Origin of the sequence: Pseudomonas lundensis, from assembly GCF_001042985.1 — a bacterium.
GTDB classification, from domain to species: domain Bacteria; phylum Pseudomonadota; class Gammaproteobacteria; order Pseudomonadales; family Pseudomonadaceae; genus Aquipseudomonas; species Aquipseudomonas lundensis.
This window is the reverse complement of the sequence record NZ_JYKY01000014.1, coordinates 1-57,671: the sequence shown is the minus strand read 5'-3', so window position 1 is coordinate 57,671 and position 57,671 is coordinate 1. Positions and strand designations below refer to the sequence as shown.

48 protein-coding genes are annotated in these 57,671 nt (G+C 60.7%); 14 read left to right on the top strand and 34 right to left on the bottom strand.

What is annotated here, in order from left to right; all coding sequences use genetic code 11:
- Positions 1 to 27 precede the first annotated feature (27 nt).
- Entirely contained in the window at positions 28 to 933 is a 906-nt protein-coding gene (locus TU74_RS13115) for a cation diffusion facilitator family transporter (RefSeq protein WP_047273153.1), read from the top strand.
- A gap of 79 nt (positions 934 to 1,012) precedes the next feature.
- On the opposite strand, the gene ureG is transcribed toward TU74_RS13115, so the two are convergent.
- The 5 genes from ureG to TU74_RS13090 all read right to left on the bottom strand — a co-directional run bounded on the left by ureG (position 1,013) and on the right by TU74_RS13090 (position 4,067).
- Entirely contained in the window at positions 1,013 to 1,627 is a 615-nt protein-coding gene (gene ureG, locus TU74_RS13110) for an urease accessory protein UreG (RefSeq protein WP_047273154.1), read from the bottom strand.
- 9 nt (positions 1,628 to 1,636) lie between these two features.
- Positions 1,637 to 2,311, bottom strand: a complete 675-nt coding sequence (locus TU74_RS13105; protein WP_047275123.1) for an urease accessory protein UreF — start codon at positions 2,309 to 2,311, stop codon at positions 1,637 to 1,639.
- A complete protein-coding gene (ureE, locus tag TU74_RS13100) occupies positions 2,308 to 2,808 on the bottom strand; it encodes an urease accessory protein UreE (protein ID WP_047275125.1) in 501 nt (166 codons plus the stop codon). The genes TU74_RS13105 and ureE overlap by 4 nt, the downstream gene beginning before the upstream one ends.
- Before the next feature lie 173 nt (positions 2,809 to 2,981).
- Entirely contained in the window at positions 2,982 to 3,614 is a 633-nt protein-coding gene (locus TU74_RS13095) for a TetR family transcriptional regulator (RefSeq protein ID WP_047273157.1), read from the bottom strand.
- Between the two features lie 174 nt (positions 3,615 to 3,788).
- Positions 3,789 to 4,067 (bottom strand): hypothetical protein, encoded by a 279-nt coding sequence (locus tag TU74_RS13090; RefSeq protein WP_047273158.1) that lies wholly within the window; start codon positions 4,065 to 4,067, stop codon positions 3,789 to 3,791.
- 275 nt (positions 4,068 to 4,342) lie between these two features.
- Here TU74_RS13090 and TU74_RS13085 point away from each other — a divergent pair, with 275 nt between their 5' ends.
- Complete coding sequence (locus TU74_RS13085) at positions 4,343 to 6,418, top strand: AsmA family protein (protein ID WP_048376795.1); 2,076 nt, start codon at positions 4,343 to 4,345, stop codon at positions 6,416 to 6,418.
- A 129-nt stretch (positions 6,419 to 6,547) separates the two neighbouring features.
- Here the strand turns inward: TU74_RS13085 and TU74_RS13080 are convergent, their stop codons facing one another.
- Both TU74_RS13080 and TU74_RS13075 read right to left on the bottom strand, forming a co-directional pair.
- The gene (locus TU74_RS13080) at positions 6,548 to 7,078 is read right to left on the bottom strand and encodes a ferritin-like domain-containing protein (protein WP_047273160.1); all 531 of its coding nucleotides are present in this window, start codon (positions 7,076 to 7,078) and stop codon (positions 6,548 to 6,550) included.
- An 86-nt stretch (positions 7,079 to 7,164) separates the two neighbouring features.
- Positions 7,165 to 8,043, bottom strand: coding sequence for a DMT family transporter (locus TU74_RS13075; protein WP_047273161.1), 879 nt, complete (start codon positions 8,041 to 8,043; stop codon positions 7,165 to 7,167).
- Positions 8,044 to 8,140: 97 nt separating this feature from the next.
- On the opposite strand from TU74_RS13075, the gene TU74_RS13070 reads away from it, so the two are divergent.
- From TU74_RS13070 to TU74_RS13060, 3 genes are all read left to right on the top strand, one after another.
- The gene (locus TU74_RS13070; protein ID WP_047273162.1) at positions 8,141 to 8,929 is read left to right on the top strand and encodes an AraC family transcriptional regulator; all 789 of its coding nucleotides are present in this window, start codon (positions 8,141 to 8,143) and stop codon (positions 8,927 to 8,929) included.
- Between the two features lie 84 nt (positions 8,930 to 9,013).
- Positions 9,014 to 9,304 carry a PsiF family protein gene (locus TU74_RS13065; protein WP_047282010.1) on the top strand — a complete coding sequence of 97 codons (291 nt, stop codon included), beginning with the start codon at positions 9,014 to 9,016 and terminating at the stop codon, positions 9,302 to 9,304.
- A gap of 207 nt (positions 9,305 to 9,511) precedes the next feature.
- Complete coding sequence (locus tag TU74_RS13060) at positions 9,512 to 10,522, top strand: AI-2E family transporter (protein ID WP_047273164.1); 1,011 nt, start codon at positions 9,512 to 9,514, stop codon at positions 10,520 to 10,522.
- Between the two features lie 54 nt (positions 10,523 to 10,576).
- Here the strand turns inward: TU74_RS13060 and TU74_RS13055 are convergent, their stop codons facing one another.
- On the bottom strand, positions 10,577 to 11,842 hold the full coding sequence (locus TU74_RS13055; RefSeq protein WP_047273165.1) for an Hsp70 family protein: 1,266 nt from the start codon (positions 11,840 to 11,842) through the stop codon (positions 10,577 to 10,579).
- A 301-nt stretch (positions 11,843 to 12,143) separates the two neighbouring features.
- On the opposite strand from TU74_RS13055, the gene cbpA reads away from it, so the two are divergent.
- Complete coding sequence (gene cbpA / locus TU74_RS13050; RefSeq protein WP_047273166.1) at positions 12,144 to 13,055, top strand: curved DNA-binding protein; 912 nt, start codon at positions 12,144 to 12,146, stop codon at positions 13,053 to 13,055.
- 2 nt (positions 13,056 to 13,057) lie between these two features.
- Positions 13,058 to 13,375 (top strand): chaperone modulator CbpM, encoded by a 318-nt coding sequence (locus tag TU74_RS13045; protein ID WP_047273167.1) that lies wholly within the window; start codon positions 13,058 to 13,060, stop codon positions 13,373 to 13,375.
- An 80-nt stretch (positions 13,376 to 13,455) separates the two neighbouring features.
- Here TU74_RS13045 and TU74_RS13040 read toward each other — a convergent pair whose 3' ends face one another.
- Positions 13,456 to 14,589 carry a sensor histidine kinase gene (locus TU74_RS13040; RefSeq protein ID WP_047273168.1) on the bottom strand — a complete coding sequence of 378 codons (1,134 nt, stop codon included), beginning with the start codon at positions 14,587 to 14,589 and terminating at the stop codon, positions 13,456 to 13,458.
- A 382-nt stretch (positions 14,590 to 14,971) separates the two neighbouring features.
- Here TU74_RS13040 and TU74_RS13035 point away from each other — a divergent pair, with 382 nt between their 5' ends.
- On the top strand, positions 14,972 to 19,807 hold the full coding sequence (locus tag TU74_RS13035; RefSeq protein ID WP_048376794.1) for an NEL-type E3 ubiquitin ligase domain-containing protein: 4,836 nt from the start codon (positions 14,972 to 14,974) through the stop codon (positions 19,805 to 19,807).
- A gap of 44 nt (positions 19,808 to 19,851) precedes the next feature.
- Here the strand turns inward: TU74_RS13035 and ureC are convergent, their stop codons facing one another.
- The 11 genes from ureC to urtA all read right to left on the bottom strand — a co-directional run bounded on the left by ureC (position 19,852) and on the right by urtA (position 29,754).
- Positions 19,852 to 21,552, bottom strand: a complete 1,701-nt coding sequence (gene ureC / locus TU74_RS13030; RefSeq protein WP_047279960.1) for an urease subunit alpha — start codon at positions 21,550 to 21,552, stop codon at positions 19,852 to 19,854.
- 77 nt (positions 21,553 to 21,629) lie between these two features.
- Entirely contained in the window at positions 21,630 to 21,938 is a 309-nt protein-coding gene (locus TU74_RS13025) for an urease subunit beta (RefSeq protein WP_047273171.1), read from the bottom strand.
- Positions 21,935 to 22,468 carry a GNAT family N-acetyltransferase gene (locus TU74_RS13020; RefSeq protein WP_047275140.1) on the bottom strand — a complete coding sequence of 178 codons (534 nt, stop codon included), beginning with the start codon at positions 22,466 to 22,468 and terminating at the stop codon, positions 21,935 to 21,937. Before TU74_RS13020 ends, TU74_RS13025 begins: the two co-directional genes overlap by 4 nt.
- Positions 22,465 to 22,998: a GNAT family N-acetyltransferase gene (locus tag TU74_RS13015; RefSeq protein WP_047273173.1), complete on the bottom strand. Its 534-nt coding sequence runs from the start codon at positions 22,996 to 22,998 to the stop codon at positions 22,465 to 22,467. The genes TU74_RS13020 and TU74_RS13015 overlap by 4 nt, the downstream gene beginning before the upstream one ends.
- 9 nt (positions 22,999 to 23,007) lie before the next feature.
- Complete coding sequence (locus TU74_RS13010; protein ID WP_047273174.1) at positions 23,008 to 23,310, bottom strand: urease subunit gamma; 303 nt, start codon at positions 23,308 to 23,310, stop codon at positions 23,008 to 23,010.
- Positions 23,311 to 23,381: 71 nt separating this feature from the next.
- A complete protein-coding gene (locus tag TU74_RS13005; protein WP_047279962.1) occupies positions 23,382 to 24,221 on the bottom strand; it encodes an urease accessory protein UreD in 840 nt (279 codons plus the stop codon).
- A 32-nt stretch (positions 24,222 to 24,253) separates the two neighbouring features.
- The gene (gene urtE / locus TU74_RS13000; RefSeq protein WP_047279963.1) at positions 24,254 to 24,952 is read right to left on the bottom strand and encodes an urea ABC transporter ATP-binding subunit UrtE; all 699 of its coding nucleotides are present in this window, start codon (positions 24,950 to 24,952) and stop codon (positions 24,254 to 24,256) included.
- Positions 24,953 to 24,992: 40 nt separating this feature from the next.
- A complete protein-coding gene (gene urtD / locus TU74_RS12995; RefSeq protein WP_047273177.1) occupies positions 24,993 to 25,838 on the bottom strand; it encodes an urea ABC transporter ATP-binding protein UrtD in 846 nt (281 codons plus the stop codon).
- Positions 25,835 to 26,914 (bottom strand): urea ABC transporter permease subunit UrtC, encoded by a 1,080-nt coding sequence (gene urtC, locus TU74_RS12990; protein ID WP_047273178.1) that lies wholly within the window; start codon positions 26,912 to 26,914, stop codon positions 25,835 to 25,837. The genes urtD and urtC overlap by 4 nt, the downstream gene beginning before the upstream one ends.
- Positions 26,914 to 28,416, bottom strand: a complete 1,503-nt coding sequence (urtB, locus tag TU74_RS12985) for an urea ABC transporter permease subunit UrtB (RefSeq protein ID WP_048376793.1) — start codon at positions 28,414 to 28,416, stop codon at positions 26,914 to 26,916. Before urtB ends, urtC begins: the two co-directional genes overlap by 1 nt.
- A gap of 72 nt (positions 28,417 to 28,488) precedes the next feature.
- Positions 28,489 to 29,754, bottom strand: a complete 1,266-nt coding sequence (gene urtA / locus TU74_RS12980; protein WP_048376792.1) for an urea ABC transporter substrate-binding protein — start codon at positions 29,752 to 29,754, stop codon at positions 28,489 to 28,491.
- Between the two features lie 346 nt (positions 29,755 to 30,100).
- On the opposite strand from urtA, the gene TU74_RS12975 reads away from it, so the two are divergent.
- Entirely contained in the window at positions 30,101 to 33,601 is a 3,501-nt protein-coding gene (locus TU74_RS12975; RefSeq protein ID WP_048376791.1) for a DUF4329 domain-containing protein, read from the top strand.
- On the opposite strand, the gene TU74_RS12970 is transcribed toward TU74_RS12975, so the two are convergent.
- The 14 genes from TU74_RS12970 to TU74_RS12905 form a co-directional block, all read right to left on the bottom strand.
- A complete protein-coding gene (locus TU74_RS12970; protein WP_047273181.1) occupies positions 33,598 to 34,608 on the bottom strand; it encodes a FecCD family ABC transporter permease in 1,011 nt (336 codons plus the stop codon). The genes TU74_RS12975 and TU74_RS12970 overlap by 4 nt on opposite strands.
- Positions 34,605 to 35,555, bottom strand: coding sequence for an ABC transporter substrate-binding protein (locus tag TU74_RS12965; RefSeq protein WP_048376790.1), 951 nt, complete (start codon positions 35,553 to 35,555; stop codon positions 34,605 to 34,607). The genes TU74_RS12970 and TU74_RS12965 overlap by 4 nt, the downstream gene beginning before the upstream one ends.
- Positions 35,552 to 36,340 (bottom strand): ABC transporter ATP-binding protein, encoded by a 789-nt coding sequence (locus tag TU74_RS12960; protein WP_047273183.1) that lies wholly within the window; start codon positions 36,338 to 36,340, stop codon positions 35,552 to 35,554. The genes TU74_RS12965 and TU74_RS12960 overlap by 4 nt, the downstream gene beginning before the upstream one ends.
- A gap of 18 nt (positions 36,341 to 36,358) precedes the next feature.
- The gene (locus tag TU74_RS12955) at positions 36,359 to 38,485 is read right to left on the bottom strand and encodes a TonB-dependent receptor (protein WP_048376789.1); all 2,127 of its coding nucleotides are present in this window, start codon (positions 38,483 to 38,485) and stop codon (positions 36,359 to 36,361) included.
- Positions 38,486 to 38,646: 161 nt separating this feature from the next.
- Positions 38,647 to 40,023, bottom strand: a complete 1,377-nt coding sequence (locus tag TU74_RS12950; RefSeq protein WP_047273185.1) for a PepSY-associated TM helix domain-containing protein — start codon at positions 40,021 to 40,023, stop codon at positions 38,647 to 38,649.
- 92 nt (positions 40,024 to 40,115) lie between these two features.
- Entirely contained in the window at positions 40,116 to 42,206 is a 2,091-nt protein-coding gene (locus TU74_RS12945) for a TonB-dependent copper receptor (protein ID WP_048376810.1), read from the bottom strand.
- 93 nt (positions 42,207 to 42,299) lie between these two features.
- Positions 42,300 to 42,668 (bottom strand): DUF2946 domain-containing protein, encoded by a 369-nt coding sequence (locus TU74_RS12940; RefSeq protein WP_047273187.1) that lies wholly within the window; start codon positions 42,666 to 42,668, stop codon positions 42,300 to 42,302.
- A 48-nt stretch (positions 42,669 to 42,716) separates the two neighbouring features.
- Positions 42,717 to 43,211, bottom strand: a complete 495-nt coding sequence (locus TU74_RS12935; RefSeq protein ID WP_047279972.1) for a copper chaperone PCu(A)C — start codon at positions 43,209 to 43,211, stop codon at positions 42,717 to 42,719.
- Positions 43,212 to 43,259: 48 nt separating this feature from the next.
- Positions 43,260 to 43,658, bottom strand: coding sequence for a DUF2946 domain-containing protein (locus tag TU74_RS12930; RefSeq protein ID WP_047279973.1), 399 nt, complete (start codon positions 43,656 to 43,658; stop codon positions 43,260 to 43,262).
- 102 nt (positions 43,659 to 43,760) lie between these two features.
- On the bottom strand, positions 43,761 to 44,084 hold the full coding sequence (locus TU74_RS12925; protein ID WP_047273190.1) for a helix-turn-helix domain-containing transcriptional regulator: 324 nt from the start codon (positions 44,082 to 44,084) through the stop codon (positions 43,761 to 43,763).
- 5 nt (positions 44,085 to 44,089) lie between these two features.
- Positions 44,090 to 44,428, bottom strand: coding sequence for a type II toxin-antitoxin system RelE/ParE family toxin (locus TU74_RS12920; protein ID WP_047273191.1), 339 nt, complete (start codon positions 44,426 to 44,428; stop codon positions 44,090 to 44,092).
- A gap of 41 nt (positions 44,429 to 44,469) precedes the next feature.
- The gene (locus TU74_RS12915; protein ID WP_048376788.1) at positions 44,470 to 45,210 is read right to left on the bottom strand and encodes a cobalt-precorrin-6A reductase; all 741 of its coding nucleotides are present in this window, start codon (positions 45,208 to 45,210) and stop codon (positions 44,470 to 44,472) included.
- Positions 45,207 to 46,304, bottom strand: coding sequence for a cobalt-precorrin-5B (C(1))-methyltransferase (locus TU74_RS12910; RefSeq protein ID WP_048376787.1), 1,098 nt, complete (start codon positions 46,302 to 46,304; stop codon positions 45,207 to 45,209). The genes TU74_RS12915 and TU74_RS12910 overlap by 4 nt, the downstream gene beginning before the upstream one ends.
- On the bottom strand, positions 46,297 to 47,508 hold the full coding sequence (locus TU74_RS12905) for a bifunctional cobalt-precorrin-7 (C(5))-methyltransferase/cobalt-precorrin-6B (C(15))-methyltransferase (RefSeq protein ID WP_048376786.1): 1,212 nt from the start codon (positions 47,506 to 47,508) through the stop codon (positions 46,297 to 46,299). The genes TU74_RS12910 and TU74_RS12905 overlap by 8 nt, the downstream gene beginning before the upstream one ends.
- A 207-nt stretch (positions 47,509 to 47,715) precedes the next feature.
- Between TU74_RS12905 and TU74_RS12900 the strand changes: the two genes are divergently transcribed.
- The 5 genes from TU74_RS12900 to cobJ all read left to right on the top strand — a co-directional run bounded on the left by TU74_RS12900 (position 47,716) and on the right by cobJ (position 57,458).
- Positions 47,716 to 52,986: a dermonecrotic toxin domain-containing protein gene (locus tag TU74_RS12900; RefSeq protein WP_048376785.1), complete on the top strand. Its 5,271-nt coding sequence runs from the start codon at positions 47,716 to 47,718 to the stop codon at positions 52,984 to 52,986.
- A 120-nt stretch (positions 52,987 to 53,106) separates the two neighbouring features.
- Complete coding sequence (gene cobG, locus TU74_RS12895) at positions 53,107 to 54,438, top strand: precorrin-3B synthase (RefSeq protein ID WP_047282025.1); 1,332 nt, start codon at positions 53,107 to 53,109, stop codon at positions 54,436 to 54,438.
- On the top strand, positions 54,431 to 55,057 hold the full coding sequence (locus TU74_RS12890) for a precorrin-8X methylmutase (RefSeq protein ID WP_047273198.1): 627 nt from the start codon (positions 54,431 to 54,433) through the stop codon (positions 55,055 to 55,057). The genes cobG and TU74_RS12890 overlap by 8 nt, the downstream gene beginning before the upstream one ends.
- A complete protein-coding gene (locus tag TU74_RS12885; RefSeq protein WP_047273199.1) occupies positions 55,057 to 55,788 on the top strand; it encodes a precorrin-2 C(20)-methyltransferase in 732 nt (243 codons plus the stop codon). The genes TU74_RS12890 and TU74_RS12885 overlap by 1 nt, the downstream gene beginning before the upstream one ends.
- A complete protein-coding gene (cobJ, locus tag TU74_RS12880) occupies positions 55,785 to 57,458 on the top strand; it encodes a precorrin-3B C(17)-methyltransferase (protein WP_048376784.1) in 1,674 nt (557 codons plus the stop codon). The genes TU74_RS12885 and cobJ overlap by 4 nt, the downstream gene beginning before the upstream one ends.
- Positions 57,459 to 57,671: the final 213 nt, after the last annotated feature.

Below are 57,671 nucleotides of genomic sequence, written 5' to 3'. Positions count from 1 at the left end.
CATTCCATCGGGCTGAAAGGAGTTTTTGTGAGTAACCGTGGCGAGCAGATTCTGCTCAAACAATCGACTGTTCTAATGTTTGCGGTGGCCATTGCGGGCATCGTGACGGGTTTTATTTCGGGGTCGCAATCCATCCTGTTTGATGGCTTTTTCTCGTTGATCGCAACGTTTATCAAGGTGTTGATGCTCATAACGGCGCAACTCATCGCCAAGGAGAGCAACCAGCGTTTCCAGTTCGGCTTCTGGCACCTTGAACCCATGGTGTTGTTGATCGAAGGCAGCTTCCTCTTATTGATTGCGATCTATGCCTTTCTGAATGGTGTATTCGGCATCATCAATGGCGGGCGCGAGATTGAACTGGGGCTGGTCATCCTCTACGCAGCGGTGTTTACCGTGATCGAATTTGGCTACTACTTCTGGGTTCGGCGCAAAAATCGAACGTTGAAATCGACGCTGATTCAGTTCGACAACATCAGTTGGCTGGTGGATGCCATGTTGTCGGTGGGCCTGTTGATCAGTTTCCTCACGGCGCTGGCCCTGACGCATCAGGGTTATGCACAGTGGGCAGCTTATGTGGACCCGGCAATCCTGATTGTGCTGGCCCTGAGCATGCTTGCGCCTGCGTTCAAAATCCTCAAGCCGGCATTGCGCGACGTGCTGGGGATTGCCCCCGACGCACTGGACGACAAGGTGCGCGAGGCACTGGAAATCGCCTCGGCGCGGCATGGTTTTGAAGGTTACAAAACCTATGTGCAGAAGCATGGCCGGGCGCGTTTCATTGAAATTCACATCGTGTTGCCTTCGGGGTATCCGCTGACCAGTGTGAAAACCCTTGATGCCATTCGTGAGGAAATATCCGCGATGCTGGGCAAGGCTGACAGCGCACGCTGGCTGACCATTTGCTTTACCGGCGACCGCAAGTGGATTGCGTAATCATTGCGTAAGGATGGATCGCAGCCACACTCGGCTGCGATCAGGCGCGAAGCGCTCAAAATCCCCCTGATACCTCGCACTATTGAGTTATCAACAGCCCCTGACGCTCAATAAAAGCCACGATCGCATCGAGGCCCAAGCCGGTTTTCTGGTTACTGAACACAAACGGTTTGTCGCCGCGCATGCGCCGCGTATCGCTGTCCATCAGCTCCAGCGAGGCGCCCACCAGCGGTGCCAGGTCGATTTTGTTGATCACCAGCAAGTCCGACTTGCAGATTCCCGGCCCACCTTTGCGCGGTAACTTGTCACCCGCCGATACGTCGATCACGTAGATCGTCAGGTCGGAGAGTTCGGGACTGAACGTGGCTGACAAGTTATCCCCACCCGATTCCACCAGAATCACGTCCAGGCCGGGAAAGCGGCGGTTCAATTGATCCACCGCTTCGAGGTTGATCGAGGCGTCTTCGCGGATGGCGGTATGGGGACAGCCGCCGGTTTCCACGCCAATGATGCGTTCGGGTGCCAATGCCTGGTTGCGTACCAAAAAGTCGGCATCTTCGCGGGTATAAATATCGTTGGTCACGACCGCCAGGTTGTAACGGTCCCGCAACGCCAGGCACAACGCCAAGGTCAGCGCGGTTTTACCTGAGCCGACCGGCCCACCAATGCCGACACGCAGAGGTTGTGTATTCATTCAAAACTCCTAGGACCGAAACAGGCGGCTGTACTGGCGCTCGTGGGCCATGCTCGCTAATGACAGGCCAAAAGCGGCGCTGCCCATGTGGGAAACATCCAGATGACTGGCGTGCAGTTGCGCCAGTTGCAGGCTTGGGGATAACTCGCTGGTCATGCGTTGTGCCGCTTGCTGGCCTAACGGCAGCGTTTTCATCAACACGGCCAACTGGTTCTCCAGCCAGCTCCAGAGCCATGCCGCCAATGCGTCCTGCGGGTTGATGCCCCACGCACGTGCGGCGAGTGCCCAGCCAAGCGCCAGATGCGGCTCGCCTTGCTGTAAGAGGAACTGCCGCGCGGGCTCATCCAGTTCGGGTAAGCCGGTCAGCAACTGTTGCAGGGAATAGCCCATTTGCCGGCTTTCCTGATGCAGTTCGCGGGTTTCCCGGCTGGCGCGGTGTTCGTCACAAAACCGTTGCAGGGCGGGCCAGTCTGCTTGGGCGGCAGCCTGGCAGTGAGCGAGCAACAGCGGGGCTTCGAAGCGGGCGAGGTTGAGCAGCAACTGGTCGTTGATCCAGCGCGCGGCGCTGGCCGGATCGCGCACCCGGCCTTGCTCCACCGCCATTTCCAGCCCTTGGGAATAGCTGTAGCCGCCAATGGGCAATTGCGGGCTGGCCAGACGCAGCAGCGCCCAGGCCGGGCTCACAAACGCACACCAAACTGGTGAAGTTTGGGCGCGTAGTTGAAGTCTTCTTCGCCCGCCCGGGAGTGGTGGTGACCACCGCCGTAGGCGCCGTGTTCAGGCTGGAACGGGGCTTCGATGGCGTCGGTGCAGGCGCCCAATTGTTCGAGCATCGCCTTGAGCACGTAGTCATCCAGCAGTCGCAGCCAGCCGTCACCCACTTGCAGCGCCACGTGGCGATTGCCCAAGTGATAAGCGGCGCGGGTCAGTTCGAACGCGTTGTCGCACGTGACGTGCAGCAGGTGTTCAGGGCTGGCGCAGACGCGCACGATGCGCCCGTCCTGCGCCTGAAGGAATTCGCCGTCGTGCAGCGGCGTCTGCCCGCGGTCCAGAAACAGCCCGACCTCTTCACCGTCGCTGCTGAAACAGCGCAGGCGGCTTTTGCTTCGGGCTTCGAAGTTGAGGTGCAGTTCGGCGCTCCACACGGGGTGGGCGTCGACTCTTCGGTGAATGACCAGCATCGGTAGGCTTCCTGCGATTAACGATAGGCATGCTCACAGCAAGGGGCTTGCCAACCTGGCCGGGCATCACTGATGTCGCGAATCGTATGCTCAAAAACAGAGCAGGAAGATGAAACTTGATCTAAACAAGTGCGCGCACTGGGCTGTGTTGCACCAATGAGGTGCGAAGTCGCTTACTCGGTGCTGCCCAACCCTTGCCAGTGTTTGAGGCCAATGAAGATGAAGCGCAGTTGCTGGCTGATTTTGGCCTGCGGTTGCAGGTAGTCCGGCAGCGGTTCGGCGGGCGGATCAATCACATCGGGCAACGCCGCAAATACACTTTTGACCACCAGATCGGCAATCACGGTCAGCGCCGCCGGGTTGAGATGGTGCAGTTTGGGCTTGGAGCCGAGGTCGGCGGCCAGGTCGGAGGTGATGTCTTCGCGCAATGCCGCGATGGCCTGCCGAACCGGTTGCGAGCCGCCGTATTGCTCCCGCGCGAGGAACAGAAACTGCGAGCGATTGGCCTCGACCACATCGAGGAAAATCCGCACCGATGCGTTAATCACGCCGCCCATGAACAATTCGTTATGGCGTACCAGGCGGATGGTTTCGCGAAAGGTCTGGCCGACCTCGCTGACCAACGCCAGGCCCAATTGGTCCATGTCGCTGAAGTGCCGATAAAAGCCGGTGGGCACGATGCCAGCGGTTTTTGCGACTTCACGCAAGCTGAGGCTGCCAAAGCCGCGCCCCGATTCCATCAAGTGGCGGGCGGCGTCCATCAGCGCAAGGCGGGTTTGTTGTTTCTGTTCGGCGCGGGGGAGCATCTGGGCGGGTCTTCCTGACAAGTGCAGCGGCGCACTCTAGCAAATCAGCTTTGATGACGTCGAACGCAGTTAAAGGCTCAGGCGGGTAAACGTGACGCAGTCGTTAGTGACGAATAACGCGGGGTCGGGCTTGCGATCGTTTCGCGCTGCTCGTCAGCGACGACTGCGGTGCGCTTAGCTGGCACGTTGATTCCTTTCGGCCAGACGCTCTGCGCCACCTTCGGCCAGGCGGTTTTGTTGCTGCTTCTGGGTGCGGTCGTAACCGTCTTCGGCCACACGGTTGTGTTGATCCAGCGTGCGTTGTGCGCCGTCTTCAGCGACCGGGTTCAAAGGCTCGCTCAAGGTGCTGGAGGCGGGTTGTGCCAAGGGCGCCGACTGATCTTCAGCGGGCAGGGCGAAGGCGTTAAAGGCAAACAGTGACAGGGTCAAACCAAACATGGCTGGGCGTTTCATGATGCGGGTGCTCCGTAGCAAGGCAGTCAGTGGGTACGGGGGCAATGCTACGCTTGGATTTTCGATAACAAAGTTCATACGGCCAATGGTGATAATCGACACAATTGATTGTTCAACCAAAGGCCTCTAGCCCGCTACTTTGCGGACGGGTAAAAGAGAACACGAGGCTTTTTTGAGGCAAAGCGGCACACGGGTTAAACCTTGGACCGCCTTTGCCGGTCGTACTTTTATACGCGTCGCAATCTGGACGTTCAGACGTAATAAGGAGCCGTGTCATGACGCGCACCCGTAAAGTGCTTGCCTGGGTTGTGGGCCTGTTTGCCCTGTTGGTTGCCGTGCTGGTGGTGCTGATCGCCACCTTCGACTGGAACCGCCTCAAGCCGACCATCAACACTAAGGTTTCTGAAATTTTGCATCGCCCGTTTGCCATCAACGGCAATCTGGCTGTGCAGTGGCAGCGTGAGCCCGATGAAGGCGGCTGGCGCGCCTGGGTGCCGTGGCCGCACGTGATCGCTGAAGACCTGACGCTGGGCAACCCCGAGTGGTCCAAGACGCCCCAGATGGCCAGTTTGAACAAGGTTGAGGCGCGTCTGTCGCCGTTGGCCTTACTGACCCAGACCGTAGCCATTCCGCGTATTGATTTGGTTCAGCCGAGCGCCGACCTGGTGCGTTTGGCGGATGGTCGGGCGAACTGGACCTTCACTTTCGATCCCAAGGACCCGGACGCCGAACCCTCCAACTGGACGGTGGACATCGGTGCCATCAAATTCGACAAGGGCCATGTGACCCTCAATGACCAGACCCTGAAAACCCGGCTGGATGTAGTGATTGATCCGCTGGGCAAGCCGATTCCGTTCAGTGAAATCGTGGGTGAGAAAGAAGCGAAAAAGTCGCAAGAAAAGGGCGCTGCTCCGCAGGACTACGCCTTCGCGTTGAAGGTCAAAGGCCAGTACCACGGTCAGAACCTCGACGGCACAGGCAAGATCGGTGGCTTGTTAGCGCTTCAGGACGCGAACCAACCCTTCCCGTTGCAGGCTCAAGTCAGCATCGCTGACACCAAGGTCGCGTTGGCCGGCACCCTCACGGACCCGCTCAACCTGGGGGCGCTTGATCTGCGCCTGAAACTGGCTGGCAGCAGCTTGAGCAACCTCTATCCGCTGACGGGCGTGACATTGCCGGATTCGCCGCCTTATTCCACAGATGGCCACTTGATTGCCAAGCTGCATGAGCCGGGCGGTGCCGTGTTCACCTATGAAAACTTCAACGGCAAGATTGGCAACAGTGACATCCACGGCGACCTGAAATACGCCGCCAGCCAGCCCCGCCCCACGTTGTCGGGCAAGTTGGTGTCCAATCAACTGTTGATGGCTGACCTTGGGCCGTTGATCGGCGTGGACAGCAGCAAAGCCGCCAACGCCCCGAAAGCCAGCGCAGGCGCGAGCAAGCAACCGGCGGGCAAGGTGCTGCCGGTGGAAGAGTTCCGTACCGAGCGCTGGCGCGACATGGACGCCGACGTAGAATTCACCGGCAAACGCATCGTGCAAAGCGCCGAGCTGCCGTTTACCGATCTCTACACGCACCTGGTGTTGAACGATGGTCAATTGAGCCTGGAACCGCTGCGTTTCGGCGTGGCGGGCGGCAAGCTGGACGCGCAAATTCGCCTCAACGGCCGCAGCACACCGCTGGAAGGGCGGGCCAAACTGACCGCGCGCAATTTCAAACTCAAGCAACTGTTCCCCACCTTCGAGCCTATGAAAACCAGCTTCGGTGAGCTCAATGGCGATGCGGAAATCTCCGGGCGTGGCAATTCGGTGGCCAAGTTGTTGGCCACCTCGAATGGCGGCTTGAAAATGATCGTCAACGACGGCGCCATCAGCCGTGGCCTGATGGAAATTGCCGGGCTCAATGTGGGCAACTACATCGTGGGCAAAATCTTTGGTGACGAAGACGTGAAGATCAACTGTGCGGCGGCGGACTTCGGGATCAAAGACGGCCTGGCGACGTCGCGGCTGTTCGTTTTCGACACCGAGAACGCGATCATCTACATCGACGGCACGGCTAACTTCGCCACCGAGCAACTGGACCTGAAAATCACCCCGGAGTCCAAGGGGCTGCGGTTGTTCTCGCTGCGTTCGCCGTTGTACGTGCGCGGAACGTTTGGTAACCCGTCGGCGGGCGTGCAAGCCGTGCCGTTGATGCTGCGCGGTGCGGGCATGGTCGCTCTGGGTGTGATTGCTGGCCCGGCAGCCGGACTGCTGGCGTTGGTGGCGCCGAGTGGCGACGAGCCCAACCAGTGCGCACCGCTGCTGCAACAGATGCAGCAAGGCAAAGTGCCCAAGACCGTGAAGTAAAGGCTTGCCCTCACTCCCACCTTTTCCCTGCGCGGGAGAGGGTGGGGCGAGGGCTCAAGCACGCAAAAAACCCGCAAAAAAGCCCGCCCCCACGTGACGGGGGGCGGGCGCTGTCAGGCCTGATGAGGCTTACAGGTCTTGCAGAATGTCGGCCATGTCGTCGGCGTGCTCTTCCTCTTGCGCGAGGATGTCTTCGAAGATCCGGCGGGTAGTCGGGTCTTTGTCGCCAATGTACTGAATGATTTCACGGTAGCTGTCGACGGCAATCCGCTCAGCGACCAGGTCTTCGTACACCATTTCCTTCAAGGTCGTACCGGCCACGTATTGGGCGTGGGCGTTCTTGGACAGCAGGTCAGGGTTGAACTCCGGCTCGCCGCCCAACTGAACAATACGCTCGGCCAGTTTGTCGGCGTGTTCCATCTCCTGATTGGCGTGCTCCAGGAACTCATCCGCCGCGACGCTCGCCTTCAGGCCACTGGCCATGAAGTAATGACGCTTGTAGCGCAGAACACAGACCAGTTCGGTGGCCAGCGACTCATTGAGCAACCGCAGAATTTCTTCGCGGTCTGCGCTGTAGCCTTCGGTTACGGCACCTTCTTCGACGTTCTTGCGAGCGCGTTCGCGAAGGGTTTGCTTGTCGGATAACGTTATCTCGGTCATTTCAATCTCCTCACTAATCCGGTTGCCGCCTCGCTCTGCTGGCGAAGTCGGTTCATAGGGTGTGAGTTCAGCGCACCGAGAAAGTTTTATCGGATGTTGCGCACCGGCGTGGTCCAGCGTTCCGACAGAATCACCCCGCCCAGCGTCAATGCGCCACCCACCAGATGAAACAGGTGCAACTGCTCTTTAAGCACCACGGCGGCAATCAATGCGGTAATCAAGGGCAGCAAGTTGAAGAACAGGGTGGTGCGGCTCGGCCCCAGCAATGCAACTGCCTTCATCCAGGCCAACGGCGCAATCATCGACGCCAGCACGCAGGCGTACAGCACCAGGCCGATGTTGTGCACGGTCGGGCCGACTTTGGGCGAGATCAGGTACAGCGGCAGCAGCACCACAATCGCCACCAGCACTTGCAGGTAGAGCATCTGCAGCGGCGGCAGGCGCAATTGCCACTTCTTGAGCAGGGTGCTGTAAATCGCGTAGGCGAGGGTGGCGACGAGCATCATCGCGTCTCCCAGGTTCAGGCCTTGATCGAGCAAAGTGCCGAGGCTGCCACTGGAGACCACCACCAGCACCCCGAAAAACGACAGCACGGCGCCCACCAGCGCCCCTGCGGTCAGGCGCTGGCCGAGGCTGATGATGGACAGGGTGAGCACCATCAACGGCATCAGCGACAAAATGATGCCCATGTTGGTGGCCGAGGTGCGGGCCGCCGCGTAGTAGGCAAGGCTTTGATACACCGCCATGCCCAGCACGCCGAGGATAAAGATCTTGCCCAGGTTGGGGCGGATGACCGGCCAGTTGGCCAGCACCGGTTTGATCATGAACGGGGTAAACAGCAGCCCGGCCAGCAGCCAGCGATAAAAGCCGATCTCCGAGGGGAAGATCGCCCCCACGGCGAGTTTGTTGATCACGGTATTGCCGGCCCAGATAAAAATGGCCAGTAGCGGGTAAGCGTATTGCATCAGGAACAACCACAGAATTAATGAGCCGCGATTATCCGCTTGTCTGTCCGCAGGCCTATACTTCGATCCAGCCAACCTCTTCGTGAATCCAGACAGCATGCGCAAGAACCTGATCAGCGTTCCCGAGTTCGATCAATTACCGGCTCCGGTCTACTTTCGTTACGCCGAAATCGACGCGCACAGCCACGCGTGCCCACACCGGCATGCCTGGGGTTCGCTGGACTACGTGGCCCATGGCGTGATGCGTTTTGAGGTCGACGGGCAGCGGTTTATGTCGCCGCCGCAGTACGCGTTATGGATCCCGCCCAATACCGAGCACAGTGCCTACAATGCCCAGGCCATTGTTTACCGTTCGGTGTATCTGGATGCAGCGCATTGCCAGCACCTGCCGCCCCGGCCGGTCACGTTGGCGATCAGCGACATCCTGAAAGCCATCCTTAGCGACTTCGCCCGCCGCGATGTCAACATTCCCGAAGGCGAGGCCGACCAGCGTCTGGCCCAGGTGCTGGTCGACCAACTGAGCCAGGCGGCCGTGCATCGATGCTTTTTGCCCTACGCCAATCACCCCGGTTTGCAAGGTGTGCTGGCCGCCTTGCAGCGACAGCCGGGGGACAACCGCCCGTTGGGGCAGTGGGCCGAACAGGCGCATGTCAGCGAACGTACGTTGGCGCGGTTGTTCGTGCGTGAGCTGGGCATGAGCTTTGGGGAGTGGCGCCAGCGCTTGCGTTTTCTGGCAGCCATCGAAGCACTGGAGTCGTCGTCGCGCAGCGTGCAAGACATTGGTTTCGACATGGGTTACAGCACGGCGTCGGCGTTTATTGCGATGTTTCAGCGTCTGGCCTGCTGTACGCCTGAGCAGTATCGGCGCAAGGCGCGGCATGTTTAAGCGGTCATGAGGAAGCTGTAACAGAGTTTGTCTACACTGCGATGAAGTCCGCCGCGTCCGCTGCGGCCACAAGGAGAAAACTCCATGAAGATGCTGCGTGTTCCTCTGTTGCTGATGGGTGTGTTGGTGTGCTCGCAAGGGTTTGCGGCCACGGCCCAACAAAACAAAATGACCGCGTGCAACGCCGAGGCCAGTGCCAAAACCCTCAAAGGCGACGCGCGTAAAGCCTTTATGAGCAGTTGCCTCAAAGCCAAGCCGGCCGGTGCGATGACTCAGCAAGAAAAAATGAAAACCTGCAATGCCACGGCCACCACCCAGGCACTCAAGGGCGATGAGCGTAAAGCGTTCATGAGCGATTGCCTGAAGAAAAAGTAGTCACTTGTCGCCCCCGCGTTCTCACTGCCCCAGGCTGCGAAGCGTTGCGAGACACCGCGTTCATTCGAGCGCGGCGCTAACCCTACGCAGCCTTGGCCAGGGCTGATCAGAGGGCCTGCCCCGTCCTCCGTCAGTCACATTATGTAGTGATCCCCGTCGAAGGCTGGCAGACTGCCCGTCCTTTTACCCTGCTTGTTTTGAGGCTGTATGCCATCGTTTTCTCAGCGTCACATCTTGCTGGCCAGCTACATCATTATTGCGGGCGGCTTGTTGCTGGTATTTCCTTTGCGCTTGTTGCCCAGCCTGTTGGCGGGTTTGCTGGTGTACGAGCTGGTCAACATGCTCACCCCGCAACTGCAACGCCTGATTGCCGGGCGCCGTGCGCGTTGGTTGGCGGTGATGTTACTGGGCACGTTGGTGGTCAGTGTGCTGGCGCTGATTTTTGCCGGTGCCATCAGCTTTTTGCTGCACGAGGCCGAGAACCCCGGTGCATCTCTGAACAAATTCATGGCCGTGGTCGACAAGGCCCGTGGCCAGTTGCCGCCGTTTTTAGACAGCTACCTGCCCGCCAGTGCGGCGGAGTTTCGCGTCGCCATCGGGGCGTGGATGAACAAGCACTTGAGCGACCTGCAACTGGTGGGGAAAGACGCGGCGCACATGTTCGTGACCTTGCTGATCGGCATGGTACTGGGCGCCATCATCGCCTTGCAGCGCATCCCTGATGTGAGCCGACGCAAACCCTTGTCCGCCGCGCTGTTCGAGCGCCTGCACCTGCTGGTTCAAGCGTTTCGCAACATCGTCTTCGCGCAGATCAAAATCGCACTGCTCAATACCGTGTTTACCGGGGTCTTCCTGGCCGTGGTGCTGCCGTTATTCGGCGTTCACTTGCCGCTGACCAAGACCCTGATCGTGCTGACCTTCCTGCTGGGCCTGTTGCCAGTGATTGGCAACCTGATCTCCAACACGCTGATCACCATTGTTGGCCTGTCGCTGTCGATTTGGGTGGCGGTGGGGGCCTTGGCCTACCTGATCGTTATCCACAAGCTGGAATACTTTTTGAACGCCAAGATTGTGGGCGGGCAGATCAGTGCCAAGTCGTGGGAATTGCTGCTGGCGATGCTGGTGTTCGAAGCCGCGTTCGGCCTGCCGGGGGTGGTGGCCGGGCCGATTTATTACGCGTATTTGAAGAGTGAGTTGAAGCAGGTGGAGTTGGTCTGATCGCCGGTCTTCACCCAGCCCTCTCCTTGCGGGAGAGGGTGGGGTGAGGGGCTATCAGCCGTAACGCTTTTTGGCTTCAATCGCCAGACCGCTGCCGATGCTGCCGAAGATGTTGCCTTCAACATGACGCGCATTGGGCAGCATGGCCGACACGCTCTGGCGCAATGCCGGAATACCGCTCGAACCGCCCGTGAAGAACACCGTGTCCACCTGCTCCACAGCCACGCCGGCATTGCCCAGCAGTTGGGTCACGCTGTTGCGGATGCGTTCGAGCTGGTTGTCGATCGAGGCTTCGAACAGCGCACGGCTCAGGTCAACGTTGAGCCCGGCTTCGATACGGTCCAGCGGCACGTGGCGACTGTCGTTGCGGGTCAGTTCGATTTTGGTTTCTTCGATTTCCATTGCCAGCCAGTGCCCGGCGCGCTGTTCGATCAACTTGAACAGGCGGTCGATGCCGCCGGTGTCTTCGATGTCGTAGCGCATGCTGCCCAACGCCAGTTGGGATTTTTGCGAGTACACCGAGTTGATGGTGTGCCAGGTCGCCAGGTTCATGTGGTGGCTGGTGGGCATGTAGGCACCGCTCTTCATGCGGCTGCCGTAGCCGAACAGCGGCATTACGCCTTGCAGGCTCAGTTGTTTGTCGAAGTCGGTCCCGCCCACGTGCACACCGCCGGTGGCCAGAATGTCGTCCTGGCGGTTGTCCATGCCGCGCCGCTCGGGTGACAGGCGCACCAGCGAGAAGTCGGAGGTACCGCCGCCGATGTCGACAATCAGCACCAGCTCTTCGCGCTCGATGGTCGACTCGTAGTCGAAAGCGGCGGCGATGGGTTCGTACTGGAAGGACACTTCCTTGAAGCCAATGGCACGGGCCACGTCGGTCAGGGTGTTTTCGGCTTCCTGGTCAGCCAGCGGGTCGTCATCGACGAAGTACACCGGGCGGCCCAGTACCACTTCTTCAAATTCGCGACCGGCGGTGGCTTCGGCGCGTTTTTTCAGTTGGCCGATAAACAGCCCCAGCAGGTCTTTGAACGGCATGGCCGTGCCCAGAACACTGGTGTCGTGCTTGATCAGCTTGGAACCCAGCAGACTTTTGAGTGAGCGCATCAGGCGGCCTTCATAGCCTTCCAGGTACTCATGCAGCGCCAGACGGCCATACACCGGGCGGCGTTCTTCAATATTGAAGAACACCACCGAGGGCAGGGTGATTTTGTCGTCCTCCAGCGCAATGAGGGTTTCCACGCCTGGGCGCAGCCAGCCGACGGTGGAGTTTGACGTGCCGAAGTCGATGCCGCAGGCACGGGCCGGAGAGGCGTTTTTCATGTCTGTCGTGTTCCGGTTAAAAAACGGCCGCGCAGTGTATGTCAGACGGTCACAGAATCGAAGCACGACTATTCGTTAATTCGCAGGTTTTAATCCCCTTGAAAGACTATCCTTCACCCCCAAACTTCCAGACATTGGCTTGGTGGTTGTAAGGCAATTGAGTGAAGCCCGTAGGCTGCCGATAAACTTTTGCAGCGCCGTAGCGTCGGAAGATTGAGATCGGTCAATCGACAGACTGGCTAACCCAAGCATTGTGGGTGGTCTGAGTGGCGCGATATTGATAACGGATGGTGATCCTTACATGGACTTCAAAGACTATTACAAGATTCTGGGTGTAGAACCCACGGCTGACGATAAGGCGATCAAGACCGCTTATCGCAAGCTGGCGCGCAAATATCACCCGGATGTCAGCAAAGAAAAGGACGCCGAGAGTAAATTCAAGGACGTGAACGAAGCGTATGAAGCGTTGAAAAGCGCTGATAAACGCGCCGAGTACGATGAAATTCGCAAGTACGGTCAGCACGGCCAGCCGTTCCAGGGGCCACCGGGCTGGCAGGGTCGTTCCAGTGGCGGCTTCGAAGATGCAGGCGATTTTTCGGACTTTTTCAGCTCGATCTTCGGTTCGCGCGGTAATGGCTTTGGTGGTCAATCAAGCCGCAGCGCGGGTCGTCGCGGGCAGGATGTTGAAATGGAATTACCGATTTTTCTGGAAGAAACCCTGTCGGGCGAGTCCAAGCAGATCAGCTTTCAGGTGGGTGGCACCAGCAAGACCCTGAACGTGAAGATCCCGGCCGGTGTGACCGACGGCGAGCGCATTCGCCTCAAAGGTCAGGGTGGCCCGGGCATGGGCGGCGGGGCCAATGGTGATCTATACCTGATCATTCGGTTTGCACCGCATCCGAAGTTCGACGTGGAAGGCCACGATCTGGTGATTACGGTGCCTTTGGCGCCGTGGGAAGCCGCATTGGGGACCAAGGTCGCCGTGCCGACGCTGACCAGCAAGATCAACCTGACCATTCGTCCGGACAGCCAGAGCGGCCAGCGTTTGCGCATCAAGGGCCATGGTTTGATGGACAAGAAAGGTCAGCGCGGCGATTTGTATGCCCAATTGAAAGTGGTCATGCCCAAACACACTGACGAGGCGAGCAAAACCTTGTGGCAAGAGCTGGCTGACAAAGCAGCCTTTGATCCGAGAGCCCAATGGAGTAATTGATCATGAGCAGCACCCTGATCGTTCAGCTGGACATGGAAAGGTTCTGCGAGGAGGCCAATTTACCGGCCACTTACGTGATAGAGATCGTCGAACACGGAATTATCGAACCTCAGGGCCACGCACCGGAGGCGTGGCGTTTTGAAGACTATGAACTGGTCATCGCAAAGCGTGCAGCCAAGCTGCATCAAGACCTTGACCTGGAATGGGAAGGCGTCGCCCTGGCGCTGGACTTGCTCGAAGAGGTGCAGCACCTGCGGTCTGAAAACCGCCGCCTGAAGCAGCAACTGGGGCGGTTTGTGGGCAGCAACCCCAACGCCTGACCGGCTTAAGGGGCAGCCTTGTACCCCGACAGCGACTGCACAGGGTTAATGCCCTGACGTGCAGTCGCTGGCGCGCGGTATCAGGCTTTTTTCGGTAACACCACGGTAAAGGTGGTGCCTTCGGCGGCGGTTGAAGTGACTTCAATCGTGCCGCCGTGGGCGTTGACCGACTCTTTGACGATGTACAGGCCAAGACCGAGGCTGGTGGAAGTGCCCGGCAGGCTGACGTCTTCACTCGGGCTGCGCACCAGCGGGTCAAACAGGGTTGCCAGCGAGCCTTCATCAATGGGCGTGCCACGGTTGTGTACCGAAAGCAGGACCTGCTCGGCGCCGCCTGTCAGCGTCACGGTGACCACGCGGCTGTGGCTGCCATGTTGCAGCGCATTGCCAATCAGGTTTTGCAGCAACTGATTGATCAGGCCGCGATCCCACTCACCTTGCACAGGGCCATCAATGGTTAACACCGGCTCGCAGTCCGGTTGCCCGGCGCAGGCTTCGGCCAATGCCGCGCGGCAGGCTTCGCCCAGGTCCATGCTCACCGGTTCGATCGGCAACTGGCTGCCCAGACGGCTGCGCACAAATGCCAGCAGATCGCTGACCATCGAACCCATGTGCCGCGCACCGTTCTTGATGGCGTTCACATAGTTCAGGGCATCAACGTCAAGCTTGGCTTTACGCTCCAGCATCTCGGTGGACATGCTCACCGCTTGCAGGGGCGCGCGCAGGTCGTGCCCCAGAATGGCCAGAAAGATGTCGCGCGAGCGATTCACCTGATCGGCGTAGGCCGCAGTGGATTCGGCCAGCGCTTCATCAATGGCTTCGTTGAAGCGAATCATGTCCTGAAAGTGCCCGTGCTCCGGGAATGGCAGGCTGTCGACCCACAGGCGGATGACACACGCGCGCAGGTGCCGGAATTCGGATGTCATCTGCACCAGATCGAAACCGACCGTATGGCGCAGCTCGCCGTGGCTGGCGGCGGCCTCGTCCAGGCTCGGGGTTTTATCCGGGCCTTCGCCTTCAGCCTTGGCCTGTTGCTCGCTGGCCGTCTGGGCGGTGGTCATGTCACGCGAGGCCGCCAGCAAAATGGCCTTGGCATGGTCGCGCAGGGCCACGCTGTCCATGTGTTCGGCCGCAGGCGTAATGGTTTCTGCAAAGCGCTCCCACTCATCGACGATGCGATCAGCGTTTTGCACGATGAATTCGGATAGGCGCATGCCCAAATACCCTTGCTGTAAGAGCGGTAGTCAAAAAAGGTGACGCATATTAGCGCATGCGCGAGTATCGCCCTCAACTCAATATGCCGTACATCGTAATCCCCCAAGATCGCGGATCCAGCCGATAAGCTGCAGGTCAGCGCGTGCCTGAGAATGTCCTGGCCGATTGGCTGATTCACCCGCGGCCTCCCGGCTGGGATCGGTGTGCGGGAGGGCCTGCCGGGGGGTAGATGAAAAGAACATTCGGCAGGGGCTATATATCGCTGCGCTGTATACAAATGCTCGCTCGTTCAGGCGCGATTTAACGCAACGTTTTGCGTTATTTAAAGGACGGCAATCGGGTTTAGATGTGGGAGGACTTACGCATCGAGAAGAGCTTTATATGAATAAACAACCTGCTGCCCCTGACACCTTTCCTCCTCAGGCCTTGGTGCACATGGATGAAACTTCCGAAGCCGTCAAACAAAACATGCCGCTCTGGCTGTTACAGGCTGATGACGATACCCGACAAAAAGTCATTCAGGCGTTCATCACGACGCATGCCCTCGAACAGCAATTAGCCGCGCAACTTTCTAAAGTGGTTGCCCCTGCCGACTTTGCCAAAGGCTTGCTGAACCCGGCGCTGTCAGCCAGATGGGGGCGAGAGGTGGACAGCGAGCGCAATATCTTTGTCAATGTGCAACGCTTTTCCTTCAACCTGCTGGGGGATGCGATCAAAGAGCCGCTGGATATCGTCTTGCCCACAACATGGCGGCCCATTACCTCAATGACGCATTTGACGTTATTGGAAGCGGCCATGCAGAACTTCTCACGGGCGGAAGTTGAACGTGACTTTAACGGCGTTGCGTATGTACTGGAACACCGCGGGAGTTCCAGGCGCACAGGGTTAAATCCACAGCACTTTGCACAGTTATGCCGAACATTAAATCTGGGCGGCAAGTATCAAACCTACCTGAAAACCCTTTTTTATCCTTATGAGCGCATCGACCGTTTTCAAACGGATCATTCCGGATACGGTATTTATTCGGACTTTATAACCCATGCAAAAAGCCAACTTGAATTACTCAGTCATCAGGCCTATTTGACGCATGCGATTGGCTTAACGGCTTACCAGATGCTGTTGCAGTGGGTCAGGGGGGAGCCGCAGCCGCGTTGGGGCAGGCGCAACGTCCGGGTATGTCACATGACGATGCTCAGCCTTAAACAGCACGGTGTGGGACAAGCAGGGTGCCCGATACACGGGGCCCTGGTGTTCATGCCCACACCCCTGAACGCTGAAAATTCGCTGCCTTGTCTTGTGTATACCCCTCACGATCAGGGGTTGCCCTTGTGTGAATACGCGTCGCTGCAACGTTTCAATGACCTTTACGCCTTGCGCTTACGGGAGGAGGAGCCGAAAGCCGCATTGATCAAAGCCGTGGAACAGCGTTATCAAACGGCCTTTGCCAAACAACTCGAGCAGGCACTGCGCGTCAAAGGGAAAACGGCTTCGTTGGTCGCGGTAGAGACATGGCGGCCTCGTCCTGATTTACAGATCCAATGGGTGGAATCGGGTCACACGCCGTTTGTGACGCTCTATACACAATTGATTGAGCAGGTGTTGAGCAACGCACGTTTTGTGATGGCCCCGACCCAAGAGCAGGACATCTCCCCCCTTGACCAGTTGCGTGCCTTGTTTGAAGCCGCCCAGCCTTTTTTGAATCTGGCGGCTTTTTTTGTGCCGCTCGTTGGCGGGCTCTTGCTGTTGTCCACCAGCATGCAGTTACTGTCGCAAGTGTATGTCGGGGTTGAGGATTGGTCCCATGGTGAGGTGAAGCAGGCGTTCGAGCACTTCGAGTCAGTGGCACAAAACCTGATCGTATTGCTCGTAGGTGCCCGTGCGACCAAGGCCTGGTCTTCCTTCAACCCCGACATTGCCTACCCCTCGCTGATTGAAACCCTTCGCCGGGTGAACACCGCGGCCGATGAAACACGTTTGATGAAAGTCGATCTCGCGCCGTTTGTCAGTGACGTTAAGTTGCCCGAACATCTTCAGCCAGACAGCGACGGTATTTACCGCACCCAAGACCGCACGTTCGTCCACATCAAAGGCCAGCCGTACGAGATCAAATACGACGAGGCCATCAAACACTGGCGCGTGCAGCATCCCAAGCGTGAGGGCGCCTACGCGCCGGTGGTTGAACACAATGACCAGGGGGCGTGGTTTTTGGGCATCGAGCGCGCGGGTGAATGGGACAAGGTGGAGTCACTGCACCGGGCCTCCTCGCATAAGTCGGCGTTAAGTGAGTCCGAGGTGGAGCAGGTGCTCAACATCGTGGGGGCGCAAGACGATGCCCTGCGCTGGAGCCATGTCAATCGTGAACCGCCCCCGGCGCTGGTGCTCGATACCCTCAAACGCTGGCAGCTGGCAGATGACGTTGAGCGTCTGGTTGAACGATTGCAGGCGTCTGCGTCGGTGCAATGGAGTGATAACCGTCACATTGTGCGTTTGCTGGAGCGTATGCCCGGTTGGCCGCCGGGCACGTGGCTACAGATTTTGGGTGCAGATGGGCGTGTTCTTCAGGATGTGACGCTGGCCGGTGAATGGCGCTCGCCCCTGCGTGTGAACATGACCGATGTGCAGCAGCAGGGGATATTCAGCGCATTGGCGGCGGCCATGGATGACGCCTTGGCCGCGACATTTCTTGGAGCTGAAGCGATCACCCCGCAACAGCGTGCCGACGCGTTGCTCAACAAGGTCGCCGGTTTCGCCCTGACCCAAAAAAAGACCTTGTTCAGCGAGGGGTACAAGGCAAGCGAAGTATTCGCTAGCGGGCCCATGCAAACACTTCATCGGCACCACCCCACGCTGCCCGCCAGTGTGGTGAGCGAAGTGCTGCGACACGCCAGCGTCAGTGAAATCCGCGTGTTGAACAGCCTCAAGAAGGTTCCGTTGCGACTGGCCGAAGAGTTGCGGCTCTATCGCCACGCGCTCAACGTGACGCGTGCGCTGGAAGGGTGCTATCTCGATACCGAAGACCCCGCCCCAACCCTTCGCCTGGTCGGGGCGCTGTTCTTGAAAACGGCTCAGGGCAAGCAATATTTGAGCGCAGGCCAAGAGCCTTTGCTGCGCAGCGCTCAAGCCGGGACGCTATTAGACAACGCGCAAACGTTGCGGGCGCTGGCGCTTGTGAAAGGGGATGCGTTGTTGCGCGATCAACTGGTCGCCTACGCCCATGACCACCAGGACGAAACCCGGGGTGCGCTGGGGTTGCAGCCCATCAAGCCGTGGTTTAAATCCCCCATGCGACTGGCCCGTGGGCGCGTGGGTTATCCCCTGAGTGGCAGAATCACGGATGCCGGGCGCAGTGCGTTTCAGATCCGCCGCGTAAAAAGCCTCTATCCGCAATACACGCACACCCAGTGCGAAGCATTCCTTCGTGCGCTGGAGACCTCTAAGGCTAATCCAGAGCTTGAACTGGTGCGCCGCGAGCTTGAATACGAAGCGCTGCAGGACGCTTTACGCAGTTGGGTCGGCCAGCCGCTGCCGGAGTATTCAGTGGCTGCCCGCCGAGATGTCTCGCCGCTCACGATCAAGCGGGCAGCGAGCAACGTTATCAGCCGTGCCTGGCGGCGCGAGACCCGGCTGGAAGATCAAATCGGCAATCTGAATGAGTACGTGGAGGATGCAAACCTGTCTGCCCAAGACCTGCCTGATCCACGGCGCTATGTGCTGGACCTCAGCGGCATGCCCGTCGGTGACTTGCCGACGCTGCCGGGCAGTTTTCGCCATATCTCAGTGCTCATCATGGATGACATGGCGTTAAACGAAGTACCTGAAGGTTTTCTCGAATGTTTCCCTGACCTGCGGTGGCTGTCGATGGAAAACAACCGGCTCAGCACGTTGCCGCGGGCGCTGAAGCAGATGAAAGGTTTGCTAAAGCTCGACCTCGCTCATAACGAAATAGCCCTGACCGCTGAGGCTGGCAGCATCCTGGCGGGGCTGACAAACCTCAGAGAGCTGAATCTGGGCAACAATCCTTTAGGCCAAGCGGTGGATGTCAGTGGCATGCAGCGTTTACGCCATATTGATCTGCGCCATACCGCAAGCACCCATTGGCCATCCGGCGTTGAGACCTTGAATGAAGTCGCTTATCTGGACTTGCGTGACAACAACATCACTCAAATTCCCGATGCGGTTTTCAATTCCGATACGCGCCTGAATGCGGTGACCTATGTGCATGACAACCCGCTCACACCGGTCAGTGAGCAACGGCTGGATTCATACGCAGAGCGGACCGGGATCAACATGGGCTACGTCTCCACGCGGGGGCACAGCTTTCTGACCGACCCGCGCAGCTATAGCTGGTTTTTGAGTGGCCCCGAGCCGTTGGCGGCCCGGAAACAGGAGATCTGGCAAAGCCTGGAGCAAGACCCGCAGACCCAGGATTTGCGACGGGTGCTCATGGGCCTGACAGCCACTCCGGCCTACGCCAATGAAAGTACGCGTGACTCACTGATCGAACGGATTGGCACGATGCTACTGGCCTTGGGTGACGATACCGAGTTGCGGGAAAACCTCATGCTCAGGGCCGGTCATGGTTCGACATGCGGGGATGGGCTGGCGTTGATTTTCAGTGATCTGGAAGTGCTCACTCTTGTGGCCAAGGCCAAGGAACCGGTGGGCGCGGAAGAATGCGAGCTTAAATTGCTGCGTTTGGCGCGCAGCTTATATCGCCTGGATCAAGTGGAAGTGATCGCGCGGCATTTGATGCAAGAGCGATACACCCGCGGGCACGATGAGGAACTTGGCGAGCTCAATGAACTGGACGAAGTGGAGTTCCGGCTGGCGTTTCGCATCGCGTTGGCGGAGCCGCTGGAGCTGCCGGCGCAACCGCTGGCCATGGAGTACGAGCACTTGGCGGATGTGTCGCAAATGCTCATTGACGGGGTGCGGTATCGGGTACTGGCCAATGAGCGCTCCACCAGCAATTTGTTCGACTCAATCTGTGAGCGGGAATTTTGGGTGGATTTCTTGAAGAAAAAATATGCTCACCAGTTCGCGGCCATCCTTGAACGGCACATGGTGCGCACCCACGAGGTTGAAGTCGGGGCGCATGCCTCCTCGGACGAGGCCTACAAACAATCGCTGGAAAAGATCGGTGAGGATTACAAGGCTGCCTGTAAAGCGTGGGTTCAGCGCTTGACCCATTGGGAAATGACGGTGCATCCGTTTTAACCCTGGCCCTCACGCCAGCGTGTGCTTGCGTGAGGGCATACCGGTCAAAACAGAAAGTAGCGTTGCGCCATTGGTAACACGTCGGCCGGTTCGCACCACAGCAACACACCGTCCGCCTTGACCTGATACGTCTGCGGGTCGACTTCAATGTTGGGCAGGTAGCCGTTGTGGATCAGGTCGGTCTTTTGCACGTCGCGGCAGCCTTTGACCACGGCAATTTGTTTTTTCAGGCCCAGGGCTTCGGGCACGCCGGCTTCGGCAGCGGCCTGGCTGATAAAGGTCAGGCAGGTGGCGTGGCGCGAGCCGCCGTAGCTGGCGAACATGGGGCGATAGTGAACCGGTTGCGGCGTCGGAATGGAGGCATTGGCGTCGCCCATCAGGCTCGACGCAATCGCGCCGCCCTTGAGAATCAGCGTCGGTTTGACCCCGAAAAACGCCGGGCGCCAGAGCACCAGGTCGGCCCATTTGCCCACTTCGATCGACCCCACTTCATGGCTGATGCCGTGGGTGATGGCCGGGTTGATGGTGTATTTGGCGATGTAGCGTTTGGCACGAAAGTTGTCATTGCCAATCGCGTCTTCCGGCAACGGGCCGCGTTGTTGCTTCATCTTGTCGGCGGTCTGCCAGGTGCGGGTGATGACTTCGCCCACGCGGCCCATGGCCTGACTGTCGGAGCTGATCATCGAAAACGCGCCCAGGTCATGCAGGATGTCTTCGGCGGCAATGGTCTCGCGGCGGATACGGCTTTCCGCGAAGGCCACGTCCTCGGCGATGCTCGGGTCCAGGTGATGGCAGACCATCAGCATGTCGAGGTGTTCGTCGATGGTGTTGCGGGTGAAAGGCCGGGTCGGGTTGGTGGAGCTGGGCAACACATTGGTCAGGCCGCAGGCCTTGATGATGTCCGGTGCGTGCCCGCCGCCCGCGCCTTCGGTGTGATAGGTATGAATGGTGCGGCCCTTGAAGGCAGCGAGGGTGGTTTCGACAAAACCGGACTCGTTCAACGTGTCGCTGTGAATCGCCACTTGCACATCGTATTGGTCGGCCACATTCAGGCAGTTATCGATGGACGCAGGGGTGGTGCCCCAGTCTTCATGCAGCTTGAGGCCGATGGCGCCCGCTTCGACTTGCTCGATCAGCGGTTGCGGCAAACTCGCATTGCCCTTGCCGGTAAACCCCATGTTCATCGGGAACGCGTCAGCCGCTTGCAGCATGCGCGCCATGTGCCACGGGCCCGGGGTGCAGGTGGTGGCGTTGCTGCCGGTGGCCGGGCCGGTGCCGCCGCCGATCATGGTGGTCACGCCGCTGTTGAGCGCTTCTTCGATCTGCTGCGGACAGATGAAATGAATGTGGGTGTCGATGCCGCCTGCGGTGAGGATCATGCCTTCACCGGCGATCACTTCGGTGCTGGCGCCAATGGCGATGGTGACATTGGGCTGCACGTCCGGGTTGCCCGCCTTGCCGATGGCGTGGATCCGGCCGTTCTTCAGGCCCACGTCGGCTTTGACGATGCCCCAGTGGTCGATGATCAGCGCATTGGTGATCAAGGTGTCCACCACCTCGGCGGCCAGCAACTGGCTCTGGCCCATGCCGTCGCGGATCACCTTGCCGCCGCCGAATTTCACTTCTTCCCCGTAAGTGGTGAAGTCCTGCTCGACCTCAATCCACAGCTCGGTGTCGGCCAGGCGAACCTTGTCACCCACAGTCGGGCCGAACATATCGGCATAGGCGTGGCGGGATATTTTCATGATGCGTTCCTGAGCGTTAAGTCAAAACCGGTCGCCGCCGGGGGCGGCAACAGAGCGTTCACGGGCCAATGTCACGGTCAGTCCAGATCGCCCATCACGCGCCCGGCAAAGCCAAACACCCGGCGCAGGCCCGCCAGCTCGACCAGTTCCACGTCGCGGGTCTGGCCCGGTTCAAACCGTACGGCGGTGCCCGCCGGGATGTTCAGGCGCATGCCACGGCTTTCGCCGCGCTCGAACATCAGCGCATCGTTGGTTTCAAAAAAGTGGTAATGCGAACCGACTTGAATTGGCCGGTCGCCCCGGTTGGACACGCTCAGCCGGTGCGTGCGCCGACCCGCGTTCAGCTCGATCTCGCCCGCCTCAATACAATATTGGCCCGGAATCATTGCGGTTCACTCAAGGTTTTGAAGTAGATGGCGGTCGGGCTGTAGTGGCCGTCGGGGCTGCGGCAGTAGTTGGGCAATTCACCGACACGGGTATAGCCCAGGGCGCTGTAGAAGTTTTCGGCGGGCGATCCGGCCTCGGTGTCGAGGTGCAGCAAGCCGCGTTTGTGCTGACGCGCGCCGTGTTCCAGTGCCTGAATCAGCACCTGGCCCAGCCCACGGCGGCGCGCTTCGTTGAGTACCAGCAGCTTCTGCACTTCGGCGCGGTTCAGGCCATTGGCCTTCTGGCACAGCGCCAACTGCACGCTGGCCAGCACCCGTTGATCTTCGACCAAGACCCACAGCAACAGGCTGCCTTGTTCCAGTTGGCTCAGCACCTCGCAGAAGTAAGCGCTGGCCTGCGGCACGTCCAGATCGTCCATGAACCCGACCGATGCGCCGTGGTGCACGGCATCGACCAACAGGGCGATCAGCCCTTCTCGGTAGTCATTGAAGGTGTGCGGGGTGACTTGTAACACCTGCTCGTGGCTCATTGGCCGTGCTCCTGCGGGGGAAGGGCGCCGGGGTTGATCATCAGCTGCATGAAGGTCAGGTCCAGCCAGCGGCCGAACTTGATCCCCACTTGTGGCAGGCGGCCGCTGGTCACGAAACCGAGTTGCTTGTGCACGTGAATCGACGCGGCGTTGGCGCTTTCAATGGCGGCGACCATCACGTGTTTGCCGCAGCCGCGGGCGCGTTCGATCAGGGCGGCGAGCAATTGCGGGCCCAGGCGTTTACCGCGCTGATCGGGGTGTACGTACACCGAGTGCTCGACCGTATGGCGAAACCCTTCAAACGGGCGCCAGTCGCCAAACGAGGCGTAGCCCAAAGGCACGTTGGCGTCGTCCACAATCACCAGAACGGGATAACCCTGTTGTTGCCGGGCTTCGAACCATTGTTCGCGGTTGGGCAGGTCGACGGTCTGCTCGTTCCAGATGGCGAGGGTGTTTAGCACGGCATCGTTGTAAATATCGCGAATCGCCGGCAAGTCGGCCGGGACTGCATCACGAATAACGTAAGACATGACGCGGCCTCAGGCGATGGGTTGATGGACAGTGACCAGCTTGGTGCCGTCCGGGAAGGTCGCTTCGACTTGAATGTCGGGGATCATTTCCGGGATGCCTTCCATGACCTGTTCGCGTGTCAGCAGGGTGGTGCCTTCATGCATCAGCTGGGCCACCGTTTTGCCGTCGCGTGCGCCTTCCAGCAAGGCGGCCGAGATGAAGGCGATGGTTTCCGGGTAATTGAGTTTCACGCCGCGCGCCAACCTTCGTTCAGCCAGCAGGCCAGCGGTGAAGATCATCATCTTGTCTTTTTCGCGGGGGGTCAGGTCCATGTCAGGGTCCGTGTTCGGCAGTTAAAAAGTAGCGGAGCGTTTGCTCTGTCCGTAACAACTGTAACGGTGCTTCAGGTACTCCAGATTCTCGGCGCAAGCGCTTCACGGCCCAGCAACGCGGGACGCAGCAGTCGCCACAGATCAATCAGCCAGCCGCGTGCCTGGAAGGCTTCGCCCGCCAGGCAGCGGGCTACCAGCAGGCCCGGCAGTTGGGTCAGGTCGCCGCGTACCGGGTGAGGCAATGAGCGACAGGCGTCGAGCAATTCGGGGCTGACGTCTCCGGTCACCAGCAGCGTCGCAAACACCGGGTTGCCGTCCAGCCCGATGGGCGAGTCCAGCAGGCCGTCGCCGCCTACAATGCGCTGGCGCTCATGCCAGAGCAACTGGCCATCGCGGCGAATATCCAGGTGCGACTGGAAGTGCCCGCGCTCGAACCGTTCGCCGCTGGCCTGCCTGCCCAGCGCAATCATGTCCCAGTAAAACAGCCGTGCATCGCCTTGCAGCTCGATGCGGGTGCTCAGTTCGGCCTGGGCCGAGCTGAAGACGATGGTTTCCTGGGGCAACCATTCCAGCGTGGCCCCCGCTGCGACCGTTAACTCAATGCGTTGATAGGCCGGGCCTGCCGCGCGATACCACTTGGCCGCGCCGGGGCTGGTCAGTTGCGCCCAGGCGTTAGGGCCGACGCTGGCGCGAATGTCGAGCTGATCGCCACCGGCAATGCCGCCGGGCGGGTGCACGATGATGTGTTGGCACACCTGCGGCCCTTCGGCGTACAGGTGTTTTTGCACGCGCAAGGGGCCGCAGTGACGGCGCAAGGTCGGGCGCGTGCTGTCGCCAAAACGCCCATAGCCCAGCTCCAGCTCGGCGAGCCAGTGGGGGGTGAACAGGGCGGTGTTGGCGGGTAGATTCATGGGGGCTCAGCTAGGTAACAAAGAGTTACAGATTAAATCGTCACGAGGCCGCGCACACCGTCTGTTTGCATATTTTCACCGCGGCCTTGCTGAATGATTTCGCCCCGTGACATCACCAAGTATTGATCGGCCAGTTCTTCGGCAAAGTCGTAAAACTGTTCCACCAGCAAAATCGCCATGTCCCCGCGTGCGGCCAGTTGCTTGATGACCGCGCCGATTTCCTTGATGACCGAGGGCTGGATGCCTTCGGTGGGTTCGTCGAGGATCAACAACCGTGGGCGGCTGGCCAGTGCGCGGCCAATCGCCAGCTGTTGTTGCTGGCCCCCGGACAAGTCGCCGCCGCGTCGATGCTTCATCTCCAGTAGCACCGGAAACAGTTCGTAAATGAACGCCGGTACGGCTTTGGCCTCGGCGCCGGGGAAACGCGACAGGCCCATCAACAGGTTTTCTTCCACGGTCAGACGCCCGAAAATCTCCCGGCCCTGAGGCACGTAGGCAATCCCGGCATGCACCCGTTGGTGAGGTTTGAGCGAGGTGATGGTCTGGCCTTCCCATTGCACGTCGCCTTCCTTGACGGGCAGCAAGCCCATCAGGCACTTGAGCAGGGTGGTTTTGCCGACGCCGTTTCGGCCCAGCAGGCACGTGACCTCACCGACGCTGACGGCAAACGACAGCCCGCGCAGGATGTGGCTGCCGCCGTAGAACTGATGCAGTTTTTCAACCTTCAACATGTGTGTCCCCTTTTGACGGCGCCGCTGCGGGCCCGATGACTCAACGACCCAGATACACCTCAATCACGCGTTCATCGGCTTGCACGTGTTCCAGCGACCCCTCGGCCAGCACGCTGCCCTGATGCAACACGGTGACGTGGTCGGCAATCGAGCCCACGAAGCCCATGTCGTGTTCCACGACCATCAGCGAATGCTTGCCCGCCAGGCTTTTGAACAGCTCGGCGGTGAACTCGGTTTCAGCGTCGGTCATGCCGGCCACCGGCTCGTCCAACAGCAATAACGCCGGGTCTTGCACCAGCAACATGCCGATTTCCAGAAACTGCTTTTGCCCGTGGGACAGCAGCCCGGCCGGGCGATGCGGCGCGTGAGCGAGGCGCAGGGTGTGCAGGACGTCGTCGATGCGGTCTTTTTGCTCGCCCGTCAGTGTGGCGCGCAAGCTGGCCCACACCGACTTGTCAGTTTTTTGCGCCAGCTCCAGGTTCTCGAACACGCTCAGCGCCTCGAAAACCGTGGGCTTCTGGAACTTGCGGCCAATTCCCGACTGGGCGATCTGCACTTCGCTCATCTGCCGCAGGTCGAGGGTTTCACCAAACCAGGCCTGACCTTCGGTGGGGCGCGTCTTGCCGGTAATGACGTCCATCATCGTGGTCTTGCCTGCGCCGTTAGGGCCGATGATGCAGCGCAACTCACCGACGCCGATGTACAGGTTCAGGTTGTTAAGGGCCTTGAAGCCATCAAAGCTGACGCTGATGCCTTCCAGGGTCAGGATTGTGCCGTGGCGGGTGTTGAGCCCCGTGCCAGCGGCCTGCCCCAGACCGATGGCATCGCGGCTGCTGCCCTGATCCTTGTTGGGTTCGAGCATGGGTTCGAGCAACACATTTCTCATTGATCACCCCTTTTGTGCCACAGCCCGATGACGCCCTTGGGCAGGTACAGCGTGACGACGATAAACAGCGCGCCGAGGAAAAACAGCCAGTATTCGGGGAACGCTACGGTGAACCAGCTTTTCATGCCGTTGACCACGCCCGCGCCCAGCAGCGGGCCAATCAGCGTGCCGCGCCCGCCCAGCGCCACCCACACCGCCGCTTCAATGGAGTTGGTGGGCGACATTTCGCCGGGGTTGATGATCCCCACTTGCGGCACGTACAGCGCGCCAGCCAGGCCACACAGCACCGCGCTCAATACCCATACGAACAGCTTGAAACCGCGCGGGTCGTAGCCGCAGAACATCAGGCGGTTTTCGGCATCGCGCACGGCGGTCAGCACGCGCCCGAACTTGCTGCGTGCCAGGCGCCAGCCGAGGAACAGGCTGCTGACCAACAGCACCACGGTGGCGAAAAACAACGCTGCACGGGTCGCGGGCTCGGTGATGCCGAAGCCCATGATTGTTCGAAAGTGAGTGAAGCCGTTGTTGCCGCCAAAGCCGGTCTCGTTGCGAAAAAACAGCAGCATCCCGGCGAAGGTCAGGGCTTGGGTCATGATCGAGAAGTACACGCCTTTGATCCGCGACCGGAAAGCAAAGAACCCGAACACCAGCGCCAGCAAGCCCGGCGCCAGTACGACCAGGCACATGGCCCACCAGAAGTGTTCGGTGCCCACCCAGTACCACGGCAGCTCGGTCCATGACAGGAAGGTCATGAAAGCCGGCAGCTCATCGCCCGACGCCTGACGCATCAGGTACATGCCCATGGCGTAGCCGCCGAGCGCGAAGAACAGGCCGTGGCCCAAGGACAGCATGCCCGCGTAGCCCCACACCAGATCCAGTGCCAGGGCGACGATGGCGTAACACAGGATTTTGCCGACCAGCGTCAGGGTATACGCCGACACGTGCAGCGGGCTGTCGGCAGGCAGCAACGACAGCGCCGGCAACGCCAGCAGGATCACTAGCGCGATCGCGCCGATCAGCGCCGTAGCAGTCGGTCCGGCTTTTTGTGTTGCGGTGATTAGCAATGGCTGGTTCATCAGTCGATCACCCGTCCTTTAAGCGCGAAAAGGCCTTGCGGGCGTTTCTGAATGAACAGAATGATCAGCCCCAGGATAAGGATTTTGCCGAGCACCGCACCGATCTGCGGTTCCAGGATTTTGTTCGCGATGCCCAGTCCCAACGCCGCGTACACCGTGCCCGCCAATTGCCCGACGCCGCCCAGCACCACCACCAGAAACGAATCGATGATGTAGCCCTGGCCCAGATCGGGGCCGACGTTGCCGATCTGGCTCAGGGCCACGCCGCCCAGCCCGGCAATGCCCGAGCCGAGGCCGAAGGCGAGCATGTCCACGCGCCCGGTGGGCACGCCACAGCAGGCGGCCATGTTGCGGTTTTGGGTGACGGCGCGGACGTTGAGGCCCAGACGGGTTTTGTTCAACAACAGCCAGGTGAGCCACACCACCGCCAGCGCGAAGACGATGATGACCAGCCGGTTGTACGGCAGCACCAGGTTGGGCAATACCTGAACGCCGCCCGACAGCCACGCCGGGTTGGCCACTTCGACGTTCTGCGCGCCAAACAGCAGACGCACCAGTTGAATCAGGATCAGGCTGATGCCCCAAGTCGCGAGCAGGGTTTCCAGCGGTCGCCCGTAGAGGTGACGAATGATCGTGCGCTCCAGCACCATGCCCACCCCGGCCGTGACGAAAAACGCCACGGGCAGCGCCAGCAGCGGGTAGAACTCGATGGCGGCGGGTGCAAAACGCTGGACCAGCACCTGCACGCAGTACGTGGCGTAAGCGCCGAGCATCAGCATTTCGCCGTGGGCCATGTTGATCACGCCCAACAGACCGAACGTGATTGCCAGCCCGAGGGCCGCCAACAGCAGGATCGAGCCCAGTGACAGGCCGCTGAACGCCTGGCCCAGCAGGTCGCCGATCAGCAACTGGCGCGTGACTTGCGCCAGGCTGGTTTCGGCGGCGGTGCGTACCCCGGCATCGGTTTCGACGTCCGGTTGCAGCAAGGTTTCAAGTCGGGTACGGGCCAACGGTTCGCCGGTTTCGCCCAGCAGGCGCACCGCCGCCAGCCGCACAGCGGGGTCGGCGTCCACCAGTTGCAGGTTGGCCAATGCAAGGCTCAGGGCGGTGCGTACACCCTCATCGGTTTCGAGGGGCAGGCGACGATTGAGCAGCGCGAGCTGGGCGGGGCGGGCCGTTTTTTGCAACTGTTGCGCGGCGCTCAGGCGCTGTGCGGGATCCGCCGCCAGCAGTTGATGGCTGGCCAGTGCGGTCTCGATCAAGCTGCGCAGGCGGTTGTTCAAACGCACGGTTTTGGGCTGGCCATCGACGATCAATTGGCCGTTCTGTAACCCGCTGAGCAGTGTGGTTCGCGCAGGCTCGGGTTGAGCGGCCCAGCCCTCCAGCAACGCGACCTGTGTGGGCAGGCTGGCGGCGGCAAAGTCGCTGGCGTCATCGGCCTGCGCACCCAACGGCACGAGCAGCAGGCAGGCGACGATAAAGCGGTAAAAGGCAGTGGGCATCGTGTGCGTCCCTGTAAGCGCGGCGTCCTCTCCCTCCCCGAAGGCCGAGGGGAAGAGGGGCCTTTGACGGTGTTATTGACCTTTCACCGGGTGATCCGGTTTTTTGTCGTTGCCCGGGAGATACGGGCTCCACGGCTGGGCACGGATCGGGCCGTCGGTTTGCCATACCACGCTGAACTGCCCGTCCGGCTGGATTTCACCGATCATCACCGGCTTGTGCAGGTGATGGTTGGTGGCGTCCATGGTCAGGGTGTAGCCCGAAGGCGCGGCAAAGCTTTGCCCGGCCAGCGCTTCGCGGACCTTGTCCACGTCGGTGGACTTGGCTTTCTCCGCGGCCTGCGCCCACAAGTGAATGCCGACGTAGGTGGCCTCCATCGGGTCGTTGGTCACGGCTTTGTCGGCGCCCGGCAGGTTGTGTTGTTTGGCGTAGGCCTTCCAGTCGGCCACGAATTTCTGGTTGACCGGGTTTTCCACCGACTGGAAGTAGTTCCACGCTGCCAGGTTGCCTACCAGCGGTTTGGTGTCGATGCCGCGCAGTTCTTCTTCGCCTACCGAGAACGCAATTACCGGCACGTCGGTGGCTTTAATGCCCTGGTTGGCCAGCTCTTTATAGAACGGCACGTTGGAGTCGCCGTTGACGGTTGAAATCACCGCCGTCTTGCCCCCGGCCGAGAACTTTTTGAGGTTGGACACGATGGTCTGGTAGTCGCTGTGGCCGAACGGGGTGTAGACCTCGTCGATGTCTTTATCCGCTACGCCTTTGGTGTGAAGGAAGGCGCGCAGGATTTTGTTGGTGGTGCGCGGGTACACGTAGTCGGTGCCCAGCAGCACGAAGCGTTTGGCGCTGCCGCCGTCTTCGCTCATCAGGTACTCGACGGCCGGGATGGCCTGTTGGTTCGGCGCGGCGCCGGTGTAGAACACGTTGGGCGACATTTCTTCGCCTTCGTATTGCACCGGGTAGAACAGCAAACCGTTGAGTTCTTCAAACACGGGCAATACCGACTTGCGCGACACCGAGGTCCAGCAGCCGAACACCACGGCGACCTTGTCTTGCGTCAGCAATTGGCGCCCTTTTTCAGCGAACAACGGCCAGTTCGAGGCGGGGTCGACCACGACGGCCTCAAGCTGCTTGCCGTTGACGCCGCCCTTGGCATTGATCTCATCGATGGTCATCAACGCCATGTCTTTGAGCGACGTTTCGGAGATCGCCATGGTGCCGGACAGCGAGTGCAGAATGCCGACTTTGATGGTCTCGGCTGCCTGCACCGTCCAGGTCATGCCCATGGCCACGATGGAGGCTGTGAGGGTGAAAGCTTTGATCAAGCGACGACGCTGCATGGTGCGATCTCCAGAGTTCTGATGGTTGGCGAGCCAATACCTGCACTGACAAGGGCTATAGCAAGGGCTGTGCCGGATTGGTCGGTGCCTCTGAAACCGGGGTTTGCACACAAAATGTGCTTTTTTTCGCACCATCAGAGCGCCCGTCAGGGCTCGCGGTGCACGCGGGTGCGCCGCCTTGGTGCCTGGCACGGCGCAGGCGCCTGCGGCGAAGGGACGTCTGAACGGGGTGGGGGTGGGACGCGCGGGATTTTATTATTTAAATATGACCTCCCTTCGGGGTGGCTCCTGATGATGTGGAAGCGCGACCGCGTTGCGCTAAATCATCTGAATCAGGAGAGTGAACGTGAGCCAATTTTTCCACGAACGCATCGAACGCGGCACGGCCGCGAAAACGGTGCCCCTGCCCGCCTTAAGCCCGGCGTTTGCGTATGCCGATGATGCGGCCCGCTTCGCCCACGAAATGATTGGCGATCGACGTGAGGGTGAGTACGGCGGAGTCATCCTGCAACGTCACGACGGGAAGTTTTTCGCCACGTTACCCGTCAAGGGCCAGAGCAGGATGTTCTCTCACGAGTTGGTGCTGTCGACAGACGCCGACAATAATTTTTTGCACCCCCCCGGTTATACCTGCCATGCGTTCTATCACTCGCACCCCAATAACTACGCCGAGGTGAAGCGGTATTTTGCGCAGTGGTCAAAAGAGTCGGTCGAGACGTCGATGAACTTCTTCTCACCCCCCGATGTGGTGTTCACCGTGGGCATGCGCGGGTTCGCACGCGTAGGCTATTTGTCGGGCCTCAATGGTTCGCTGATCAAATATGTGCCCAGCGGGTCCGAGCAAGAGGCCGCGCTGGTGGAGGGGTATCAGAAAGGTTTGGTCCGAGCCAAACAGTTGATCAGTTACGTGCATGAGTTGGCGGCTGTTGGTGAACTCAGCGTGATTCAAACCAATGACATCTGGGGCTGGAAAGTCGGAAAGGTCGACGCGGACTTTAAGATTTACAACCCGGCGACGCTTCCTCAGGCACCGAACAAGCAGATTCAGCAACCGGCCTACAGCCCTGTGTTTTCAAGCCTGCTGGATGCGGTGAAATACACTCGGCTGCGCATGTACCAACAACCTGAACAGCAGTTCGGCTACCTCCTCAAATACAAGGATCAGGCGCAATACCTGGCGACTGAGCCCGTGCCCGGCGCTGAACACCTGTTCAAGCCTGACGCCGTGTTCACGCTTAACGCAGCGGGGGCTGTGGTCATCCCCCGTAATCTGGAAGTGGTGGCCCAGTATTACTGCGACAACCTGTATCACGCGCCGGATCAGGTGCCCGCGCAGCAGCGTCAGGTCTACAAGCGTTTCGTCGAGCCTAACGCCATGGCGCAAAGCATTCGCATGTCGCTGGCCCTTCGGTTTGGGCGGGATGTGGCACCGCTGCCCCTCTACATCACGGTGCGTGACGGCGCCTTGCTTGAGTATCAACCGTCCAGCACGTTGGCCGAAGAGCCCTATGTGCGAACGCTCAGCCAGGCAGAAGGGGGTGGGCTGGCGATCAAGCGTGACCTGCTGGGCGGCCACGTTACCCCGACGGCCTATGTCCATCGGCTGGCGCAAATGGGGACGCTGAAGGTGCTGTACCACAGCGATCTGTGGGGGGTGCCAGGCACGGTCGATCAACACTGGACGCCTTATGCGCGCCTGAGTCGCAGGGCCTTGAGCCCGTCTTTTTTAACGATGGATGACGCTGCCCGTTATGTTCACCGCAAGATTAAAAAGTCACCGAATGCGGACCGTATCTTCGGAGGATTGATATTTCAGCGCCTCGACCAGCGCTTTGTGGCCACCGAGCCGTTGGCGGGTCGCGGTGAGACCTTTGATCCTTACGGCATCATCCCCGCTGAACGCCTTGACCTGACCCCCACGGGCGGAACCATTGTGGGTTTTTACCATTCTCATCGGCCGCAAGACTCGATGTTGTTGCCGCCGGGTGTCGAACAACAGCTCTACGCGGACATGCTTGAACCCCATGAAGTGTGTGCCGCCATCCAGGACCGTGACTGGGCGCCGGTGCGCTTTCTGTCGACCCCGCAAGGCGCGTTGCTCAAATACGTGCCCAGTGGCACTGACCGGGAAAAGAAATTCCTTGCTCGCGTCGCCCCCCCGGTGAGCAACCCTGAAAACGTGCGGCACAACGCGCTGCAACTCAAGTTGCGCACGCATACGCTCAAGGCCACCGAATACGTGGGGCAGATCGTGCGCACCGGTGATTTGTATGTGGTGGAAGGCAACACTCTTTGGGGCAATCCGGGCAAGGTCACGACCCACTGGAAGCCTTCACCTGAACCGGCACCCGTGCCACTGGCGACCGAGCAGCCCGCCTTAAGCCCGGTGTTTACCCAGGCGCAGGATGCGGCGCGCTATGCCCACCACCGCATGGGGGCGCGCACGAAGCGCCAGTTCGGTTTTATTCTCAAGAGTGTTCACAGCGAAGAGTTTGTCGCGACGTACCCGCTCGAAGGTGGCGGTCTGGGGCTGGATCGGGTGTTCCCCCGCAAACCCTCCGAACGCGACAACACACTGCCCGGGGATTTCAAAATCCATGGGGTTTACCTGGGAACGCCCGCGACGTATTTCTCATCACCCTCGCACGTGAAGGACGTGCGCAACCTCAATACGCTGCTGGGGTTTGTGACCCCTGACGATTTTGCCGACGCGCTGGGTCTGGTGAACCTGGTCAAACAGCAGCGGGGCGCGTTCACGGGCGACGTGCCGCTGTACCTGTCGACTAACGACGGCGCGTTGCTCAGCTATGTGCCGGTCAACCTGTGGGCACAGCTGACCTCCGGTCTGTTTGGTTCTTGGGGCCGCCCGTTACTGACGCAGATCCTGAACGGTGAATTGCACGTGACGGAGTACGTGCATCAGGTGGCGGCCAACGGCCAACTGGAGGTCGTAATAAAGAGCGCCCTGTGGAATGCACCGGGGCACATTACGCAACAGTGGGTGCCTTATAAAAAGGCGGCGGCGATGCCGTTTCCGGCCACCCGGCGCTTCCCGCTCAGCCCGGTGTTTGCCCACCCCGATGACGCCGCCCGCTATGTGCACGCGCACATCCCGCACCCCAACCAGTTGAATGTGGTCGCCGCCATTCTGGGCAAGGCCGACTACAACACCTATGTCGCCATTGAGCCGAACTCGGGCGGGGAAGTGGCCAATGCGCCGCAAACCCTGCTGTTCACCCACAAGCACGTGGACGGCCAGTTACACCCGGTGCCGCTGTTTGCCGCCGGGTACTCGCGCAAGCACCTGCTGTTTTCGCGGGCGTATTCATCGCAGGCGGGTTACAGCGCGCTTGAAAATAACTTGCTGAACAACATGTTCTGGCCAGTGGATATTTGCTACGCCACCCGCCTGCTAAAAACCTATGACAGTGACAACAGTTTTGAGGTGATCTACCACTCGACCAATGATGGCGGCCTGCTCAAATACCGGCGCGGCGCGACCCTGGCGACGCAGCAACTGTGTGAGTCCATCAGCGGCTCAAACCTGACCTATGAGGGGTACTTTGCCGAGAACTATGAACCTGACCGCACCACTCGCCGTTACTACGAAAAGGCGCCCGAGCCTCAAAAGCCCGTCGAGCTGCTGACCCGCGTTCTCAATACGGGGCAACTGAGCGTGATTACGGTCAGCCGCACTTGGCCGAACAAGGGCGAGGTGCAGCACACCTTGACGATCAACATCGAGCCTGCACCGGGGTTGTTCGAGTGGGACGATCCTCGCAAGGTGCAACTGGTGCCCACCAACGGCGCGGACACGCCTTCCGCGCCCTGGCATGACGAGCTTTAGCGTTTGCGCATCAGGCCAATAAAAAACAACCCGCCAATCGCCGCCGTCGCCACGCCGATGGGCAGGTCTTCAGGGGCGATCAGGGTGCGGGCCGCGACGTCGACCCAGACCAGAAACACACTGCCCAGCAGCGCTGAGACCGGCAGCAAGCGGCGATGTTCTGCACCCACCAGACGGCGGGCAATGTGCGGGATCATCAAGCCGACAAAACCAATCGAACCGCTGATGGCCACCAGTACGCCGGTCATTAGCGAGGCGATCAGAAACACCCGCAGGCGCACGTTGCGTGCATTCAGGCCGAGGGTGACGGCGGTTTGTTCGCCCGCCATCAGGGCATTCAGCGGGCGGGCCATGCCCAACAGCAGCACCAGCCCCAGCAACACGCTGGCGCCGGGGATGGCCAGCAGTTCCCAGCGCGCCAGCCCCAGACCGCCGAGCATCCAGAACAGCACGGCGGAACTGGCGCGGTGGTCGCCCAAAAACAGCAAGGTGTTGGCCACGGCCATCATCACAAACGACACCGCCACGCCGCATAACAGCAGGCGGTCACTGTCCAGTCGGCCCTGACGGCTGGCGATGACCAATACCAGCAGCATGCTCAGCAACGCGCCAATAAAGGCCGCGATGGGCAGGGTCAGTAAACCGATGATCTCGCCCACGTGCAGCACCACGATCACGGCGCCTAAGGTGGCGCCGCTTGTGACGCCCAGCAGGTGCGGGTCCGCCAGCGGGTTGCGGGTCACGGCTTGCAGCACCGCGCCGATCAAGGCCAGCCCGGCCCCGACCAGCGCACCCAGCAGCATGCGCGGCACCCGTATCAGCCACACGATGTGTTCCTGCCCGGCGCTCCAGTTCACCTCGCCAATCCCGAACAGCTTGTGCAGCACGATGTGCCACACCACGTCCACGGGCACCCGCGCCGGGCCGAACCCAAGCGACACGACGCACGAAACCAGCAGCACAGCGCCCAGCCCCAACAGCAATAGCGCATAGCGACGCGCCATCATTGCGGATGAAAGCCTTTGGCCAGGGTCTGGATGGCCAGCACGTTGTCGATACCCGGCGTGGCCTGGACGTAGGGGATGACGATGAAGCGTTTGTGACGGATTGCGTCCACCGATTGCAGCGCGGGGTGGGTTTCCAGGAAGCGCTGTTTCTGTTCGGCCGTCACTTCGCTGTAGTCGACGATCACGATCACCTCGGGATTACGTTCGACCACGGTTTCCCAGTTGATGCGCGTCCAGCTGGCGTCGATGTCGCTGAGGATGTCGTTACCGCCTGCCGCTTCAATCAGCGCGTGCGGGATGCCCAGACGGCCGCTGGTCATGGCGCGGTCTTCACCGCTGTCATACAGGAAGACCCGCGGTTTTGAGGCGGGAAGGGTCTTTTGCACCTCAGAAATTTCTTGCTGCATGTGAGCAATCAGCGCGTTGGCACGGTCCTGCACGTCGAAGATTTTGCCGAGGTTGCGCAGGTCGTTGTAGGTGTCTTCCATGCTGGCTGGCGGGCGCTTCATGACAAACGCGCAAGACTCGGTCAGCTCGTACACATTGATGCCCAGCGGTGTCAGGGTCTGGGGAGTCAGGTCGCCGCCCACACGCATGCCGTAGTCCCAGCCGGCAAAGAAGAAATCCACATTGGCATTGAGCAACGTTTCAACGGACGGGTACTTGCTCGCCAGTTCGGGCAGGCCGTCGAGGATCACCTTCATTTGCGGGGTGACGGCCTTCCAGCCGCTGATGCCGCTGTAACCGGTCATGTGCGGCTTCAGCCCGAGGGCCAGCATCATGTGCGTCATGTTGATGTCATGACTGACGGCATGCTTGGGGGCTTCATTGAAGGTCACGTCACGGTTGCAGCTTTGGATCGTCAGCGGGTAGCGGGTGGCGTCGGCCTGGGCCAGTTGAGTGCCGAACACAGCGCAGACGCAGAGAACGAGGCGGATCAGGTTCATGGTTGGGTTATCCAGGTGATGCGCGGGTAGCCGGCCAGCGGATGTTCATCGATCAGGGCGTCGACGCCAAACACCTCGCGCAGCAGGGTGACGGTCAGCACCTCGCGAGGCGTGCCGCTGGCAACGATTTTGCCGTGGTCGATCACATACAGGCGGTCGCAAAAAGCGGCGGCGAGGTTCAGGTCATGGATGCTGGCGAGGGTGCCGATGTTCAGGCGTTTAACCAATTGCAGCAGTTGCAGTTGATAGCGCGGGTCGAGGTGATTGGTCGGCTCGTCGAGGATCAGCAGGTCCGGTTGCTGGGTCAGGGCGCGGGCCAGAATCACGCGCTGTTTTTCACCGCCCGACAGGGTGGCAAACGCGTGGTCTTCAAAGCCCTGCAAGCCCACGGACGCGAGGGCGTTTTGCGCCAACTGGCGGTCGGTGACAGTGTCGCCGTCAAACAGCCCTTTGTGCGGGGTGCGGCCCATGGCGACCACTTCATCGACGGTCAGGCCAAAGGCATCGGGGAATTCTTGCAACACCACGGCGATGCGTTGCGCGCTCCAGCGGGGGGATTGTTGCCAGAGGTTGTGTTGCCCAAGGTGAACGGTGCCGGCCTCGGGCTTGCTGAAGCGGTAGGCGCACCGCAGCAGGCTGGTTTTGCCGCTGCCATTGGGCCCGATCAACCCCACGAACTCGCCGGCGGCCACGTGCAGGTTGGCGTCACGCAGGTGGAACTGGTGATGACAATGACCGTGCCCCAGGGGGGACCAGGCGAGTTGCGTGAGGGTGAGGCGCGGCATAAGGGTCCAGGTCAAACGTTAAAAGGCGTAATCGGCCGTCACAAAGAACGAGCGCGGCTCGCCCATGATCCATTGCTGGCCGCCATTGTATTGGGTTACGGCGTACTGGCGATTAAACAAATTATTCAACCGCACGCCCAGGGTGGTGTTCGGCAGGGCGTGCCAGCTCACCGTGGCGTCTACCACGGTGTAGCTCGGCAGTTCGACGCTGTTGGCCGTGTCGGCGTAACGCGCATCGACATAGCGCACTCCGGCGCCTGCGTTCACGTCGTCGGTGATGACCTTGCTCACCCACAGGTTGGCGGTGCGACGGGGGACGTCGGTGGGGCGGTTGCCTTTGCGCGACACGCCGTCTTCGTTGAACGTGTCGTATTGCGCCCGCACGATCGAGGCGTTGGCTTGCAGCGCCCAGCGATTCGGCAGTTGCAGGTCGAGGCTGGCTTCCAGACCGTTTGACGATTGCTCGCCCACTTGCAGGGTGCGAGTGACGTTCGCGGGGTCAGTGGTCAGCAAATCCTTTTTGACAATGTGATACGCCGCCAGCGTCCATTCGCCCCGCTGGTCCCAGAACATCTGCTTGAAACCGACCTCGGTCTGACGCGCACGGGCCAGACCGTAGTCTTGCTGGCTCTGACTCAGGCTGATCAACCCGCCGACGCCATCCACGCTGGTGGCCTGCTGGGCGTAGAGCGACATGTCCGGGGTCAGTTCATAGACCAGGCCGACTTTCCAGCTGTTGGCGGACAGGCCACGGTCACTGCGGGTGGTGTCGCCGTTTTCGGCGAAATCATCGCGATCCAGGTGCACGATGTCGCGGCGCACGCCGGTGACCAGCGACAGTTGGTCGGTCAGCTCAGTGCGGTTTTCGGCGAACAGCGACACCTGCTGCGTCGTGCTGGTGAATTGGTCGCGGTACGGCGAAGCACTCTCGAACTGGCCCCGGTTCGGGTGGTACAGATCGACAGGTTGGCCGTTGGGGGCGACATCGTCATACGGCGCATTGCTGTGCAGGCTGAAGTGGATGCGGTTGTAGTCCATGCCCACCAGGGTTTTGCTGTTGAGGCCGAACAGGTCGTGATTGAGGGTGAAGGTCTGACGGTCACCAAGTTGTTCCTGATCGTGCTTGATGCTGAAAAAACCGCTACGCAACAGGCTTTGGCTGGCCTGGTCCCACGCATGGTTTTCGGCGTTCTGCCAGCGCCGCTGGGCTTTCAAGTAATACAGTTCGTTGCTGGCGCTCAGGGTGTCGCTGAGCTGCCATTCGGTGTTCAGGCGCGTCCACTGATCGTTGTAGTGCAGTTTGGCGTCGCGCACGTTGTAGTTTTTGTCGCGCAGACCCTTGTGGTAACGGCCGTTGATCAACGGCACGCCAAAGTCGTTTTGCGGTTGCTGGTCGCCGTAGTCGTGGCTCAGCGTGAAGGCCAGGTCATCCGTGGCCTGCCAGCGCAGGGCGGCGCTGATGAAGGTGTTTTCTGAATCGCCATGGTCGATCCAGCCGTTGCTTTGAGTGTGGTTGATGTTCAACCGGTAGCTCAGGGTGTCGGTCAGTGAGCCGCCGCTGTCCAGCGCTTGTTGTCGGGTGTCATAGGAACCGTAGCCGATGCGCACGTGGTTTTCGATGTCGCCACTGAACGGTTTTTTCGGGATCACGTTGATCACCGCGCCTGTCGCGCCTTCGCCATACAGCACGGACGCCGGGCCGCGCAGGACGTCGATGCGTTCCACAGACCAATCGTCAACCGGGAAGGTCACGGTGCCTGCGCCGCTGTACAGGCGCACGCCGTCATACAGCTGCATGACCGAGCCTTCGCCGACGAAACCGCGGGCCGAGTAGGCAGAGCCGCCGTTACCCGGTGTGCCGGTGTTGCTGATGCCGGTGGTGCGGGTCACGGCGTCTTGAACGCTGCGATCGCCACGGGCCCGGATCTGCGCGCCGGTCAGGTTTTCGACACTGGCCGGGGTTTGCAGGCTGTTGAGGTTCAGGCGCGAACCGGTAGACGTGGCGGTCTTGAGGTCGATGTGGGAATCATCGGCTTCAGGGGCTGTGATGGTCGCGGCAGGCAGCATCAAGGACGGTGCAGTGTCGTCCGCTTGCGCAGCGGTGACGGCCAGCAGGCAAAGGCTGGAGAACAGGTACTTATTCATCGGGACAGTGAGTCGCTTTTCAAAGGTATGCCCGCTGCCTCCTGGCGGCGGGTGATGAAGCCTCAATAAAGCGGTTACACATAACCGCCTTAGTGGGTTTTTTATCAGCGCGCCATTATCCCCGAGTCTCTAACGCGCGGCTCTCGAACTATTCACGTTGGTCATGAGTGCTGCTCACGTTGTGGTTTAGCGCGCATCAGCAATAACAACCGGTCAAGCACCCAGACGGCAATCAAAGACACGCCCACCAGCGGGAACAGCACCGCCAGCCCCAGCATGATCAGCACGCCGGTTTTCCAGGTGGGCAGCGCATGGCGCAGCGGCGGTACGCCCAAGCGGCCTTGTGGGCGACGTTTCCACCAGATCACCAGGCCGCTCACCGAACTGAGCAGAATCATCAGGCACACCAGCAGGATGGCGATCTGGTTCAGTGAGCCGAAGAGTTTTCCTTCGTGCAGCATCACGCCCATTTCAGTGGCGCGGGCGACGTTGCTGTAATGCTGCCAGCGCACATCGGCCAGCACTTGGCCGGTGTATTGATCGACATGCAGGGTGGCATCGTCACGCGGATCGTCAGCGAAGACGGCGACGGTAAAGACGCCTTCGGCGGTGGTCGGCAAGGTGATGCTGTAACCGGGTTCGACGTTGCGCCGGGTGGCGGTGTCGACCACCTGTTGCAGGGTGATGGTCGGCGCGGCCGGGCCACTTGCCTGGGCGCCGTGGCCCATGTGTTCGGCATGGGCGCCCGAGACGGGCATCGGGGTGTTCTCCATTGCCCAGGGCACGGTTTGACGGGCTGCGGTGTTGAGGCTGCGCGCTTCCAGGTCGGATTTGGGGACGTTGTTCCACATGGCCGCCGGGAACTGATTCCACAAGTCGGCGTATTGCTTGCCCCAGAAACCGGTCCAGGTCATGCCGCTGATCAACATAAACAGCAGCAATGCAGCGCCCCAGAAACCGGTGACTGCGTGCAGATCGCGCCACAGCACACGCCCGCGACGGGTCAAGCGTGGCCACAGCACGCCTGCCGCCGATTGCCCGCGCGGCCACCACAGGTAAAGCCCGGAAATCACCAGCACCACGCCCCAGCCCGCGGCCAGTTCGACCAGGCGATCGCCCAGCGTGCCGATCATCAACTCGCCGTGCAGCGCTCGGGCCACGGCTTGCAGGTTGAGCTTGGCATCCTGCTCGCCCAGCACCTCGCCGTTGTAGGGGTTGATAAACACGTTCAGCTCGCGCCCGCCGTTATGGATGACGAACTGACCGCTGCGCTGCGGGTTGATCGGGGGCAGGTACTGGCTGATATGCCCCTGTGGATAAGTGGCCTGGACGCGGGTGAGTTGTTCGTCGGCGCTGAGGCTGTGATGACCGGGGCTGACGTTGATCAGGTGGTCGTAGAGCAACGGGTCAAGCTGGGGCTTGAACAGGTAAATGATGCCGGTCAGGGCCAGCAGGATCATGAACGGGGCAACAAACAGCCCGGCGTAGAAATGCCACCGCCAGGCCAGGTTGTAAAAAGAGGGGGTTGGTTGGCTCATGTGAGCGGCTCCGCAAGGTCAGCAATTGTTTTCAGGCATCACCCCGGCCCTTTGCCTGAAGCACAGGACCGGAGTGAGGGGCAACGTGGTGCTTAGAAGCTCACGTCAATTTTTGTCCACAGCGTGCGGCCGGGCTCGTTGATCGGCGTCGGGTCGCTTGCCGGGTAGCCGTAACCTGCGTTTCCGGCCATGTTCAGGTGTTCGCTGTAGTTTTTATCCAGCAGGTTGTCGACCCCGGCGCTGACTTTCAGGTTTTTGCTGATGCGGTAGGCGCCGTTGAGCGAGAACACGCCAAAGCCTGCGCTTTTGTCGTAATCCTTGCCCACCACGTTACCGGCGTTGCGATCGATCCGGTCTTGCCGGGCCACCACGCGCCACAAGGCACCGGCGCTCCAGTCGTCTTCGCTGTAGGTCAGGCCGAGGCGGGTGTCGAGCGGCGGCATTTGCGGCAGGGCCTTGCCATCCGTGGTGTTTTTGCCCCAGGCATACGCCAGTGTGGCGTCGGCTTTCCAGCGGGCGGTCAACTGATACGCGGCTCCCAGTTCGCCGCCCATGACCCGGGCGTTGACGTTCTGTGCCTGGGACGATCCCTTGGCGTAATCGAACAGGATGTAGTCGCGAATCTCACCGGCGTAGACCGAGGCCCAGGCTTCGAGGCGTTCGGTTTTGTATTGCAGGCCCATGTCGAGCTGGGTGGTCTTCTCGGGTTTGATCGCGTCGAATGCGTTCACCGAGCCTGCGGGGCCGGATGAGGGTGAAAACAGTTCCCAGTAATCCGGGAATCGCTGGGCGTGGCCCAGACCGGCGTAGACGGTGGTCGGGCTGTCAGCGAGGTCGTGTTCGTAGCGCACAAAGCCGCTGGGCAGTGTGTCGGCGCGGGTTTTATCGAGTGTCGGGTTGGGCTTGCTCATCATTCCCGAGCCAATCCGCGCGCGGAAGTCCTTGGCGGACGCACGGTCAAGGCGGGCACCGGTGATGACGCGGTCGCGCTCAGCGGCGTACCAGGTCAGTTCGCCAAAGGCCCCGTAATTGTGGAAGTCGGCGTCTTTGCTCCAGTTCTGGTCCTTGTAGGTGTCGATGCCTATTCCCATACGTTTGCGGTGTTCGTTGGTCTGAGCGTCGATGCCGCTGATCAATTGATAGTCGGCCCAGCGCCAGGTGGCCTTGATGCGTGCGCCCAGGGTGCGGCGATCGACGTTGGAGGCCATGGGCCCGGCCATCATGCCGGTGCCGGACGGGGTGCGCAGGGTGTAGTTGTCCATCACGTGGTCGGCGTAGTTGTAGTAAACCTGCGCTTCGACCTTATCGAGCACTTCACCGATGTTGGACTTTTCAAAGCGCAGGCCCAGGCTTTCGCGCTTGTACTGGCTGCCGTCCATTCCGCGACCGGCCGAACGGGCTTCGCCGTCGCCCTTGCCGGCAGTGAGTTCCAGCAGGGTGTCGGCATCGGGGGTCCATCCGAGGGCGATGTCGCCGTTCCATTTGTCATAACGTGACGGCACCGTGTCGCCATTGCCGTCTTTGTAATCGTCGGAATGCGCGGTGTTGCCGATCACCCGCACATAACCCAGCGGGCCCCCGGCGGCGGCGTCGATGGTTTTGTCGAAGCGGCCATTGGAACCCGCCAGCACACTGGCGTTTACCCGCGTGCCCAGCTCACCGAAGTGCTCGGGTTCGCGATCAAACAGGATGGTGCCCGCTGAGGCGCCTGGCCCCCAGTGCACGGTCTGCGGGCCTTTGATCACGGTGAGTTGATCGTAGGTTTCCGGAGAAATGTAGGACGTTGGGGCGTCCATTCGGCCAGGGCAGGCGCCGAGCATCATGCCGCCGTTGGTGAGGATGTTCAGGCGTGATCCGAACATGCCGCGCAACACCGGATCGCCGTTGGTGCCGCCGTTGCGGATCAGGGCAAAGCCGGGGATGGTTTTGAGGTAGTCGCCGCCGTCGCTGGCGGGCACGGGCTGACGCGGGTCTTTCGGGTTGGTGACGATGGTCAGCGGGGAACTGGGCGCCACGGCAGTCACTACCGTCGGGCTGAGTTCACGCACGTGCCCGGCGTGCTCATCCACGGGGTCGGCGGCCAGAGCCAGCGGGGCGAACAACGCGCAGCACAGCGCGCTCAGGGCGAAGGGGAACACCGTCTGGGGGTGAGGCAAACGGGAGGCAGCAGTAAAACGGGACATAAACATTCCAATATTCAATCGAATACAACACGGCCACGCGCCTGCCTGGGGCAGGGCATAAGACGGGCCAGGGTGAAGTTGTTGTGTCGGTGTTTAAAGGAAGGCGGGCGGCGCGCGTGATCGGGCGCCGGGGAAAACCGGTTGCCGGGCGTGGCCCAGCCGGGGGTTGGACGCCAGATAACTTTCGGGCTCAGGGGGATTGAACAGGGCCAGGTCAACCGTGCCGGGGAGCGCGGGGCAACTGAACAGCAGTGTGCAGTACCCGCATTTTTCCCACATGGCGTGGTGGTCAGCGGACGGTTGTTGAGGCTCGGCGTGTTCGCTGTGCGCCGACACCCGCATGTCCATCGGCATGGGCATGGAGGCGTGATGATCCATCGGCATCGCTTGGGAAATCAGCGGGCCGATGAAAATCATCAACATGGCAAACAGGCTCAACCAACTGCCGCGGATCTGCGACATGGGCGGCCTGGCGCGACGGGCGCTCACGGGGCTCAAAGACCTTGGCGGTTAGTGGGCGTGCGAGGTTTCCTTGCTGGCGCCCGGTGCCTGTTTCTGCACGTTTACGTCGACTTGCACAGCGCCTGCCTTTTCAAAGTGCAGGGTCAGGGGGAAGCGCTTGCCGTCTTGCAGCAGGCTGCGGTCTTTGAGGTTGAACAGCATCACGTGGTACGCCATGGGGGCAAACGTGACAGTGCCACCTGCCGGGACATCCACCGTGGGCACGCGCTGCATTTTCATCAGGTCGCCCTGCATGACGTGCTCGTGGATCTCGGCTTTTTCGGCTATCGGGGTGTCTGCGCTCAACAAGCGGTCGGCGGTGTCGCCGGTGTTCTTGATGATGAAATACGCCGCGACGGTCGGCGCATTGGGCGGCAGCTCCTGGGACCAAGGGTGAGCGATCTCCAGCGCACCAGCGGTGTATTGATGAGCGTTGGCGAAACAGGCAGGCAACATCAAAGCCGCCGCCATCAGGGCGTGCTTGACCAGTGACAGATTCAACATGGTAATTCTCCGGAACGATTCAAAGCGCAAAGGGGTTGCGAGGATGAATCACACCAGAGGAGAGGCGCGGGGGTTGAGGCTTGGCCATTGCTGGCGCGGGGTAGGGCGTTTCAGGTGATCCGGCACTTGGCTATGGCCGTGCTCGATGGCCGCGAAATACAGCGTCGGGACATGGGACGGCAAGGCCACCAGTGGCGCCGAGCCCGAGCAGCACCAGCAATGTTGCATGGTGGAATGATCGTCGTTCTGGCTGTCGCCAGCGTCAACCTTGCCCAGCGACACGGCTACCATTTTGGTACCGGTCGAGGTGCAAAAGCTGCTCCACATGAACTGCTCGGTGGACGCCTGACGGGCGCCGCTCATCGCCCCTGCCGTCGACATGGCGAGCATGTTGAACAGCACTGCGAAGCAGGCGATCCAGGCAAATGCAAAGCGTTGTCGGGACATGACGAATTCCGTGAGTGGAGCGATCAAGGGCGCTATTTAGCCTGAATGATCGGCGTAAGTAAAAAGGCCGGGTGCGGCGAAGTGTCGCTTTGGGTGTCTCATTCAGTGAGCGGGTACGGCATGCACCTCTATGGCAACCCCAAGCGATGAGCGCATTACCGAGAAGATGGCGGCCAGGTTGTCCATGCTTGGATTGCCTCCGACAGACAGCATTCTGTGCAGGCTCTTGCTGGGCTTTGCTGTTTCCTTGGCAAGCCCCTCAAAGCCAACCGTTGCATTCACCAAGTCACGAAGGATGACCCGGGCCATTTCAGGTTCGCCGTTAAGGAAAAGAGTAGCTGCCTCATCGAGTAATGCTTGAGCAAATGCAGGGTCGCGTTCGGCTCGCTCAGCAATCGTCTGTTTGAAACTTCTTGTGAGAGCCATAGAGTTTACCTCGCGTGTTTCGTGGTGTTTTTGTGGCGTTTGTACTCGCTAATTAATTTTTTAGCGTGCTTGATATCCTGCTGCTGGCTGGATTTATCCCCTCCGCCAAACAGAATGATCAACTGCAGGCCTTCTTGTAACAAATAGATTCGATAGCCGGGGCCCCAATCTATGCGGTATTCCCCTAAACCTTCAAACCATTTGATGTTAGAGGTGTTTCCCATCTCTAGACGCATGATGGCTGTAGCGACCTTGGCTGCTGCTTGAGCGCTTAATGACGAAAACCAGCGCTCGAAGGGGCTGGTCTGGTCGGGGGTGCAATATTCTTGAACAGTGATCGTCATGCCACGAAGGTAACTAATAAGTTACTTTGCGGGCAACCCCTTCACGTGTTGCTGATCATTTCAGCGTTATTTTCCAACGCGCTCAGCACCTCCCCAACCCCCCAAAACACCCGATCTACCTCCGCCAATTCGGGGCGTTTGAGGATCAACACGGGCACGCCGCGTTCGCGGGCAACCTCCAGTTTGGGCTCGGTGGCGCTGCTGCCGCTGTTTTTACTGATCAGTACATCGAAGTGTTGCTGCTCAAACAGGCGCCGTTCGTCGTCGATCCTGAACGGGCCGCGGGCGCCGATGACCGTGCAGCGTTCGTTGCCGGGATACGGGTCCAGCGCGCGCAAGGTCCAGAATTGATCGGCGGGAATTTCGTGCAAATGCGCCAGCGGTTCTTTGCCCAGCGTGAACAGCGGGCGTTTGAAAGGCGTGAGCGCCGTGACCAGTTCGTCCCAGTCCGCCACCTCACGCCAATCGTCGCCGGGTTGCGGCTGCCAGACCGGACGCCGCAACGCCCAGCATTCAATACCGCAGGCGCGGGCGGCCAAGGCTGCATTGCCGCTGATTTGCGCGGCATACGGGTGTGTCGCATCCAGGAGCACATCGATGTGCTGCTCGCGCATATAGCGGGCCAAACCCTCGGCACCGCCGTAGCCGCCGACCCGTACTTCACAGGTCAGGTCAGTCGGCACACGGCCCACCCCGGCGAGGCTGTACACGTGCTGTGGCCCCAGGGTGCGGGCAATGGCCAGCGCTTCGGTGACGCCGCCCAGCAGTAAAATCCGTTTCATTCAAAGGCTCCCGCATGGCCCACAATCCCGCCCTGGCGGTCGATGGCGAAGACTTCAACCTGTACCTGGGTGGGCACCACGCTGCGAGCGAAGTTCAGCGCGTGCTGACACACCGCGTCGCCCAAGGCGATGCCGGCTGCATGGGCCATGGCCAAGGCTTGCTGGCTGGTGTTGGCCTGACGAATGGCGGTTTGCAGTGCGGCGTCAGCCCCAATGGCGGCGGCCCAGTCAGCCAGTTGCGGCAGGTCGATGCTGGAGTGGCGACTGTGTAAATCCATGTGCCCGGCAGCCAGTTTGCTGATCTTGCCGAAGCCGCCGCACAGGCTCAATTTATCCACAGGGACTTTGCGCAGATGCTTGAGCACCGCGCCCACGAAGTCGCCCATTTCGATCAACGCGATCTCCGGCAGGTTGTACACGCGGCGCATGGTGTCTTCGCTGGCATTGCCGGTGCAGGCGGCGATGTGCAGATAGCCGTTGGTCTTGGCCACGTCGATGCCCTGATGGATCGAAGCAATGTACGCCGCGCACGAGAACGGGCGCACGATGCCGCTGGTGCCCAGAATCGACAGACCGCCCAGAATTCCCAGTCGCGGATTCATGGTTTTCAGTGCCAGCGCTTCGCCGTCGCGGACGTTGACGGTCACTTCAAACCCCCCGGCGTAATCGCAATCACGGGCCAGTTGCAGTAGGTGATCGGTGATCATTTTGCGCGGCACCGGGTTGATCGCCGGTTCTCCCACGGCCAGTACCAGACCGGGCCGGGTGACGGTGCCTACGCCCTGGCCAGCCACGAAGACGACGCCCGCGGCGGGGATCAGGCGCACTTGCGAGTACAGCAGCGCGCCATGGGTCACGTCCGGGTCGTCGCCCGCGTCTTTCAGGATGCCCGCCTCGGCGCCCCCGGCCAGCAGGCGACAAAACTCCAGGCGCATCGTCACCACCTTGCCCTTGGGCAGGGTGATTTCAACGGCGTCATGACACACGCCACTTAGCAATAGGCGTGCGGCAGCCAGGCTGGTGGCCGTCGCGCAACTGCCCGTGGTCAGGCCGCTGCGCAGCGGCGCGGGTTGTTCAGCGGTTTCGTCACGCATCGTGGGGTTTGGTCACATCTAACAGGGTGATCGGCAGCGCTTGGCGCCAAGTGTCGAACTCCCCCAGCGGCCGGGCGTGAGCGACGTGCAGACGGGTCAGTTCCCCGCCATGCAGCGCGCGCCAGTTCATCAGGTGCAGTTCGCTTTGCAGGGTGACGGCATTGGCCACCAAGCGGCCACCGGGCTTGAGTTGCTGCCAGCACGTGTCGAGAACGCCTTCGCGGGTCACGCCGCCACCAATGAAAATCGCGTCGGGGCGTTCGAGCCCGGCCAGCGCATGCGGGGCCTTGCCGCGGATCAAGCGCAGGCCGGGTACGCCCAGCGCGTCACGGTTGTGTTCGATTAACTGCTGACGGCCCTCATCAGCTTCGATCGCCAGCGCGCGGCAGCTCGGGTAGCTGCGCATCCACTCAATGCCAATCGAGCCACTGCCCGCGCCTACGTCCCACAACAGTTGGCCGGGCAGGGGCGCGAGACGCGCCAGGGTCATGGCGCGCACGTCACGCTTGGTCAACTGGCCGTCATGCTTGAACGCGCTGTCGGGCAGCCCGCCGATACGCGACAGCGGGTGCGCGTCGTGAGAGGCAATGCATTCGATGGCAATCAGGTTCAAGTCGGCCATGTCGCAGGCGTTCCAGTCGTCGGCGCTCGCCTCGATGCGCCGTTCGGTCGGGCCACCAAGGTGTTCCAGCACATGCACCCGGCTCGGGCCAAAGCCGCGCTCGCGCAACAGCTCGACGACGGCAGTCGGGCTGCTGGCGTCATTGCTCAGCACCATCAGGCGCACACCGCTGTGCAGGTGGGCATTGAGCGCAGCCACGGGCCGCGCCACCACCGAGAGCGTCACAACGTCCTGCAGCGCCCACCCCAAACGCGCCGCCGCCAGCGAGAAAGACGACGCTGAGGGCAGCACGTGCATTTCGTCGCCGGGGATCACACGCGCCAGACTGGCCCCCACGCCGAACAGCATCGGATCGCCGCTGGCCAGCACGCAGACCGGTTCGCCGCGCAGTGCCACTACCGGCGCCAGCGAAAAGGGGCTGGGCCACGTCAGGCGTTCAGCGCCGATGCAGGCTGGCAGCAAGTCCAGCTGGCGCTGCCCGCCGAACACCCGCGCAGCGCTCAACAGCGCACGCCGGGCCGTTTTGCCCAGACCGCTGAAGCCGTCTTCACCAATTCCCACAACTGTTAGCCAGGGCGACATGCCAATCCTCTTGTTAAACGCCGAAGTCATCGTTTACCCGCCTGTGCAAGGCGGTGCGCATGATAGCGCGCCTTGTGCCTGTCGGTTGCGCACGCGTGTCAGGAGCACGCCTTAACTATGTAGCGCCAGGGGCGGGAAGGGCCACGGTAGCGTTTGGGAACACCTCTGGGGCCCGACAGGCGGTCCCGGCAACCGTCAGGAGTTTCCATGAACCTTATTGCACACGCGGCGTTGACCGAGCAGGCCTTGCATGCCCTTTACCTGCGCGGTCTTGACGCTGCGCAAACAGCCGGGGTTATCGGCGCGTTTGAACATGACTGGCTGAGCCAGGCGCTGACTGCCGTGCCCGATGAAACCGGCAATGCGATCCCCGCTCACGTCAGCAGCGTGTTTTTGAGTCGGCATCAGTCCCGTACGGCGCAGTGGGCAGGTGCATTGCTGCTGACGCACACAGCCGCCACGCAGTCCCCGGTATTTCTGCTGACCCCGCTGGGGGCATTGGAGAAATTCAATGACATCGAGGCGCTGAGCGCTGCGTTGGAACTGCTGCTGGATGATCCCTTGCTGCGTGAACCGGTGCTGCGTTTTTGCCCGGTGGACGTGCGACCGTTCCTGAGCCTGACGGGCGAGCTGACCCTGCGAACCCGTGATGTGCCCGCGCCGGTCCTGACGTACCTCAGCCAGACACTGAATGATTTTCTGACCGCCAGCCAGGCCGATACGCTGGAACGGCTGCTGGCCACGCCCACTCTGAGGGTCTTGGTGGATCAACAGTTACAGGTTCAGCTGGAGCTGCACTTTGCCGGGCAGCCCGTGACGGCTCAAAACATTCACCGGGCCAGTACGCCGCAGGGTCAGACATCTGACGACCCCGGCCCCAGCCTGAGCAGCGTCGCGCTGGAGTTGTTTGTTAACGGCCAGTTAGCAACGGACCGTTCATACACCTGGACCGGCCCTTTTACCCGAAGTCCGGCAGAAAATGACGCCGACCTGGATCGGCGATTTACGCGAGTGCTCACGGCGGCGACCGAGCAACTCATGACCCGTATGAGCGAAGCGATGTCTGTTTTTTGGGACCTGCCTGCGGGCCCCCAGCCGAGCCCGCATGCGTATGGCGTCGCACGGCTGGGTGATGTGTTTTTTCAGCACCTGGTGCAAGCCCGTCAGGCCGGCGAAATCTCTGCGCAGACGTTTCAGGCTCTGCAACAACTGCTTGCCTCACAGCATGACCCCGCACGCATCGGGGCGGCTCGCCTGTTGGTGTCGCAGGGCAATGGCACTGAGGTCGAGCTGGCGGGGTTGTTGTGCCTTTATTTTCCGGGGCAAAACAATGGCGTGTACGTGTTCAGTGCCTCGACCGGGCTGGTGAGCATATCGACCCGTGCACGGCTTTCCAGCTATGTGCTGAGCAAGCTGCGCAGCCCTGCCACATTTGACACCATTGCTCGTCATGCGCCTCAGGATCAGCATCCCTTGCTGGCCGGCATGGTCTCGCCCACGCTGCGTGTCGAAAACATTGCCGGTGCGGTCTTTGAAGATTGCATTCATGCCGTACGGGCCAAGCAGATCCGCGACCTGGTTTATCTGGCGGGCCAGTATCAGGACCGTCGACTGGCGCTGGCTGCGGTGGACCACGCACTCGATATGCGCGCGCTGATCGATCCCGGTCTGTTGGCGCTCAATAGCCGGGGGCGCTGGGACAGTCGGTTTTTGCCCGACAGCAATGGCTTGCCGCTGGCCGTCAACGAGAACGGTTTGTCCGACGTGTTGAGTCTCAAACTGCCCAAGACCCTGGCCCAGAGGGATGCGTTACTCAGGCAGTGGCCGACGCCACGGATGTGCGCCCGTCATTTATGGGTGGCGGTGTTGAATCAAGAGGGGCAACGCTTCATCGATGTCTCTGAGGTGTGGGTGCAGGTGTTTGACGCGGATGAGTCTTCAGTTGGCCGTGTGCCGGTGCGCACGCTGACAGTCATTGATGCCTTGCTTGAGCGTGTCACCGGTCGTTACCCCTTGCCGCAGAACCCGGCGTTCCTACAGGGCGGGATCAGGTCCTCAATCGATGAGGAGATCAAACCCCTCAAACGCGTGAGCGGCACCAAGTTGCTGACACTGCTGGACATGCTGGCAAAAACATTCGATCAGGCCTTCAAGCAGCAACTCTCGACCTTCTTCTATACGCCCTACACCTCGCTGGCGCCGGATACCCTGGCCCGGCATCTGGCCACACTCAGGCACGTGATGTTGCGCGCTGATCTGCGATTGATGGTGAGGGGCAATCACCTTGAGACCCAGGACAAACACGTCATTTCTACAGTCTTGACCTACCCGGTGAGTACTCAGCGTCCGGCGCTCAATCAGTTTGTGCCGGACGTATTCGGCGTGTTTCTGAATCTCGGCGCGCCGTTGAGTGGGGTCAGCCTCACCCACTGCCTGCTGATCACCGAGCGGGGCGGGCAGGCGTCTGAAAGTGCAGGTCGGGCAATCCTCTGGACGCCAGTGTCAGGCTTTGAGGGTTTTGCGTCGGTGGACCAGTGCAAGGCGCATCTGGAGGCGCTGTTACTTGATCAAAGTCTGCGCAGCGACCTGTTAGACCAGGTTCGCTGGGATGAGCAATCGCTGATTGGCGAACACCTCGACAGTCGCAGCGATTGGGCGGTGGAGGGGGAGAATCAGTGGGTCAACTTCGAGCGCTTCGACGAGGACTTTGTGTATCAGAGTCAGGAAGCGGCCATTAACAAAGTGTTGCTGGATGCCGATTACGTGTGCCGTCAGGCCCGGGATACTCCCTTGACCGCGCACAGCTTTGAAAACCTCGCCCGCAGCCTGTTGAACGAGGGCCTTGCCGGGCTCAACCTTGAACGCCATCGCGAAATGGCCGAGACGCAGCAGTTAGAACATGCACTGCCGCTTTGGTTAAAAAATGCATCCAGGGCCGACCAATTGGCGTACGCCAACCTGCTGCAACGCTACCCGTTGGCCGTGCAGGAAAATGGCAATTACTTGCAGGGCATTCCCGACATTGAGGGCTACGCCCGCACGGAGCTCAAGGCGCAGTTGGCGCTCGATTTCCCAGATCGTGCCCTGGACCCGGACGCCATTGAAGTTGTGCTCGACACTTACGTGGCCGCGCCGGTTGCGGTGGGCAGCACCCCGTCGTTTTTGGCCGCCGCCACGTCCCGTGATATCCAGCCGTTGACCCGGTTCGCGCTCAACGGCTTCAACCGGCTCGAGGGCGGATCGATGTTTTTGCGGCCCGTAAATGGCAACGCCTTGCCGCTGGCGCTGGACGCACGCTATGCCACGCGTCTGGTGCGAAGGCTTGATATCGGTCGGCACTATCAAGCCTTGCTCAAAAGTACCCTGGCTCCTGAAAGCGAAGGCGCCGCACAACGGCAACGGCAGTTCGGCGACCAATTGTTGCTGCAAGTGCTTGAACAGGGGCTAAGAGAAAAACTCAGTGGTTCATTGTCCGCCACGGCGTATGCCTATTTGAAACACGTCATCGAACGCCCCGATGGCATTGCGCGCGACCCGCTGAACGGTGTTGCGCTCATCATCCGTCCGCTGGAACTGATCGCCGACCCGGGCCGCACCCCGGACTTGGCCACAGGCCTCTATATCGTGGGCCCGCCGTCTGGCGAGGTGGGTCCACAGTTGCTGTGGGTGATGTACAACGAACATTTTTCACTCAAGGAATACGCCAGCGAAGGGCAGTTGCTGGCGGACCTCTACACCCGTGAGTCTTTGCAGAACGTGGTGTTGCAACGCTTGCCCGCCTTCGAGCGAAAAACATACGCCAATGGCGGATTTGTCGAACCGCACTTGCCGCACTATTCGGATTCGCAATTGCTGAACGGATGGCAGACCCCGCCGCCCGTGGCACTGGCCAATCGCCCTATTCTGGGCAATCTGTTCTCCACCTTGTACCGGGACAACTACCGACTGTTATTGGAAATGGCGGGCTTGCAGTCCAAGACCACGGCGCAGGCCGATTGGGAGTCCTTCACGTATTTAATGACGTTGGTGGTTAATACGGCCGTTATGTTTGTGCCCGGCAAGCTGAGTATTCCCATTGTGGTCTGGCAGGCGCTGGGGCTGTTTCGTGAAGGCTTGAGCGCAGGGAAGAAGGGCCAATGGGTTGAAGCGGTGGCCAATTTCGCCCTGTCATTGGTGGTGCTGGCGACGACACGTCGCGCTTGGCATTCACTGATCCGTTCGGCGGGTACGGGCGTGATTGATGAGGTGGGAGCCGAAATAAGTGCGCGTGCCGATCTGCAGTTTCAAGGGCCTGCGCAGGGGTTGACGCCCTATCGGGCCAATGATGTCGCGCTGGTGGATTTAACCCACGACCCGCAGACACAGATTTACAGTGACCCACAGACCGGTCTGTATTACGTCCCCTTGAGCGCGCAGGTGTTTCGGGTGCAGGCGTGGCGCAATCGCTGGCGCATCTACTTGGATGAAACCCGAGAGGGCCCGTTGATTAAACTCAACGCACAACAACACTGGGAAGTGGACGTGGCTGAGCCGCTGCCGGGCGGTGGGCCTGCCGCGTCCAGGATGAGCGAGTTCGGCACCTTGGCGACCAATGCCCTGACCTATGAAATACAGGCCATCGGCATGGACAGTATCGGGCGTCGCTTTCCGGGTAAGGCGTTGAACATCCGCCAGGCCCATGAATTGGCCACGATTTATCTGAAACGCGCAACGCAGGTCCTCAAGGACCTGGATGCGCCGGGCAGCACGAACAGAAAAAACCGTGAGTTTCTGAAAACGTTTTTTGGTCTCGAAACGCTGGAGCCGGTTCATCTTGAGCACGTCAAGACACGCATTGACGCGTTACTCGCGCGGTTCCTGCACCCTGACTTGTCGCCTTACACGTCGCGTAAATACGTGGTGTGCCGCTCCCGTTTCAACTCGCGGGCCTCAGCCTTTGTCAATCGCGCCGACAGTTCAAGGCGCATCTATTTGACGGAGGTTTTCTTCAATACCTTGTTTGAGCGCTCTTATGCGTTGAACCACCCGTATTTAAAGGCCGCGTCACCGCCTTTTCGCGCCGGCCAGCATTTGCGTGCGTCGTTTCTGCTGCACGAGGTCACCCACGATGTGCTCGACACCGAGGACATTCATTATTTGAACGCGGGTTTCCCCTACCCCGACGTGTTAGACGAGGACTTGCCCTTTGGGCGCCACCTGAAAACGCTAAACCAAGAGATCCAGAGAAATCACTCACCTCACGCGACCACGGAGCATTTGTTTAAAGTGTTCAACCCCGAAACCCAGCAGTGGGAAGACATCCCCCGAGGCCCGGCTAAAACGTACATCAAGCAAATTGCGGGCGTGAGCACGTTGGATCAAGCCCGTCTGGTGTTCAGAAATGACCCTGTCAAACGGGTTGAGATGATGCTGGCCAATGCCGATACGCTGGTGCTGCTGATTGTTCAATTAGGGCGTGTCTACCCAGTATTGGTTTAGGGCAGGGCAGCGGACGAAGGAACGGCGTGGGCATTCCGTCCGGCAGGCTTTTCATGCATCGCCCCAAAGCAGGCATAATGCGCGACCCGCGATAGCGCATTGCCTGCTCTGGATTGATCCTTGACCTTGCCACCTGATTTCCCTGCCACGACGCCAGTGCGCCCTTCGGGCTGCCCCGGCTTACTGCGCATTGTCCAGGCGATGGACGGTGGCATTTGTCGCGTCAAGCTGGCAGGTGGCCTGATCACCGCTCAACAGGCTGAGGCGGTGGCGGACGTGGCGCACCGTTATGCCAGCGGCGTGATTGAGGCCACCAACCGCAGCAACCTGCAGATTCGTGGCGTCGGCCCGGCGCATCAGGCGTTGATCGAGCCGTTGCTGGCCGTGGGCCTTGGGCCAGCGAATGCCGCCAGTGACGACGTGCGCAACCTGATGCTCAGCCCGACCGCGGGCATCGATCCGCAACAGGTGATCGATACATGGCCGCTGGCACGCCAGATCCTCGGCAGCCTGGAGAGTACGCCGCGTTTTGCCGAGTTGTCGGCCAAGTTCGCGGTGCAGCTGGACGGCGGCGAAGCGCTGGCCATGCGGGAGCATCATCACGATCTGTGGCTGTGCGCTTTTGAATGCAATGGCCAGCCACTCCTGGCCTTCGGCCTTGCGGGTTGCCCGGCGCAGGATGCGGCGCTCGGTAGCGTGCCGGTCGAGCATGGGCATGCACTGGTGATGGCCGTACTCACGCTGTTTCTGGAGTGGGCGCGCCCCGAGCACACCCGAATGCGCCACCTGTTCAAAGAGCGGGCGATCACCGATTTTGTCGCGCAACTGGCGCAGCGCCTCAGCGTGGCGATCGGCCCCGCGGCCGCGTGGCCGCGCGCGCCCCACAGCAGGCAATCGCCCATCGGAACTTATCCACAGCGAGAAACAGGTCAGGTCTACGTAGGCGCGACCTTGGCGTTGGGCCGACTCGATGCCGCCCTGCTCAGCGGGCTGGCGAAGGTCGCCACACGCTATGGAAATGGCACTTTGCGCTTTACCCCTTGGCAAGGCGTGCTGGTTCCGCATGTGCGCGCCGAACAGGCTGCGTGTGTCACTCAAGCGCTGCACGCCTTGGGCCTGTTGTGTGATGCGCAACACCCGCTGACGCAAATGGTCGCGTGCACCGGTTCCAGCGCCTGCATCAAAGGGCTGGCCGATACCAAGCAGGATGCGCGCCGACTTGCGAGCCTGATCTCGCAGCCGCAGCCCATTCACCTGACGGGTTGCCTGCGCTCTTGCGCGGCGGCCCATGTGGCGCCGGTCACGTTGCTGGCTGTAGCGCCCGGTCATTACGACCTCTATTTACGTGACCCGCAGCACGCCGGATTCGGTGTGCTGCGCGAGCGCAATCTTACTATTGAAGCGGCGGGCGCCTGGCTTGAAGCCCGCCAACGGAGCAACACCCATGATTGATTACATCCGCGACGGTCAAGAGATCTATCGCAACTCGTTCGCCATTATTCGTGCCGAGGCCAACCTCGACAGCATCCCGGCGGACCTTGAAAAACTGGCCGTGCGGGTGATCCATGCGTGCGGCATGGTCGATGCCATCGAAGACCTGCGCTTCTCGCCGGGGGCGGGCAAAGCCGGGCGAGATGCATTGGCCGCTGGCGCCCCGATTTTGTGTGATGCACGCATGGTGCTCGAAGGGGTGACCCGCACGCGCTTGCCTGCCAACAACAAGGTGATTTGCACCCTCAAGGAAGACGGCGTGGCCGAGATGGCGCTGGAGAAGGGCAATACCCGTTCGGCGGTCGCCCTTGAACTGTGGCGTCCGTATCTGGAAGGCAGCGTCGTGGTGATCGGCAACGCGCCGACCGCACTCTTTTATTTGCTGGAAATGATCGATGCCGGTGCGCCAAAACCGGCACTGATCCTGGGCTTTCCGGTGGGGTTTGTCGGTGCGGCCGAATCCAAGGCCATGCTCGCGGCTGACAGTCGCGGCGTGCCGTTTGTGATCATGCAGGGCCGTCGTGGCGGCAGCGCCATGGCGGCGGCTGCGGTGAACGCCCTGGCCACGGAGATCGAGTGATGGTGCAACCAGGACGTTTGATCGGTTTGGGTGTGGGGCCCGGCGATCCTGAATTGATCACGGTCAAAGCGTTACGCCTGCTGCGCGAGTCGCCCGTGGTGGCGTACTTCGTGGCCAAGGGTAAAAAAGGCAACGCGTTCGGCATCATCGAAGCGCACCTGCAAGGTGCACAAACCCTGATGCCTTTGGTGTACCCGGTGACCACCGAAGCCTTGCCGGCGCCGTTGTCGTACGAACAAATCATCAGCGATTTTTACGATCAAGCCGCAGTCGACGTGGCGCAGCATCTGCAAGCCGGACGCGACGTGGCGGTGATCTGCGAGGGCGACCCGTTCTTCTACGGGTCTTACATGTACCTGCATGATCGCCTCGCGCAGCAATTTGAAGCCCAAGTGGTGCCGGGTGTTTGCTCGATGCTGGGCGGTGCGTCAGTGCTGGGCGTGCCGCTGGTGTATCGCAATCAGAGCTTGTCGGTGTTGTCCGGCGTGTTGCCGCACGAAGAGCTCAAGCGCCGTCTGGCGGATGCCGATGCCGCCGTCATCATGAAGTTGGGGCGTAACTTCCATAAGGTGCGCGAAGTCCTGAGCGAGCTGGGCCTGGCCGAGCGGGCGCTGTACGTGGAGCGTGCCACCATGAGCAATCAGAAAATTGTGCCTTTTAATGACGTCGATCCCCTGTCGTCGCCATATTTTTCGCTGATCATCGTGCCCGGCGAACGGTGGCAAGGATGAGCCGCCCCGCTGCCGCCATTGTCATCCTCGGCACTGGCAGTCTGGCCACCGCCCGGCGTATCCAGCAGATATACCCCACCTCACTGATTTATGGCCTGGCTGAACGGGTAGCGGGTGCGGACCGGGTTTACACCGACTTTGGCGCCAACCTGCGTCAGCTGTATGCGCAGGACACGCCCATCATTGCGCTCTGCGCGGCTGGCATTGTGATTCGCACCCTCGCCCCGTTGTTGCTGGAGAAGGGGGCCGAGCCGCCGGTTCTGGCCGTTGCTGAAGACGCCAGCGCCGTGGTGCCTTTACTGGGGGGCTTGAGCGGGGTCAACGATCTGGCGCGGGAAATCGCTGCGGGCCTGGGGATTGCACCCGCCATCACCACCAGTGGCGAACTGCGTTTTGGCACCTGCCTGCTGAATCCGCCGAGTGGCTATGTGCTGGGTGATGTGGAGCTGGGCAAGCGCTTTGTGTCAGACCTGCTGGCCGGGGAATCCGTGCGCATCGAAGGGGACGCGCCCTGGTTGGACAGTGCGCAACTGCCCGAACACCGAGACGCGCGTCTGGCGATTCATGTGGGCAGCGAAGCGCGCGAGCCTGTGGCGGACGAGTTGCGGATTTACCCGCGCAATGTGCTGGTGAAAGTCAACGCCGTGGTGTCAGCGCAAACCGTTGGCGACGTGCTGCGCGAAGCGAAAGTCGCCTGGCAATCCCTGGCGTGCGTCGTGGCCGGCGAATCCCTGATGGCTGATATCCAACTGCGTGAAGTGGCCACTGAACTGGGTGTGCCGCTACGTTTTGCAACTGACGATGATGATTTTGCCGAGCAGTCAGTCGCCTGGAGTGAGCCTGTGAATGCTGTGACCGTGGGGGTGGCGCCCGTGCCACTGGTCATTGAGCGACTGGGACGTGCGCGTGGACGCCTGGCCGTCATCGGGTTAGGGCCAGGCGCTGCCGAGCTGATGGTGCCCGCCGTCAAGGCCGAGCTGGAACGGGCCAACGACGTGTTGGGCTATGAAACCTATGTGCGCATGGCCGGGCCGTTCCGTAACGATCAAGTGCTGCACTGCACCGACAACCGCGAAGAAATGCAGCGAGCCCGGCATGCCTTCGAGCTGGCGACCCAAGGGCGCTCAGTGGTGGTGGTGTCGTCTGGTGACCCTGGTGTGTTCGCCATGGCGGCAGCCGTACTGGAAGCGCTGCACGAGTCCAACAATCCGCTCTGGCACAGCGTTGACCTGGAGATCCTGCCGGGCGTGTCGGCCTCCCTGGCGACGGCGGCGCAGGCTGGAGCGCCGTTGGGGCATGACTTCTGCGTGATGTCGCTCTCGGACAACCTCAAGCCATGGGCCATCATCGAAAAACGTTTGGACCTGGCGGCCGAGGCGGATCTGGCGCTGGCGTTCTATAACCCGATTTCCCGCTCACGCCCTTGGCAGCTAGGCGTGGCACTGGACATCGTCGCCCGTCATCGTCTGCCTGCGACGCCGGTCGTCTTGGGTCGCGATATCGGCCGTCCGGGCCAGACGCTACGTGTGACGACCCTTGGCGCGTTGACGCCGGATCAGGTGGACATGCGCACCATGGTCATCATTGGTTCGTCGACGACATGCGCATTCCGTCGTGCTGACGGACTGGAATGGGTCTACACACCGCGTTGGTATGGGCAAAAGCCCTGACGTACTGAATAAATGGCCTCTTTAATGAGGCCGTTTTTTTATAACGGTAATGTTTGGCCATCCTAATGCCCTAGCACTGTCGGAATATTGTAACCGCTCCATGAACCCCACATTCAAAGCACTAAGCTAATGCCAGATGCTGGGCTCCCGATTCTCTCAGGAGCCCTGAGATCATGATGCGACCCGACGCCAAAGTCGAAAAAGTGTACCTCT

Coding starts and splice junctions, on each gene's coding strand:
- TU74_RS12900 (WP_048376785.1), top strand. CDS start 47,716: ATGAACCTTATTGCACACGCGGCGTTGACCGAGCAGGCCTTGCATGCC.
- TU74_RS13035 (WP_048376794.1), top strand. CDS start 14,972: ATGAATAAACAACCTGCTGCCCCTGACACCTTTCCTCCTCAGGCCTTG.
- TU74_RS13040 (WP_047273168.1), bottom strand. CDS start 14,589: ATGCGCCTATCCGAATTCATCGTGCAAAACGCTGATCGCATCGTCGAT.
- urtC (WP_047273178.1), bottom strand. CDS start 26,914: ATGAACCAGCCATTGCTAATCACCGCAACACAAAAAGCCGGACCGACT.
- TU74_RS12890 (WP_047273198.1), top strand. CDS start 54,431: ATGATTGATTACATCCGCGACGGTCAAGAGATCTATCGCAACTCGTTC.
- urtA (WP_048376792.1), bottom strand. CDS start 29,754: ATGCAGCGTCGTCGCTTGATCAAAGCTTTCACCCTCACAGCCTCCATC.
- ureE (WP_047275125.1), bottom strand. CDS start 2,808: ATGCTGGTCATTCACCGAAGAGTCGACGCCCACCCCGTGTGGAGCGCC.
- ureG (WP_047273154.1), bottom strand. CDS start 1,627: ATGAATACACAACCTCTGCGTGTCGGCATTGGTGGGCCGGTCGGCTCA.
- TU74_RS13015 (WP_047273173.1), bottom strand. CDS start 22,998: ATGTCTTACGTTATTCGTGATGCAGTCCCGGCCGACTTGCCGGCGATT.
- TU74_RS13095 (WP_047273157.1), bottom strand. CDS start 3,614: ATGCTCCCCCGCGCCGAACAGAAACAACAAACCCGCCTTGCGCTGATG.
- TU74_RS12950 (WP_047273185.1), bottom strand. CDS start 40,023: ATGAGCCAACCAACCCCCTCTTTTTACAACCTGGCCTGGCGGTGGCAT.
- TU74_RS12910 (WP_048376787.1), bottom strand. CDS start 46,304: ATGCGTGACGAAACCGCTGAACAACCCGCGCCGCTGCGCAGCGGCCTG.
- TU74_RS12970 (WP_047273181.1), bottom strand. CDS start 34,608: ATGATGGCGCGTCGCTATGCGCTATTGCTGTTGGGGCTGGGCGCTGTG.
- TU74_RS12945 (WP_048376810.1), bottom strand. CDS start 42,206: ATGTCCCGTTTTACTGCTGCCTCCCGTTTGCCTCACCCCCAGACGGTG.
- urtE (WP_047279963.1), bottom strand. CDS start 24,952: ATGTTGAAGGTTGAAAAACTGCATCAGTTCTACGGCGGCAGCCACATC.
- TU74_RS13025 (WP_047273171.1), bottom strand. CDS start 21,938: ATGATTCCGGGCCAATATTGTATTGAGGCGGGCGAGATCGAGCTGAAC.
- TU74_RS13075 (WP_047273161.1), bottom strand. CDS start 8,043: ATGCAATACGCTTACCCGCTACTGGCCATTTTTATCTGGGCCGGCAAT.
- TU74_RS13065 (WP_047282010.1), top strand. CDS start 9,014: ATGAAGATGCTGCGTGTTCCTCTGTTGCTGATGGGTGTGTTGGTGTGC.
- TU74_RS12885 (WP_047273199.1), top strand. CDS start 55,057: ATGGTGCAACCAGGACGTTTGATCGGTTTGGGTGTGGGGCCCGGCGAT.
- TU74_RS12905 (WP_048376786.1), bottom strand. CDS start 47,508: ATGTCGCCCTGGCTAACAGTTGTGGGAATTGGTGAAGACGGCTTCAGC.
- cobJ (WP_048376784.1), top strand. CDS start 55,785: ATGAGCCGCCCCGCTGCCGCCATTGTCATCCTCGGCACTGGCAGTCTG.
- TU74_RS13055 (WP_047273165.1), bottom strand. CDS start 11,842: ATGAAAAACGCCTCTCCGGCCCGTGCCTGCGGCATCGACTTCGGCACG.
- TU74_RS12965 (WP_048376790.1), bottom strand. CDS start 35,555: ATGAACCTGATCCGCCTCGTTCTCTGCGTCTGCGCTGTGTTCGGCACT.
- TU74_RS13005 (WP_047279962.1), bottom strand. CDS start 24,221: ATGAATCTACCCGCCAACACCGCCCTGTTCACCCCCCACTGGCTCGCC.
- TU74_RS12940 (WP_047273187.1), bottom strand. CDS start 42,668: ATGTCGCAGATCCGCGGCAGTTGGTTGAGCCTGTTTGCCATGTTGATG.
- cbpA (WP_047273166.1), top strand. CDS start 12,144: ATGGACTTCAAAGACTATTACAAGATTCTGGGTGTAGAACCCACGGCT.
- TU74_RS12920 (WP_047273191.1), bottom strand. CDS start 44,428: ATGACGATCACTGTTCAAGAATATTGCACCCCCGACCAGACCAGCCCC.
- TU74_RS12935 (WP_047279972.1), bottom strand. CDS start 43,211: ATGTTGAATCTGTCACTGGTCAAGCACGCCCTGATGGCGGCGGCTTTG.
- ureC (WP_047279960.1), bottom strand. CDS start 21,552: ATGAAAATATCCCGCCACGCCTATGCCGATATGTTCGGCCCGACTGTG.
- TU74_RS13060 (WP_047273164.1), top strand. CDS start 9,512: ATGCCATCGTTTTCTCAGCGTCACATCTTGCTGGCCAGCTACATCATT.
- urtB (WP_048376793.1), bottom strand. CDS start 28,416: ATGCCCACTGCCTTTTACCGCTTTATCGTCGCCTGCCTGCTGCTCGTG.
- TU74_RS13085 (WP_048376795.1), top strand. CDS start 4,343: ATGACGCGCACCCGTAAAGTGCTTGCCTGGGTTGTGGGCCTGTTTGCC.
- TU74_RS13080 (WP_047273160.1), bottom strand. CDS start 7,078: ATGACCGAGATAACGTTATCCGACAAGCAAACCCTTCGCGAACGCGCT.
- TU74_RS12925 (WP_047273190.1), bottom strand. CDS start 44,084: ATGGCTCTCACAAGAAGTTTCAAACAGACGATTGCTGAGCGAGCCGAA.
- TU74_RS12960 (WP_047273183.1), bottom strand. CDS start 36,340: ATGCCGCGCCTCACCCTCACGCAACTCGCCTGGTCCCCCCTGGGGCAC.
- TU74_RS13020 (WP_047275140.1), bottom strand. CDS start 22,468: ATGAGCCACGAGCAGGTGTTACAAGTCACCCCGCACACCTTCAATGAC.
- urtD (WP_047273177.1), bottom strand. CDS start 25,838: ATGAGAAATGTGTTGCTCGAACCCATGCTCGAACCCAACAAGGATCAG.
- TU74_RS12955 (WP_048376789.1), bottom strand. CDS start 38,485: ATGAATAAGTACCTGTTCTCCAGCCTTTGCCTGCTGGCCGTCACCGCT.
- TU74_RS12915 (WP_048376788.1), bottom strand. CDS start 45,210: ATGAAACGGATTTTACTGCTGGGCGGCGTCACCGAAGCGCTGGCCATT.
- TU74_RS13070 (WP_047273162.1), top strand. CDS start 8,141: ATGCGCAAGAACCTGATCAGCGTTCCCGAGTTCGATCAATTACCGGCT.
- TU74_RS13090 (WP_047273158.1), bottom strand. CDS start 4,067: ATGAAACGCCCAGCCATGTTTGGTTTGACCCTGTCACTGTTTGCCTTT.
- TU74_RS12930 (WP_047279973.1), bottom strand. CDS start 43,658: ATGTCCCGACAACGCTTTGCATTTGCCTGGATCGCCTGCTTCGCAGTG.
- TU74_RS13010 (WP_047273174.1), bottom strand. CDS start 23,310: ATGGACCTGACCCCCCGCGAAAAAGACAAGATGATGATCTTCACCGCT.
- TU74_RS13045 (WP_047273167.1), top strand. CDS start 13,058: ATGAGCAGCACCCTGATCGTTCAGCTGGACATGGAAAGGTTCTGCGAG.